This window comes from Oceanisphaera marina (assembly GCF_014643915.1).
In the GTDB taxonomy this organism is placed as follows: domain Bacteria; phylum Pseudomonadota; class Gammaproteobacteria; order Enterobacterales; family Aeromonadaceae; genus Oceanimonas; species Oceanimonas marina.
This window is the reverse complement of sequence record NZ_BMKE01000011.1, coordinates 57,672-110,178: the sequence shown is the minus strand read 5'-3', so window position 1 is coordinate 110,178 and position 52,507 is coordinate 57,672. Positions and strand designations below refer to the sequence as shown.

The window sequence follows — 52,507 nt, the reverse complement described above, 5'->3', positions numbered from 1 at the left end:
GATGAAATATCATGGATGCAAGAAAATGTTAAAAATCTTGGAATTCAAGGAAAAGAACTGCACTCTACTTTTTTCATTAAAAACAAAAATCTATATAAACATATTAAAATACACAAAATAGAAGCTTCTTATACTTTTGACTTTGAAAAACATAGTGGCTCTTGTAATATATCTTTTGAATTTACAGAGTTCATGACTAAAGAAGCATTAGATGCTGAACTATTGATAAGTGTAAACGGAATAAGATTTAAAAATAATGAATCGGGAATAACACAGAGCAAAATAAAAGAAACACTATTAAGTCAAGTGGAAGATTCCAAGCTTGAATTGTATAATAAATATTCAAATTAATTATATCTTCTTGGTCTGGCAGTTTTAAATCTCACTGCCAATATCACACCGATGAGAAAGACAGCAAGGATTGCTGGAGCCGAACGTCAAATGCCAGCGCCGAAAAATGCTCCTGCCATTTCGGCATTCCCGCCATCCTTCGGCGGTTAACGGCATTTGCCAAAGCCGGATGGGGCGAGCTTGTCTCGCCGAGACGAACGATTTTAGCCTGACCGAACATCCAGTGAATGTTCGCAGCTGGCTAAAATTGTGAGTGGCATATCCTTAAGCGAGTCGGCGTAAACAACCTTGCTGACGCTGTATGCACACACTCAACCTGCCAACAACGCCAGAAAAAAAGTGAGGAATATCTGCTCATCCTTAAATTTTTAGAACTAACCGGCAATTTAACATCAATAAGAAAGTTATAGGCTTAAGGAGCCTGAACATTAACCTCTATCAATAGAATCATCAAATTCACATGAATGATTAATTAGCTTATCTGCTATAGCTTCTAAGCGTATTCTGTCTTTAGCTTCAACTTCTTTAAAGTTAAGTTTATCTTTTAAAAATAAAAACTGATCTAGCTTATGCTCTAACTCGTCTATAGCTGACTTTTTTACTACTTCGGAATAAGGCTTGGCGGTATCAGGGAATAATTTTCTTGGGAACCCATCTTCTGGAAAACCCATAGATCTGTATGTAAATCCAGGGATGTCGGGCTTTTTATCTATCAGATCCGCAACTCGGCAGATCCATGTTGAACTAGGTCCAATCTGTTTTAATAAAAAATCAATTACGAAAATGAGACCGTAAAATTTGTTTTTTTGGCTTTCATCTAACGCCAATAAATTAAAGTATCCTTTGCGAGGTATTAACAATGTTCGTGGGTTAGAGCGATTACTAAGACGCGCATGATGAGCACATCTATTACGTATTCCGTTCAAATTAATTAACCAGTTGTCGAGTTCTTTACGACTATCAAGGCCTAGGCGGTGACAAATTAGATCTTGGTTTTTTCCGGACAGTATACTATATAGTTTTGATAGTGAACCAAAGTCCCAAACTTCAGAGACGACCCAAATAGGAAGAGGCTTCCCCTTGCTTTTGTGATCTTCAATGCTGTCTTCTTTACTACTTTTAATTAAACGCTCTTGCCGACTTAACCAGTCATCATAACGAATTTTAGAATCGGCCTTAAAAGCATCTTTAGAAAATTGTTTTTTATCTAAATATGCTAGCGGGTTAATTCTACCAAGCTCATGCGCGATAATACTACGGAGGTATATCTCTATCCTCTCAAGAGCATCGAAAAACTCAACCCTCAGCTTTTTATCGAATAGATAAAATTCGAAGATATTTTCAAAGCATGTATTTTTTTGGAATTCATCTTCATGTCGAATTCTCTTTTCTACACGCTTAAATTTTCGTGATGTGTGCCAGTAACCAGAGAGCCTATAATAACCAACCTGAGTCAGCTTCCGCTGAGCCCTTAATGGGTCTCTAATTAGCATGCCTCTATCAATAAGGCGCTGAATGAGTTCGTCATATTCAAAAAATGGCTTAACTTCAATAGGTTGCATCATTTTATAAATTTTAGGCAAAAAAAAGGCCAAGACGTCACTGATGCTAGATCAGGAGAGGACATTGGCGCTGTTGGATAAATCATACGCCAATCATATTGTATGTCAATAATATCCTAACAAGCCGCTTCAACTGTCTCTTGCTGGAATATTTTAACATAAAAATACCCAGCACCTGCTCGGCCTTTAGTTTTTATATCCCACCGGCAACACCGCACCGGCGAGAGAGGCAGCAGGGATTGCTGTAGCCGACCGTCAAATGCCAGGGACGGCATTTGCCGAGCGCCGCATGGATGCGGGTTAAGCGCGTCGGCGTAAGCAACCCTGCTGCCTCTATACACACTCCATATCAGCCAAAGACGGTTCTTATCTTTGGTTAATGTTTCAGTGTTGTCTTCAAGCTTACCGCTTCCGGCTGGGGTCCTATACTTCAACTGATATTTCCTATCAGACAGGAGGACATGTTATGCCGGCCAAACGACTACAACAATACCTGGACCAACAAGGGGTCAAATATCGGGTAATTACCCACTCGCCGGCGTTTACCGCACAAGATGTGGCAGAAGTCGCCCATGTACCGGGCAGCGTACTGGCCAAAGTGGTGATCGTGACCCTGGATGGCCAGATGACCATGATAGTGGTGCCCGCCCCCAAGAAGATCCATACCGACACCCTCGCCCAGGCGCTGTCGGCGAAAGAAGTGACCCTGCTACATGAAAACGACTTTCGCGAGCAGTTTCCCGACTGTCAGGTTGGTGCCCTGCCCCCCTTTGGCAACCTGTATGAAATGCCGGTGTATCTCGATGCCGAACTCGCCCACCAGCCAGAAATCGTGTTCAGTGCCGGCAGCTACCGAGAACTGTTCAGCCTGCCCGTAAAAGACTACCTGAGACTGGTGCAGCCGAAACAGTTTTCCGGCTAGCCCAGGCGTGTGCCGCACCCAACAAAAAGGCCGAGCAACAGCTCGGCCTTTTTGTTTTTGGTTCACACCGACAACACAAATGCCAATGGGAAGCTAAAGGGTGTCTGCTCAGCCGACCATCTGCGCCAAGGATGGCGCGGTTTGAGCCCCCATGGAGGGTTTACGGCGAGTCGGAGGAGTAGTGCCCTTTACCCGACTTTATGCATCAGCTACAGACCGAGTCAGTCTTTGCCTTGGTGTTGTCTTCCAGCTTCAAGCTTACCGCTTCAAACTGCTTTTAGTGCTGGTGACCACCTTCGCCGTGGGCGTGGCCGTGAGCAATTTCTTCTTCGGTGGCAGCACGTACGCTGACCACTTCCAGATCAAAATTCAGCGTCAAACCGGCCAACGGGTGGTTCATGTCTACGTCGGCCATAAACTTACCCACCTTAGCCAGCGTCACCTGACGCTCGCCCTGCTCGGTGTGAACGGTAGCCATCATGCCGGCTTTCCAGTTTTTAGCACCGTGCAAATGCTTCACCGGTACCCGCTGAATCATATCGTCTTTACGCTCGCCGTAACCTTCTTCCGGAGTCAGGGTGATGCTGAAGCTCTCGCCTTCTTCCTTGCCGGTCATCGCTTTTTCAATGCCTTCCAGCATGCCCTTGTGGCCATGCAAATAGGCCAGCGGCGCGTTGTCTACGTTGGTGTCCAGCACCATGCCGTCTTCATTTTTAAGGGTGTAATTGAACTGTACTACCGTGTTGTCTGCAACTTGCATCGAAGATCCCGTTATAGCTTGAATAAAAATAGGGTGAAATAATAACAGATGGCACGGCCGGTGATGAGTAAAGTGTGAAGAGTAAAACGGACAAGCGAAAGAAAGACACCGCAGCCAGTCCGGCATGACAGCAAAAAACGGTGTGTAACTTGGTGCTGGGCGCCGGCCGCTCGGCGCTGCCGTCTGTCAAATTGAGCACTATGGGGGTTTGGGATACACTGACAGTTAAATTAGCTGTCGAGAATCAATGTCACATGTCCAAAACCCAAGACAATATCCGCATCATAAAGAAATACCCCAATCGTCGCCTGTACGACAGCTTTACCAGTAGTCATGTGACCTTGGTGGATATACGCCGGCTGGTGCAAGAAGAAGAACCGTTTCAGGTGGTGGATGCCAAAAGCGGCGAAGACATTACCCGCAGCATTTTGCTGCAAATCATTCAGGAAGCCGAAAGTGACGGCAACCCTATTTTCTCCAGCGCCATGCTGAAAAACATCATCCGCTTCTATGGCCCCTTTCAGGGCGTGCTGGGCAGCTACCTGGACGAAAGCATTCAGTCGGTGATCGACATTCAGACGCAGGCGGGCTCGCAATCATCAGAAGCCTGGACCGAGTTCATGCACGGTCAGGTGCCCATGATGCAAGACATGATGCGTCAATATGTTGAACAGTCTCGTGATCTTTATATGAACACGCAAAACATGTTCGGCCTGTTTGGCGGCTTTGGCAGCAAAACCGAGCCAAAAGCCGATCCCGAAAACAACAAAGACAAAAAAGGCGATAAGGAATAACCCCTATCGCCTAAAACGAATAACCGCTGTAATTAGTCGTTATTAGTTGGTTTTTGCATTACCGCGAGCAGCCTTGGCATTGTTGCTCGCCTGGGCAGCCGCTGCCGTAGTGGCAGTGTTCAGGTTTTTCTCGGTCGCTTCAACAACCTGGCGAGCCGTCTTTTCAGACTGTTCGGCAGCCTGCTTTACCGCATTTCCGGCAATTTCAGTGGCGTTTTTAGCCGCTTTTTGTGCCTGCTCATAGGCTTCGTTGGCATTGGTAACCGCTGTTTTCAGTGCGGTTACTGCTGACTCGCTGCCTGCTGGAGCGTGACCGGCCAACTGCTCAATCACGTCATTCAGCTGCTGGTTGCCAGTGGCAATCTGCTGCTCGGCAAACTGGCCAATCTGCTGCTGGCTATCGCTTAATACGGCGGTCACTTCACGGTTGAAAGCCAACTGGCGATCCAGCAGTGCGCTTGGGCTGAAGAAAGCACTTTGCAACTCAAAGAATTCCTTGGCGTCGCGTACGGCCAACAGCTTGTTGGTGTAGTCAAACTGAGCGGAGCTCAATTCGGTTAACGAATTCTGTTGCAGCTGGCCCAGCTTGGTGGCGCCGGCAACCAGATTGTTGGTCAGGTCTTGCAGCAAGTTCAAGTTGCTTTGCTGGGCTGCTTGCAGTTTAGAAAAATCGAATAATGACATTGTATATCTCCTGAAGAATGGGGGGCTCTTGGCCGAGTACGCCAGCAAGAAAAACATCATCACTTCATTTCTTAGCATCGGCGCACAACCCATTATTGCACTGCACAAAACGCTTTTACAAGTCTTTTTTTGTGCACCGCAAAATCAAAGCCTCATCCACCGTTTATTTCAGCCTGCCAAACCATCAATAGTCCGCAGGCAAGCGCCCCTCAGGCTGCAGCACAGGTAAGCAAAACAACTCACAGATGCTGTTTAACTCCCGTTGTGCTGCACCTGCGCCTGTAGGGTAAAAAAATATAATAATTCATGAGTTAATTGTTCACATAAATGTAATCAAAACTGTACCGAATGTTTATTTGGTCATATTATTGTTATCATATGTGCGGCGGGTCACACTTGTCGGGTTGCCAACGGCCGTTCTCGTTGTTCTCACACCGAAGACTGACATGGCAAGAGCCGTGATGAGCCAAGCCAGTGCCACAGCAATACACTCTTGAAGAATAAAATGATGATGCAAACTGCCTCCTTCGCCAGGTTTTCGTTTTAACAATTTCCGTATTGTAAAAATGACTTCCAAAAATTGGTTGATCGTCACAGTTTTTTTTGTATCATCACACTACGGGTTGCGTGGTTGTTAATCGCTTCACCAAGCGAAAACCACGCGCCACTACATGGATAATCAACAATGGTGCCGAGAGCACCTCAGATGAATGGATACCGATTATGGCTAAAATGAAAGCAATCGAGGCAGTCGCCAAAATCCTTGAGCTGGAAGGTGTAACTAAAGCCTTTGGCGTTCCCGGCGCCGCTATTAACCCGTTCTACGCAGCACTGCGTGGCCTGGGTACTATCGAGCACGTGCTGGCCCGCCACGTTGAAGGCGCGTCACACATGGCCGAAGGCTACACCCGTGCAAACCCAGGCAACATTGGTATTTGTATTGGTACTTCCGGCCCTGCCGGTACCGATATGATCACCGGTTTGTACTCAGCCATGGCTGACTCGATTCCTATTTTGTGCATCACTGGCCAGGCACCACGTGCTCGCATGCACAAAGAAGACTTCCAGGCTGTAGACATCGAGTCTATCGCCAAGCCTGTTACCAAATGGGCATCTACCGTACTTGAGCCAGCTCAATTGATCGGTGCTTTCCAAAAAGCATTCCACCTCATGCGTTCAGATCGTCCAGGCCCGGTATTACTTGACCTGCCGTTCGACGTACAGATGGCTGAAATCGAATTTGATGCCGAAGCTTACCAGCCAATGACTGCGTACAAGCCAGCTGCTAACCGTATTCAAATCGAAAAAGCGCTGACCATGCTGAACGAGTCAGAGAAGCCGCTGCTGGTTTCTGGTGGTGGTGTTATCAACGCCAACGCAGACAAGCAACTGACCGAGTTTGCCGAGCTGGTAAACGTGCCGGTTATTCCTACGCTGATGGGCTGGGGTACTATCCCTGACGACCACGCGCTGATGGCAGGTATGTGTGGTCTGCAGACTTCACACCGTTACGGTAACGCCAACGTACTGGCATCCGACTTCGTGTTGGGTATCGGTAACCGTTTTGCCAACCGTCACACCGGTTCTGTTGATGTTTACACCAAGGGCCGCAAGTTCGTCCACGTAGACATAGAGCCGACTCAGATTGGTCGCGTATTCTGCCCGGATCTGGGTATCGTATCCGACGCTGGCGCCGCTCTGGATCTGTTCCTGGAAGTTGCCAAGGAATGGAAAGCTGCTGGCAAGCTGAAAGATCGCTCTGCCTGGGTTGCCGAGTGTCAAGAACGCAAGCGCACCATGCAGCGTAAGACCAACTTCGACAACGTACCTGTTAAACCACAGCGCGTTTACCAGGAAATGAACAAGGTATTTGGTCGCGATACGACTTATGTATCTACCATTGGTTTGTCTCAAATTGCTGCTGCCCAGTTCCTGCACGTGTATAGCGCACGTAACTGGATCAACTGTGGTCAGGCCGGCCCTCTGGGTTGGACTATTCCTGCCGCTCTGGGTGTGGTTGCTGCAGACAAGTCGCGCAACGTTGTTGCCATCTCTGGTGACTACGACTTCCAGTTCATGATCGAAGAACTGGCCGTTGGCGCACAGTTTAAACTGCCGTACATCCACGTACTGGTAAACAACTCCTACCTGGGTCTGATCCGTCAGGCACAGCGTGGCTTCGACATGGACTTCTGTGTTCAGTTGTCATTCGAAAACATCAACTCTCCTGAACTGGGCGAGTACGGTGTTGACCACGTTAAGGTTGTTGAAGGCCTGGGCTGTAAAGCCATCCGTGTTTACAAGCCAGAAGACATCGCTCCTGCACTGGAACAAGCCAAGAAGCTGATGGCTGAGCACTCTGTACCAGTAGTGGTTGAAGTGATTCTTGAGCGTGTAACCAACGTGTCTATGGGCGTTGAAATTGACGCGGTTAACGAGTTTGAAGAACTGGCAGAGAAAGGCGTTGATGCCCCTACTGCTATTTCAATGCTCGATTAATTAATACCTTAAAGCCCAGCCATCAGGCTGGGCTTGTTTTTGCCCCCAATTAATGAAGGACATTGTTATGCCTAAATTAGCTGCCAACTTGTCTATGCTGTTTACCGAAGTGGCCTTTATGGACCGCTTTGACGCCGCCGCTAAGGCTGGCTTCAAGGGTGTAGAATATCTGTTCCCTTATGCTGAAACTGCACAAGACATTAAAGCCAAACTGGATGCCAATGGTCTGACTCAGGTGTTGTTCAACCTGCCAGCCGGTAACTGGGAAGGCGGCGAGCGTGGCATTGCTTGCCATCCAGACCGTGTTGAAGAGTTTCAAGCCGGTGTTGACAAGGCGATTGAATACGCCAAGGTGCTGGGTAACAGCCAGGTGAACTGTCTGGCCGGTATTCAGCCTGCTGGCGTGTCTTATGACGAAGCCGAAGCCACTTTTGTTGCCAACCTGAAATTTGCCGTTGATAAGCTGGAAGCAGCAGGCATCAAGCTGGTAATGGAAGCGATTAACACCCTAGATATCCCTGGTTTCTTCCTGAACAACACCAAACAAGCTCAGTCTATCCGCGAAAAAGTGGGTAGCGCTAACTTGTATCTGCAGTATGACATTTACCACATGCAGATCATGGAAGGCGACTTGGCGCGCACCGTTAAAAACAACCTGTCTAACATCAACCACGTACAGTTGGCTGATAACCCAGGTCGTAACGAGCCAGGCACAGGTGAGATCAACTACGAGTTCTTGTTCAAATACCTGGACGAAGTAGGCTACGACGGTTGGATTGGTTGCGAATACAAGCCAGCCACCACCACCGAAGCGGGTCTGACCTGGTTGAAGAAGTACAACCTGGGCTAAATCCGGACTGTGCTGCTTAAACAGCACTGCATATCTTCAAGGTTGCGGATGCCGGCATTGAATGGCCTGGCATCTGCTGTCCCCACAAGCTAAAAAGGAACTTACGATGAAAATTGGTTTTATCGGTACCGGTATCATGGGCAAGCCCATGGCTGAGAACCTGCAAAAAGCAGGTTACACTCTGTATTTCTCTGAGCACTTCAACGCAGCACCTGCTGACCTGGTGAATGACAAGGGCATTGCCCTGGCCACGCCTAAAGCCGTTGCTGAAGCTGCCGACGTTATCATTACCATGGTGCCCGATACCCCACAGGTTGAAGACGTACTGTTCGGTGAGAACGGCGTAGCCGAAGGCCTGACTGCTGGCAAAATCGTAGTAGACATGTCTTCTATCTCTCCGATTGCTACCAAAGTTATCGCCAAGCGCGTTAACGAAACTGGCGCAGACTACCTGGATGCTCCAGTATCTGGCGGCGAAGTTGGTGCTATCAACGCCACTCTGACCATCATGGTTGGCGGCGAGCAGTCTGTGTTCGACAAGATCAAGCCTCTGTTCGAAATCATGGGTAAGAACATTACTCTGGTAGGCGGTAACGGTGACGGTCAGACTACTAAAGTGGCTAACCAGATCATTGTTGCTCTGAACATTGAAGCCGTTGCAGAAGCCCTGGTATTTGCTTCTAAAGCCGGTGCCGATCCTGCCAAGGTGCGTGAAGCACTGATGGGCGGTTTCGCTTCTTCCAAGATCCTGGAAGTGCACGGCGAGCGTATGGTTAAGGGTACTTTCGACCCAGGTTTCCGTATTGCACTGCACCAGAAAGACCTGAACCTGGCTCTGACTGGCGCACGTGAACTGGGTGTTTCTCTGCCTAACACTGCCGGCGCACAAGAGTTGTTCAACACTTGTAACGCCCTGGGCGGTGCTGGTTGGGATCACTCTGGTCTGGTTAAGGCGCTTGAGCACCTGGCCAACCACAATATCCGCGGCGAGTAAGCCCGCTACCTGCCCGTTGGTGTAGCACTGACGGGCAAGTAAGAATTGGGGCAGGCAACGATAAGTACGAGCTTTCACTCAGGGGGCTTTGTGTTAGGTCTTAATTATCGCTTGTGCTGCCCCGCCTCTTTAAACACAGCCATCTGCTAGTCACAATATCCACCTCCTACTGCCCTCGCCATACACCCGCATTATCTCGCCAAGAGAAAAATTCAAACAAGACTCCTTTAGAGCTTACCAGTCACAGCCCTTTACTGAACTGACGCGAGTAGCCGTCACATGCTTGTTATTTAAACACCGGCGATTTTTCCCCTTCATAGTTTTCAGAGCTATGCCACTGTCGGCATGCAAATTTATAACCTCGGTTACACAATACGTAAATATCCTTCATCTATCGTTGCTAAATTGTTAACAAGACTTTATTAATGCTCCCGAGCCAGCATGTCGCCATGATGTCTCGTAAATAAATGAGCGAAAGGTGGTGTCTACGCGTTAGCACCTTAACGATTAAATAAATTTATACAGTGCTTGATGCAGGGAAAGAGAATCATGATAGAGCCCACTTCTCAGGTAGATCGACTGTCAGGTGATACGGTAAAAAAGAACAAAAAATCGTTCGAAATGCCGCATATCTACGTCATCTTGTTTGTGTTCATCGCCATTGCCGCCGTACTGACCTATATAGTTCCTGCGGGTCAGTATGATCGTGTGCCCGGCCCCAATGGTCGCACGACCATAGACCCCAGCTCCTACCAGGTAATCGAATCGACTCCGGTTGGCCCCGTCGACTTTATGCTGGCCATTCCCAAGGGATTGATGGATGCCGGCACTGTGGTGTTTTTCACCTTTATGATCGGCGGCATGTTCATGGTGCTGCGCCGCACCGGCATTATCGAAATCGGCGTCGACAAGCTCACTCGCCGCTTTGCCAACAACACCATAGTGATTATTCCGGTATTGATGACCACGTTTGCGGTGATCGCCACCCTTATCGGCACCCAGGAACTGGCGCTGGTGTATGTGCCCGTCATACTGCCGCTGATGATAGCGCTGCGTTTCGACTCCATCACCGCAGCCGGCGTGGCCCTCTGTGCCACTACTGCCGGCTTTGCCACCGGTATACTGAACCCCATTAATACCGGCCTGGGCCAACAGCTGGCCGATCTGCCTATCTACTCAGGCATGCTACTACGCGCCCTGGCGTTTGCCGTCATCTTGCTGGTCGGTATCTTTTATGTGACCCGCTATGCACTCAAGGTACGTAATAATCCAGAACTGAGCCTGATGGGCGATGATGCCAAGGAACAGGAAAAACGAAACCGGTATCTACACAGTGCCAGCGAGAAAACGCTTACCGCTACAACTCGTCAGAAATGGGCCTCTCTCGCCGCCTTCGGTTTCTTCGCATTACTGGTTTGGGGTGTAATGACCCGCGGCTGGTTCATGATGGAAATGGCCGGTCTGTTTGTCATCATGGGCGTGGTAGTCGGTCTGATTGCCGGTCTTAAAACCGAAGAAATCAGTGAAGGCTTCAACGAAGGTTTCCGAGACGTACTGGTCGGCGCCATGATTTGCGGTATCGCCCGAGCGGTGGCGGTAATATTGGAAGATGGTCAGATCATGGATACCCTGGTTTATAGCCTGGGTAACCTGGTAGGTGGCTTTCCAGCTATTTTCTCCGCTATTGGCATGTTTATCGCCCAACTCGGCTTTAACTTTGTCATCCCATCAGGCAGTGGCCAGGCACTGGTGACCATGCCCATTATGGCTCCGTTGGCAGACCTGGTTGGCGTGACTCGTCAAACCGCCGTACTGGCTTATCAGCTGGGTGATGGGCTGGGCAATATTCTATATCCGACTTCGGGTTACTTCATGGCGACTCTAGCCTTGGCCGGCGTGTCCTGGAACAAATGGGTCAAGTTCTTCCTGCCCCTGTTCGTAGTCTGGATTACCATTGCCATGGGCTTTCTGATTTTTGCTCAAGTCACCCAGTGGGTTGGCTAACTGAGTTATCATTATTTCACAAGGCCTCCTGCGGGAGGCCTTTTTAGTCGCTGGATGTGCGCACACCGGGGTCTGAACGAAACCTGTTCTCCTATAACTGCTTCGAACAAAAAGTATACCGACACTTTTTGCTCGAAGCAGTACGCCCTTTCCACTATAATCGTGCGCTTTAAATTTCCCGTGCTATCGCCGGGTGGTTAAACCGAGTAAGAGGGTATGCCCTGGTGATTAAGACGCCGTACTATCTCATCGATAAAGCCGCACTGCTGCGCAACATGGAGAAGATCGCCTATGTGCGTGAACACTCTGGAGCCAAGGCGCTGCTGGCGCTGAAATGTTTTGCCACCTGGTCGGTATTCGACCTGATGAGCCAATACATGGACGGCACCACTTCGTCCTCGCTAAACGAAGTCAAGCTCGGCAAACTCAAGTTTGCCGGCGAAACCCACGCCTACAGCGTGGCCTATGCCGACGACGAAATAGCCGAAGTGTTGGCCCACTCCGACAAGATTATTTTCAACTCCATTGGTCAGTTGGAACGGTTTGCCGATGAGTCGGCGGCGCATGTGCGCGGTTTGCGCTTAAACCCGGGCGTGTCCAGCTCTGCCTTTTTAATCGCCGACCCATCGCGCCCCTTTAGCCGTTTAGGCGAATGGGATGCCGACAAGGTGAGCCTGGTGCTCGACCAGATATCCGGTTTCATGATCCACAATAACTGCGAGAACAACGATTTTTCCTTGTTCGATCAGATGCTGACCGAAATAGAAAACAAATTTGGCAGCCTGCTGGAACAGCCGCAGATCAACTGGGTCAGCCTGGGGGGCGGCATTCACTTTACCGGTGATGGCTATCCGCTCGATCTCTTCTGTGCCCGCCTTAAGGCCTTTTCCGAACGCTACGGCGTGCAGCTGTATCTTGAGCCAGGTGAAGCGTCCATTACCATGACCACCTCGCTAGAAGTGACCGTGCTGGATACTCTCTACAATGGCAAACAACTGGCCATAGTGGACAGCTCGATTGAAGCGCACATGCTGGATCTACTGATTTATCGCGAGTCCGCCAAAATGGCGCCCAATAACGGCGAACATGAATACATGGTGTGCGGAAAATCCTGCCTGGCCGGCGATATTTTTGGTGAATTCAAGTTTGAGCAGCCGCTCAAGGTAGGTGATCGTTTGTCGTTTATCGACGCCGCCGGTTACACAATGGTAAAGAAAAACTGGTTCAATGGCGTGAAAATGCCCGCCATTGCCATACGTCAGCTCGACGGTAGTGTAGAGCTGGTTAAGGAGTTTAGTTTCGACGACTTTGTCAACAGCCTCTCTTGAGGCATTAATCAACCATAACAAAGCCTTTCAAGGAGGCGGTTAGAGGAAGAAAATGAAGAAAAATGTTCTGATTATTGGTGCCGGTGGTGTCGCCCAAGTCGTAGCACACAAGTGCGCGCAACATAATGATGTTCTGGGTAACATCCACATCGCCTCGCGCACTGTCGAAAAGTGTCAGCAGATTGTCGACAGCGTACGGGAAAAGGGCAGTTTGAAAACTGCCGGTGAATTGCAAGCTCACGCATTGGATGCGCTCGATATTGAAGCCACCAAGGCGTTGATTGACAAAACACAGTCGCAAATGGTGATCAATGTCGGTTCGGCTTTCATCAATATGTCGGTGCTGCAGGCGTGCATTGAAGCCGGTGTCGCTTACCTTGATACCGCTATTCACGAAGATCCGACCAAAATCTGCGAAAATCCACCCTGGTATGCCAACTACGAGTGGAAACGCAAGCAGCTGTGTGCCGACAAGGGCATTACCGCTATTTTGGGTGTAGGCTTCGATCCGGGCGTAGTGAATACCTATGCCGCCGCCGCCGTAAAAGAATATTTCGACAGCGTTGATTCCATCGACATCATCGACATCAACGCCGGCAGCCACGGCCGCTACTTTGCCACCAACTTCGACCCGGAAATCAACTTCCGTGAATTTACCGGTCGCGTCTGGTCATGGCAGAACCGCGAGTGGGTGCAGAACAAGATGTTCGAGGTGAAGCGCACCGACGATCTGCCGGTGGTAGGTAGCCAAACCAGCTACATGACCGGTCACGACGAAGTGCATTCACTGTCGCAAAATCTGGATGTGCCCAACGTGCGTTTCTGGATGGGCTTTGGTGAACACTACATCAACGTATTCACCATACTCAACAACTTGGGATTGCTGTCCGAGCAACCCGTAACGACCGCCGAAGGCCAGCAAGTGGTGCCCCTGAAAGTGGTTAAAGCCGTGCTGCCCGATCCGTCTTCACTGGCCCCCGACTACACCGGCAAAACCTGTATTGGCGATGTGGTCAAGGGTAAAAAAGACGGCAAGGACAAAGAAGTCTTTATCTATAACGTAGCCGACCATGAAGAAGCCTATGCCGAAGTAGGCAGCCAGGGGATTTCCTACACCGCCGGCGTACCACCGGTCGCGGCTGCCATGCTGATCGCCACTGGTGAGTGGGATGTATCGCGCATGGTCAACGTAGAAGAGCTGCCGCACCGTCCGTTTATCAATCTGTTGAATGAAATGGGTCTGCCAACGCGCATTAAAGACGAACAAGGCGATCGCCCGCTGAGCTTCTAAGCCCAGCCGCTTGATGATCAAAAAGGCCAGTCCACCGGACTGGCCTTTTTTATGCGTTGAAGCAACTTTAAGTCATAAAACTCAAAGAGCATTTTTTGCCACACCTCTTTACTACGAAAAGCACAGAAACCACGGACGAATAAAACAAATAGGTAGAGAGCCCTTATCTTGTCAGGCCGAAGTTATGACCCAGTAAACATTCGCCCTAATCTTTATCTTAACTTTCAGTGGGTTCCGTGGATTCCGTTGCGAAGATGTTTTTATTTTTTAGGAACTTTGCCGCCGATGGCCTGAGTGGCCTCCTGGGCAGCATCCATGACCTGCTGGCTCAAGTGATCTAACCGTTCGCGCTTCACGCGTACTGCGGGTCCGGAGATAGAGATAGCAGCGACCGCTTCGCCGTATTCGTTATAAATATTGGCGGCAATACAACGCAGACCTTCAAATTGCTCTTCATCGTCCAGCGAGTAGCCCTGTTGCTTGATAAGGCGCAATTCTTCGGCGAACTGTTCGGCATTGGTAATGGTATGGGCGGTAAATGCCTCCATCTCGGTTTTTTTGATGAGTGACATGACCTCTTTGGCCGGCACTACCGATAATAGCGCCTTGCCCACGCCAGATGCATGCAGTGGCGAACTGCTGCCCAGTGACACCACCATGCGCATGGTTTGCGGCGATTCCACCTGGCCCACATAGACTACTCGGTCTTTCTCTAGTATCGCCAGATTGGAGGTTTCGCCGGTATCCGCCACCAGGCGCTTCATAAAGGGCCGCGATTGAGCGATCACATCGCGCTTTTTCAGGTAGGCATTACCTACCGCAAAGGCATTCACGCCTATGCTCCACAACCCTTGCGTGTCGTCTACGTCCACAAAGTCGTGGCTGCGCAAGCTGTTCAGCAAGCGATGGGCAGTAGAAGGTGCCAACCCCAGGCTATTGGCCACCTCGGTAAGTGACATCCCCATATCGGAGGCGGCCAAACACTCAAGCAGCAATAACGCACGAGAAAGAGACTGCACTTGGGTACTGCTGCCCGTTTTGGCAGCTTTCGTTTTCTTATGTTTGATTTCTTCGGTCATGATATTGCCATGATCTGCAGAGAGTTAACGCCATTGTATGGCTATTTCGCCGCCAAGTCCTGCTTGTTTCTGAGTAACAAGGTGCGTTATCAAGCTGCGCTTAGAGATTTTTTGACAATTATGTAAATCGCAGACGAAAAAACAGCCGTTAAGCTGGTTTTTGAAGTGCTCGATGTTGCAGGATTCGAACCTGCGAAACACCCTCTCTGGCCCCGCTTACTCCCAAGACACGAGATGCGCTTAATACCGTGAAGGGTGAAGCGTAAAGGGGAAGAGTGCAGAGAGTGCGAGATACAAGGTCCAGCCCAGCAAGGGGCGGTGTTTGTCTTGGCTTGGTTTTGCCCTTCACTCTTTACGCATCACCCTTTACCTAAAATGCAGACGAAAAAAAGCCAGCTACTTGAGCTGGCTTTTTAATTGGTCGGCGTTGCAGGATTCGAACCTGCGACCCTCTGGTCCCAAACCAGATGCGCTACCAAGCTGCGCTAAACGCCGTTTTTAACTTTTTACTGCAAACCAGCTTCGCTGATTTTGGAATTGGTCGGCGTTGCAGGATTCGAACCTGCGACCCTCTGGTCCCAAACCAGATGCGCTACCAAGCTGCGCTAAACGCCGAAATTTACTCTTAACTCTTGAACTACCATCGGGTCGCACCCTCTGGTCCGCTTAATCCCAAAACACGAGATGCGATACCAAGCTGCGCTAAACGCCGTTTTAACTTTCTGCATTGTACTCCGTTAGAATACAATTACAACTCATTGAAGCAGTGGTGCGAAGGGGGGGACTTGAACCCCCACATCCATAGGACACTAACACCTGAAGCTAGCGCGTCTACCAATTCCGCCACCCTCGCATATTCTACTGCTTCCAGACCGAAGCCTGAAACTGGGGTGACCGACGGGGCTCGAACCCGCGACAACCGGAATCACAATCCGGGACTCTACCAACTGAGCTACGGTCACCATTTCAAATTTTTCTTTGTCCAACTGCATAGATGGCGCGCCCGACAGGATTCGAACCTGTGACCTCTGCCTCCGGAGGGCAGCGCTCTATCCAGCTGAGCTACGGGCGCTCGCATTTGGACGCTGCGAATACTAAGACCCAGCCCCCTTATTGTCCAGCACTTTTTCACAACAAAAGTGCGGGTGATGCATTTATCGGCAGTGTGGCTATTTTTTTATCTAGACTGACAACAGCTTGCTAGTTGAGTCATTGACTTATAGGTGAAAAGTCCTAAAATCCCACAAAATGAATGAACGTTCATTCATATACCTTTTTATCCTGATAACGGTAATGCTATGCCAGACAAACGCGAACGTATTTTAAGCTCCGCCGAGGCGTTGATCGCCCGCCGGGGGTTTCATGGCATCTCGATGCAACAGGTGGCAAAGCAGGCCAATGTGGCTATCGGTACCATTTATCGTTATTTCGCCGATAAAGAGACGCTACTACGCTGTTTGCATGAAGAACGTCTGCGTGGTGCATCTGCTGCTATCTTGCAAAATGTAGATGCCAAAGAACCAAACTATACTCAGTTTCGCCAGCTGTGGCTCAATACCATGCATCATTTACAGGCCAGCCCCGACAGCCTGTGCTATCGCGTGCAGTATGAAGCTTCTCCCCTGTTCAATCGGGAAGAAGAGCGGCAAATGGATGAGCGCTATTTTAAACCTGTGTATGAGTTCTTTGAATGCGGGCGCATCAACGGCTTGTTTCGCGATATGCCGGCCGAGCTGCTGGGCTTTTTGGCACTCGAAAATTTAATGCTGCTGACACAAAAATGCACCAAAGGGTGTATTGATCTCGATGACGCCCTGTATGAGCAACTACTTGATGCCAGCTGGAACGCCATTCTTAAACGTTAATTATTATAAAGTTGCGGGAGTAAACTAATGAAAAAATGGACTCTGTCCATGTTGTTGCTGGTGATCATCATCTTCGGCAGCGTCATCGGCTTTAACTTGTTCAAACAGAAGATGATGGGGCAATATTTTGCCAATATGCCGGTGCCGAGTTTCCCGGTGACCACCACTGAAATCACCTCTCAGGACTGGACGCCCCGCATTGCCGCCATTGGTTTTATCGAGCCGATTCAGGGCATTAATATCAGTAACGAATCTGCAGGCATAGTAAGAGCGATTCACTTTGAATCTGGCCAGCAAGTGAAGGCAGGCGACACCCTGCTGGAGTTTGATGCCGATGTAGAAAAGGCCAACTTGCGCAGTGCTCAAGGTCGTCTACCGGCGGTAAAAGCCAACCTGGAGCGGATGCGCCAGTTGTTTGCCCGCGGCTCTGTCTCTCGGGGTCAGCTGGATGATGCCCAGGCCAGCTACCAGGAACTGCTCGGCCAGGTTGATTCGCTGAAAGCCACCATAGCGCGTCGCACCGTGCTCGCACCGTTTGATGGTGTGATGGGGATTCGCAACGCCTTTTTGGGCCAGTATTTGAATGCCGGTACCGATATTGCCCGTCTGGAAGACATCAGCCAGTTTCGCATTCGCTTTACCATTCCCCAGACTCGCATCGCCGACATTGCCGTGGGTCAGTCACTGAATATCTTTGTGGATGCCTATCCCGAGACCCCCTTCGAAGGCGAAATCACCGCCATCGAGCCGCAAATCAATCCCGACTCGGGCGTGGTGCAGGTGCAGGCGAGCATTCCCAATAAGGAAGGCAAGTTGCGCTCCGGCATGTTCGCCAAGCTGGATGTGCAGCTACCCACCCAAACCGCACAGATTCTGGTGCCTCAGCAGGCCATCAACTTCACCCTCTATGGTCAAACCGTTTACGTGGTAGAAGAACAGCAACCTGAAGCAGGCAAGGAACAGGCAGCAGATGACACTGTGCTGGTGGCCACGCAACGAGTGATCGAAGTCGCCGAGCGTGAAGAAGACTATGCGCGCGTGATCAAGGGCCTGAAAGCGGGCGAAACCATAGTGACCTCGGGTCAGGTGCGGTTATCCAACGGCAGCCATGTTAAGCCGGTGGAAGACGACGCCCTCGACACGCCTGAGTCAGCGCCCCAGCTGTAAGCGGAGAATCTGATGCGTTTTACCGATATTTTTATTAAACGGCCGGTACTGGCCATTTCGATCAGCTTGCTGATCGTATTGCTGGGGTTGCAGGCACTGCAAAAAATGCAGGTGCGTGAATACCCCGAAATGACCAATACCGTTATCACCGTCAATACCGGCTATTTTGGCGCCAGCGCCGACTTGATCCAGGGCTTTATTACCCAGCCGCTGGAACAGGCTATCGCGCAGGCCGATAACATCGACTTTATGAGCTCCAGCAGCAGTAACGGCAGCTCCAGCATTACCGTGCAAATGAAGTTGAACACCGATTCCAATGCCGCCCTGTCCGATATTCTGGCCAGGGTGAACTCGGTGCGTTCGCAACTGCCACGCGAGGCAGAAGATCCCAGCCTGGAAATGACCACTGGCTCTTCTACTTCCATCATGTATATCTCTTTCAGCAGTGAAGAGCTGAATGCGCCCCAGATCAACGACTATCTGGAGCGGGTAATTCGACCGCAGTTTTACTCGGTAGACGGGGTGGCCAAGATCAACCTGTTTGGTGGTGCCAAGTTTGCGCTGCGTATCTGGCTGGATCCGCTGCGCATGGCAGCCCACCAGCTGACCGCACCCGAAGTCTTGTCGGTGCTGCAAGCCAACAACTACCAGGCAGCCGCAGGTCAGGCAACCGGTTATTTCATGCTGTATAACAGCGACATCAATACCCAGATAGAAAATGCCGAACAGCTGGAATCACTGGTGGTGGCCACCCGTGACGACGCCGTGGTGCGACTGCGTGACATTGCCCAGGTCTCACTGGAAAAAAGTCATGATGTAGTGCGTGCCCTGGCTGACGGCCAGTCTGCCGTGGTGATTGGTGTTGACCCTACGCCTTCCGCCAACCCGCTGAATGTGGCAGAAAACGTACGAACCATGTTGCCCGAACTTGAACGCAACATGCCCGACACCATCAAGATGAAGTTGCTGTATGACGCCACCGATGCCATTAACGAGTCTATTAGTGAGGTTATTAAAACCATACTGGAAGCCTCGCTGATCGTGGTTATCGTGATCACTCTGTTCCTGGGCTCGCTGCGGGCCGTGGTGATCCCGATTGTGACCATTCCGTTGTCGCTGATTGGGGTAGCCATCTTGATGAGCTCCTTTGGTTTCAGCATCAACCTGATGACGCTGCTGGCCATGGTGCTGGCCATCGGCCTGGTGGTGGATGATGCCATCGTGGTGGTGGAAAACGTCGACCGCCATATCAAGGCCGGGGAAACGCCCTACCGAGCCGCCATTATCGGTACTCGTGAGATTGCGGTGCCGGTGATTACCATGACCATTACTCTGGCCGCTGTGTATGCGCCGATAGCCCTGATGGACGGCATTACCGGTTCGTTATTTAAAGAGTTTGCGTTAACGCTGGCGGGGGCGGTATTTATCTCGGGCATAGTGGCCCTGACACTGTCGCCCATGATGTGCTCCAAGCTGCTTAAAGCCCACACCAACCCCAACCGCTTTGAGCGCGGCGTGGAAAACACCCTCGACAAGGTCACTCGCGGTTATACGCGCATGCTGGATGCGGTGCTGGCCAAGCGTCCGGTGGTGATCGCCTTTGCGGTCTTGGTATTTGCCTCCATGCCGGTGTTGTTCAGTTTTATTCCCAGCGAACTGGCTCCCAGTGAAGATCGCGGTGCCTTCTTGATGATGGCAAAAGCGCCCAACTCGGCCAACCTGGATTACATCGAGAACAACATGCGCAAAGCGGTAGAGGTGCTGAGCAAGGAAGATGCCCTGGCCACCTCGCTGACCATTGCCGGTGTGCCCAATGCCAACCAGGGGCTGGCGGTCGCCGTACTCAAGCCATGGAGTCAGCGTGACGGTCAAAAAGCCGTTATCGACAGGCTGACCCCCCAGCTGAAGGCCATACCGGCGGTGGCGATCAGTGCCTTCGAGTTCCCTGAGCTGCCGGGGGCGTCCAGCGGTTTGCCGGTGCAATATGTGCTGACCACACCCAACTCGTTTGAAAGCCTGTATGAAGTGGCGGCCGACGTGCTGAAAAAAGTCAGCCAAAGCCCGATGTTCGTCTACAGCGAGCTGGACCTGGCGTTTGACTCGGGCACCATGAAGATCAAGGTGAACCGGGACAAGGCCGGTGCTTACGGTATTACCATGCAGGATATCGCCATTACCCTGTCGACCATGATGAGTGACGGCTATATCAACCGTGTGGATCTGGATGGCCGCAGTTACGAGGTGATCCCGCAGGTGTATCGTAAAGACCGCCTCAACCCAGACTCCATCAAAGACTATTATGTGCGTGCCCACAATGGCGACATGGTGCCGCTGGCCAACCTGGTATCCATTACCATGGAAGCTCAGCCTCGTGCCCTGCCCCATTACAACCAGCTGAACTCGGCCACCATAGGTGCCGTGCTGACGCCGGGGGTATCCATGGGGGATGCCATCAACTTCCTGGAGCAGGATGTCTCGGCCAATCTGCCCAATGGTTATAACCACGATTATCTGGGTGGCGCCCGCCAGTTTGTGACCGAAGGCAACGCCTTGTACATGACCTTCCTGCTGGCCTTGTTCATCATCTTCCTGGTGCTGGCATCGCAGTTTGAAAGTGTGCGTGACCCTCTGGTGATCATGGTCTCGGTACCCCTGGCGATTTCCGGCGCCCTGATTGCCCTGGCATGGGGGCTGGCCAGCATGAACATTTATACTCAGGTGGGTCTGATCACCCTGGTCGGGATTATTACCAAGCACGGTATCTTGATGTGTGAGGTCGCCAAGGAAGAACAGCTTAATCACGGGCTGGACCGTACCGAAGCGATTCGGGTTGCCGCCCGCATTCGTTTGCGCGCCATTCTGATGACCACCGCCGCCATGGTGGCGGGCCTGATACCGCTGCTGTTTGCGGTGGGTGCCGGTGCCATTTCACGCTTTGGCATGGGGATTGTTATCGTGTCTGGCCTGAGTATCGGTACCCTGTTTACCTTGTTTGTGTTGCCGGTGATTTATACCTTCATCGCCTCCCATCACAAGCCACTGCCGGAGTTTGATGAAGATCAGGCTCCCAAGGTGCTGGATAGCCATTAGCCGCTGTTGAAAAAGGCCGTTGATCTGGCTGGAACGTCATAAGGTGAAAAAGGGCTGCTGATGCAGCCCTTTTTATTGGCTAAAAAATAAATCGCTGTTTATCGTACACTGACGGCTGATAACAAAGGGATATGTCAGGAGAGCAAGATGATGTGGATACTGTTATTTGGCCTGGCCATTGGAGCTGTCTTGCTGGTAGTACACCAGGGGCGCAATCAAACCGATATCAGCCTGCGCTTGCAACGACTGGAGGCGGACAATCAACAGCTGCGCCAGCGCGTACAGGTGCTGGAAGAGCTGGTACTGGAAAAAGAAAAACAACGCCCGTTTGATGAACTGAAATAAACAGCCTTGCGCTCTACCCCTCACTTCTTGCGGTTGGGCTTGCCCCGGCCTGCTGCTGTGCCTAGACTGCCTTTTTGCCCTTGCGCGGGCCTACTCGGCAAATGAAGCAGCACATGAAAAATCAAAGAAAAGCCTATATTTACGGCCTGGGTGCCGTTGCTTGCTGGTCTACCGTGGCCACGGCATTCAAACTCTCGCTGGGTTATTTTTCGCCGGCGCAGTTATTGCTGGTCGCCACCTTTACGTCTTCACTCTTGCTGCTGGGCATTCTGGCCTGGCAGGGCAAGCTTTCCTTGCTGGGCAGCACCTTCAAGTCACGCCCCGGTTACTACCTGCTGCTGGGACTGATTAATCCCACCCTGTATTATCTGGTGCTGTTTCAGGCCTACGACCGGCTGCCGGCCCAGCAGGCGCAAACCCTCAATTACACCTGGGCCATTACCCTTACCCTGCTGGCGGTGCCTTTTCTGGGACAGACCATTCGCCGGCAAGACTGGATAGCCATACTGCTGGGCTATCTGGGCGCCATGGTCATTGCCACCAAAGGCGATTTACTGAGCCTGAACTTTGAAGATCCGACAGGGGTGGCGCTGGCGCTGTTTTCTACCCTGCTGTGGGCCGGTTACTGGATTTTGAATACTCGCCATCAAGGAGATGCTCTGATCACCCTGACTTTGGGCTTCTTGCTGGCCCTACCGCTGGTGGTGGTGGCTACCGCGCTTTGGTCCGACTTTCAATTAACCGCCTGGCAAGGCTGGGTGGGTGCCATTTATGTCGGCTTGTTTGAGATGGGCTTCGCCTTTGTGCTGTGGCTGCTGGCCATGCGTTATGCCGAAAATACCGCCCGCATCTCCAATCTGATTTTTATTTCCCCCTTCGTGTCGCTGTTGTTGCTGCGCTTTTTAGTGGGCGAAGAAATTTATCCGGCGACTCTGGTAGGGCTGTCGATGATAGTGGCGGCACTCTTGATCCAGCAGTTGAAACTGCGCCCCGCCAAACCCCTGGAGTCATGAGAATCTCCCGTTTGCTAACCGCTGGCCGGCAGAGTAAAGTGAATCCATTGCAAACCGTATACGAAATTCAATGAGTCGAGCGCCCTATAAAACACTCACCCAGTCGGTGGTGGAAATACTGCGAGCCCGCATTTTAAAAGGCGAGCTGAGTGCCGGCGCGCCGCTGCGCCAGGACACATTGGCCCAGGAGCTTAACGTAAGCCGGGTACCGGTGCGCGAGGCGCTGATTCAGCTGGAAGTGCAAGGGCTGGTACGTTTTGAAGCCCATCGTGGCGCCGTGGTCACCAAGCTGGATCCCGAGGCGATAGACGAGCTGTTTTATCTGCGCGCCATGCTCGAAAGCGACATGCTGTTTCATGCCTGTGACCGGTTAACCGAAGCCGACTTGCAACAGGCCGAACAGATCTTGGCCGAGTTTGACCAGATAGTGGAAACCAGCAGCCATATTGAACGCTGGAGCGAGCTGAACCGTCGTTTTCACACCGCGCTCTATGGCCCGGCACAACGGCCACGCACGCTGGCACTGGTCGAGCAAATCAACCTCAGCTGTGACCGCTATATTCAGCTGGAGCTGCTTAAATCTCGCCAGGGCATTATGACCGCCGAACGAGAGCATACCCAGTTGCTGCAACTGTGCCGGGCACGACGCAAATTTGAAGCCGCCGCCTTGTTGAAACAGCACATAGAAGCGGCGGGTCAGTCCATCAAGCAATTACTTCATTCTCGCTAAGGAGCCCCCATGACCCATGCCCATCGCCTGGCGGCCGTTCGCCGCAGCATGGCCGAACAAGGCGTTAATGCCTTTATCGTGCCTCACGACGACGAACATTTAGGTGAATATATTCCGCCCTATGCCGAACGGCTGGACTGGATCAGTGGCTTTACCGGTTCGGCCGGTGCAGCCGTGGTGCTGGCCGACAAGGCAGCCGTGTTCGTCGATGGCCGCTACACGGTGCAGGTTCGCCACCAGTGCGACCCGTCGCTGTTTGATTACCATCATCTGATTAGCGAACCGTATCTGGACTGGCTGCTGGCCGAACTGAAGGCCGGCGACACCGTCGGCTTTGACCCTAAATTGCACAGCCAGCACTGGCATCAGAGTGCCCAGGCAAAACTGGCCGCGCACAATATTACCCTGGTGCCCCTTGCCAGCAACCTGATTGACCAGCACTGGCAGGATCGCCCCACGCCTAGCAGCCATCCGGCATTGTTACTTAGCCAGGACTACAGTGGCCAGCACAGCGAAGCCAAACGCAGCCGCATTGCCGACACCCTGGCCGCCCGGCACCTTGATGCCCAGCTGCTGACTCAGGCCGAGCCCATCAACTGGCTGCTGAACATTCGCGGTCGCGACATAGCTTGCTTGCCGGTGGTGCTGAGCTTTGCCTTGCTGCATCAAGATGGCGCCGTACAGCTGTTTGCCGACCCGGCCAAATTTGCCGACCTCGACTTGCAGGCCCATTGTGGCCAAAACGTCAGCTTACTGGCGGTTGAGGAATTAGCCGGCGAACTGCAAGCCCTGGGTAAAAAACAGGCCCGGGTGCAGCTTGATCCCCATACCGCCAACGCCTGGAGCGCACTCATGCTGAGTGAGGCCGGTGCCGAGCTGGTGTTTGCCGAAGACCCCTGCATGCTGCCCAAAGCCTGCAAGAATCCGGTAGAAGTGAATGGCAGTCGTGCCGCACACCTGCGCGATGGCGCCGCCGTCAGCCGCTTTCTGGCCTGGCTGGATCGCCGCCTGGATGAACCGCATCCAGAACGTGAAGACGAAGGCACCCTGGCCGACAAGCTGCAAAGCCTGCGCGCCGAACTGCCGGAATTCGTTGAACCCAGTTTCAGTACCATTTCCGCCCTGGGGCCCAATGCCGCCATGTGCCACTACCATCACGACAACGGCACGCCACGCACTCTGGGCCAGGATGCCATCTACCTGGTGGACTCCGGTGGCCAATACCTCGACGGCACCACCGACATTACCCGCACCGTGGCCGTGGGCGAACCCGATGCAGAAATGCGCAAGCTGTTCACCCTGGTACTAAAGGGTCATATCGACCTGGCCTGTGCCCGTTTTCCGGCCGGTACCGGTGGCCAGCAACTCGACGCCCTGGCGCGCATGCCATTGTGGCAACAGGGCTATAACTTCGACCATGGCACCGGCCATGGCGTGGGGCATTACCTGAGCGTACACGAAGGGCCGCAACGCATTTCGCCCAAGGGCAGCATGGTGGCGCTGACCACCGGCATGATAGTGTCTAACGAGCCGGGTTATTATCGTGAAGACGGCTTTGGCATTCGCTGTGAAAACCTGCAAGTAGTGCAGCCGGCCGACATAGATGGCGATATTCCGGTGTTCGAGTTTGAAACCCTGACCTTTGTGCCCTTCGACCGCCGTTTGATTGATAGCCACTGGCTCGAAGACAAGCACATTGGCTGGCTAAACCAGTATCACCGCCAGGTATGGGAAAACATCAGCCCCCGGCTTGAGGGTGATGACCTCGCCTGGTTGGAACAGGCGACCCGACCGATATAAGGCCTGTTGGGCGGTAATTTGCCGCCCCTTGCTAAAATTCGGTAAACTGCCTGCGAATATTGTCGCTTGAGTATGGTCTTGAACGACAACCTATTAACCGGATTGATTTATGCCACTAGTTCATAACTACCGAACCTTGCTGCAGCGCCTGCCTACGCTGGCCATCAATGCCAAGCAGATGGACATTCTGCACTCAGCCCAAGACTTTAAACAACGATTGCTGGAATTGATAGGCGCCGCTCAACAGCGCATCTATCTGGTTGCGCTTTATTTGCAGGATGATGCCGCCGGTCGGGAAATTCTTACCGCGCTTTATGAAGCCAAACAGGCCAACCCTGCGCTGGATATTCGTCTGTTTGTCGATTTTCACCGGGCTCAGCGCGGTCTGATTGGCCATAAAGGCCAGGGCGGCAACCACAAGATGTATCAAGAGTTTGCCGAACGTTATGCCGAGCCGGTCAATATTTATGGTGTACCGGTAAAAGGCCGGGAAGTATTGGGGGTATTGCACCTCAAGGGATTCGTGTTTGACGATACGCTGCTGTATTCCGGCGCCAGCCTCAATGATATTTATCTGCATCAGCAAGAGCGTTATCGCTTCGATCGCTACCATCAATTTAACGATGCCAAATTGGCCGATGCCATGGTCGACTACATGACGCGTCTGTTTATCGACAATCCCGCGGTCCCCCTGCTGACGGCCGAGCCTATCCCTACATCGCGCCAGCTACGCCAGGTGATTCGCCAGTTTAAACAGCAAATGAAGCGCACCCAGTATCAATTTACCAGCAGCCCCCGCCAATCGGGCCAGGTTGCGGTGACACCACTGGCAGGCCTTGGCAAACTGGGCAACCGCCTGAACCGCACCATTCGCACCACGGTGCGCAGCGCACGGCAGCAGCTGTTTATCTGCACTCCCTATTTCAACCTGCCCAAGCCCCTGGCTAAAGATATCCGTGGCCTGCTGAAAAAAGGCGTAGAAGTCACCCTGGTGATTGGCGACAAAACCGCCAACGATTTTTATATACCGCCCGAACAGCCCTTTCGCACCATAGGCGGCCTGCCCTATTTATATGAAACCAATCTGCGCCGTTTTGCCCGAGCCCACCAAACCTCGATTTATCAGGGCAAGCTGAACATCATGCTGTGGCGTCACGATCGTAATTCCTATCATCTTAAAGGGCTGTTTGTGGATGACGATCTGGCGATTATCACCGGTAATAATCTCAACCCCCGCGCCTGGGGGCTGGATTTGGAAAACGGCCTCTTGCTGCAAGATCCCGAGCAATTGCTACAGCCCGACTTTGCGGCAGAAAGAACCAATATTCTTGAGCATTGCCAGCGCATCGAACACTTCTCGGAGATTGAAGAAGTAGCCGATTATCCGGCTCCGGTGCAACGCCTGCTCAAACGCGTACAGCGCACCCGCGCCAATGTCCTGTTGAAGAGACTGCTGTAGACAAAGCCGTACGTTTTACGCTGTACGCCATCAGTCAAAACGACACCGAGCTCTCAGAGTTCGGTGTTTTTCTTTAACTTACCGCGTACCGCTGCTCTTACTGCCCTTTTAATTCCGGCTTTGCTATTCTCTGTATATATTTACAGGGTGGGGCCGTTATGAATCTGGACAAAATGTCCCTGAGTCTGCTCAAGGGCGTGGGCGACAAAATGCTGGAAAAACTGCACCGGCTGGGGCTGGAAACGGTGCAGGACCTGTTGTTTCATCTGCCGCTGCGCTACGAAGATCGCACCCAGGTTTATCCCATTGCCGGACTGATGCCGGGCATGCATGTGTCTGTGGTCGGCGAGATTGTCGACAGCAATATCAGCTATGGTCGCAAACGCATGCTGCTGTGCCGCATCCGTGACGACAGCGGCAGCCTGACGCTGCGCTTTTTCAACTTTGCGGCCGCACAAAAGAATACCCTCACCGCCGGCACCCGCATTCGCGCCTTTGGTGAAATTCGCCCCGGTCAGCACGGTCTGGAAATCATCCACCCGGAATACAGCCTGCAGCAGGGTGAGCAGCCGGTTGCCAGCGAAACCTGCTTCACTCCCGTCTACGGAGCCACCGAAGGCTTGCGCCAAATCAGCCTGCGCCAACTCACCGATCAGGCTCTCGCCCTGCTGAGCCAGACCCCCTTGCAGGAATGGCTACCCGCCGGCCTGTACGACCGGCAAATGGGCTTGAATGAGGCGGTGCAACTACTGCATCGCCCACCGGCCGAGGTGGTGCTGTTCGAACTCGAGCAAGGCACTCATCCCGCCCAGCAGCGACTGGTGATGGAAGAGCTGCTGGCCCATAACCTGTCGGTGCTCAAGGTAAGAGAGCAGAGCCAGGCACATCAGGCTCGTAGCCTGAGCTACCCACAATCATTAGTCGATGATTTTCTGGCACAGTTGCCTTTCTCACCCACAGGCGCCCAGCAGCGGGTAGTGGCAGACATTAATGCCGACCTGCAGAAAAACGTACCCATGATGCGGCTGGTGCAGGGGGATGTGGGATCGGGTAAAACCCTGGTGGCTGCGCTGGCGGCCTTGCAGGTGATCGGCAATCAGGGTCAGGTGGCACTGATGGCCCCCACCGAATTGCTGGCCGAGCAACATGCCAATAATTTTGCCGCCTGGCTGGCTCCCTTGGGGATTCAGGTGGGCTGGCTGGCGGGCAAGGTCAAGGGCAAGGCTCGGGCCGAACAGCTGGAGCGGCTGGCCAGTGGTGAGCTGGGCATGATAGTGGGCACCCATGCGCTGTTTCAGGAACAGGTGCAGTTTAATGCCCTGGAGCTGGTGATTATCGATGAGCAACACCGCTTTGGGGTACATCAACGCCTGGCACTGCGCGAAAAAGGCAGCCAGGGAGCATTTTATCCGCACCAATTGATCATGACCGCCACGCCTATCCCCCGTACTCTGGCCATGACCGCCTACGCGGATCTCGACACCTCCATCATTGACGAGCTGCCCCCGGGGCGTACGCCGGTCACCACGGTGGCGATGCCGGATACCCGTCGCGACGACATCGTCGCCCGCGTGCGCGAAGTGTGCCGCGATCAAGGACGCCAGGCCTACTGGGTATGTACCCTGATTGATGAGTCTGAGGTGCTGGAGTGTCAGGCGGCAGAAGACACCGCCACCGAGCTGACCGCCCAGTTGCCTGAGCTCAAGATCGGTCTGGTACACGGTCGCATGAAGGCCGCAGAAAAACAGGCGGTGATGGCGGATTTTAAAGCCGGCAAGCTGGACTTGCTGGTGGCCACCACTGTCATCGAAGTGGGCGTGGATGTGCCCAATGCCTCCTTGATGATTATCGAAAACCCGGAGCGGCTGGGCCTGGCTCAGCTGCACCAGTTGCGTGGCCGCGTCGGTCGTGGCGCCGTGGCCTCCCACTGCGTGTTGCTCTATCACGCCCCTCTCACCAAGACTGCCAGCCAGCGCCTGGGCGTGCTGCGCGATACCAACGACGGCTTTATTATTGCCCAGAAAGATCTGGAAATTCGTGGTCCCGGTGAGCTGCTGGGCACCCGGCAAACCGGACTGGCGGACCTGAAAATTGCCGATTTGATCCGTGATCAGCATCTACTGCCCGAAATACAGCGCCTGGCCCGTTACCTGGTAGACGCACACCCGCACGTCGTCGCCCCCCTCATTCGCCGCTGGCTGGGCGAGCGGGATCAGTACGGCAAAGTCTGAAAACACAGCGCCGAGCGCCCGACACCAGACGCTCGGCTAAAGAAAAATAAAAGCGAGAGACAGTGCATTTTTTGCCACGGAATCCACAGAAACCACGGACGAAGAGCCACAAGACAAGAACGAAAAGGCATATTTCTTATAAGATCCTGCCAATACATCGCCCGCTTTTTCTCTTGGTGTTTTCTTTCCGTGGATTCCGTGGCGAGAAGTCTTTAGTCTGTAAGGGGTTTTTTGCTACGCAAACGATCGAACTTTAAAGGTATTTTCATGAAGAAGCTGGCCAGATATTTGGTGGTGTTGGTATTGGTGCTGCTGCTGGCCGGCTGGCTGCTGCTAAGTGTGTTTGATGCCAACCAGCTGAAAAAGCCGGTGCTGGGCTGGCTGAACGAGCACACCGACATCAACCTCACGGTAGGCAATCTGGAGTTTAATCCGCTGCATCCCTACACCCTGCTGGCCGAGGATGTGCAGTTGGGGGAGTGGTTTCGTGCTCGTCAGGTCTATGTGCAGCTGGCCACGCTGTCGCCCTTGTCCGGGCACACGCGCATTGCCACCCTCGATATTATTGACGCCAAATTACAGCTGGATAACGCCACCGAGCTGGCGTTGCCGGATAACCTTGCCAATATCACCGTCGATGAACTGAACAGCAAAAACGTCAGCCTCAGCTGGCAAGGCTGGGAGGCCAAAGGGGCCGACCTCACCATAAGACACTGGCAACCCAGACGCGAGGGCAACTGGCAGTGGTGGTCTGATTTTACCCTGAACGGCCAGCTGCGACAGCTGACTCACCCCAACCTGGCCATGGCGCAACTGACCTTCAATGGCCAGCTTGCACGCCAACAACTGCAACTGACACGCCTGCAAAGTCGACTGTTCGACGGCCTGTTTGACGGCGGCTTGACGTTCGACCTCCCCGGGCAGGAAGTCACCCTGAATGCCCCCTCTTTTAGCCATAACCGACTGCAATTCGATCAATTACCGCAGCTGGCCTCCGGCTGGACGCTGCTGCTCAATCGCGCCCAGCTTGAAGAGGTAAGCATTACCAGCCCCGGGCTGACCAGTAACGGCATCAAGGGCGAGCTTCGTTATCTGGAATGGCAGGCAGGCGGCCTGCCCGAGGCCAGAGGAAAGTGGCACGCCGATGAAGCCGTGCTGGACTGGCTGCGCCTGGGTGAACACAGTGGCGAGCTGCTGAGCAGCCGTGAGCAACTGGGTCTGACTCTTAACGGCAAGGCCTATGAGGGCACCTTTAGCAGCGAACTGCGCTGGCTTCCTCAGCAGGCTCGGTTAGACATAGACACACTGGAGTTGCAGGGCAACAAATTTGTCTGGCTGCCTGATTTGTATTGGCCCACGCCCGATGTGCGCCTTCATAAACTCAATATCAGTCAGGCTGAGCTGCTCTCTCTGGACGACGCCCTGCCGTTATCGATATTGGGCGGAAAACTGTTTGTGGCAGACCTGGCCTGGTCTGCCGGGCAGTGGCGCCCGTTAAGCGAACAGGCCCGGCTGGAAGCCCGCTGGGATGAAGTGGCCTTTAACAGCCTGATTGCACGCCAGGGCCAGGCCAAGGCTCGCCTGAATGATACGGATCTGACCATAGAGCAACTGACTACAGAAGCATTGGATGGCCAGCTGTCGGTGAGCGGTCACATTGGCCGCTACCCGCCCTACCTTGGCAAAGTACGACTGGAAGGACAGTCACTGGCCTTAAGGCCGCTGAGCCGTTGGTTACAGGGCGATCGTGGGTTTTCCGGTACTGTTGATATTAATGCCGCTCTCAGTGGCGAGCTGCAACAGGCCAACAGCTGGCAGGGACAGTTATCGATAGACGGCCGGGATATCTTTATTGAAAAAGTCGGCCTGGATACCTGGCTGAAAACCCGGCTGGCCGAAGATTATCGTCGCGCCAAAGCCGTCGATCCCGCTTTGGCGGCGCTGGACCTTAACCAGAGTGATGGTTTTATCTATCAGGCAAAACTGGCCGGGCCGGTGAACCAGGGTCGCTGGCAGCTTGACGGCAGTGCAGTGCAAAGTGTGCGTCACCTGCTTGCCCTGCGTGGTGACCTGGATTTTGCCGGGGGCTGGCAGCTGCAGTTGGGCGTCATTAACGATCAGGGCTGCCGCGAGCTGGCAGTCCATCTTGCCGACACCTGGCGCGCCCCCAGCCTCACCTTGCAGCAACCCAGGCTCGCTACGCCCTGCAAGCCCTGGTATCAGGGGGCCGTGCCTTACCCCGACGCCGGCCTGCCCGGCCGCCTGATAGACGCGGTACGCAAGCTGGGTGATGGGAGCAGCGCCGAGCGCTAAGCGCAACATTAAGGTGTGGTAGGTCGATTGCAATCGACCTTGCAAAAGGCCGCAGCCCGAAGGGCCTCAGTGCGGCAAAATAACGTAACGGCTGTTAAAGATGGCCGCCTTTTGTTCGCCGCTGTACAGAATCACTTCAAGGTCTATGCGCACCCGTTCACCGGCTTGCAGCGGCAATAATTGCTCGCGTAATCGCCCCTGCACTTCGGCGGTGGGTTCGTCCCACACCGGAGTTAGGTACTTGATGTCACCACTGCCCTGCACTATGTCGCCATTCAGCCCGAATTCCTGCATTTGCAGCCAGATCAAGCCCCAGCCGGTCAGCACGCACTGGCTGTAAATACTGCCCGCAAACATGGACTCGTGCATATTGAGGTTGGCGGTCAGATTACCCTTGGTTTTGAAGCGACTGCCGGTGTATTGAATAATCTTGATGCCCATTTTTTCGCTGATGGGAATACGTCTGTGCCAGCTACGCTGCAAATCATCACACAATTCGGGGCAATGACGAATCTGGTGGATGGAGGTCAACGCCTTGATCATTTGCCGATGGGGGATTTTGCCGAAGCTGATGGGGCCTTCGCCCACCACCGTAAAACCACAGCGGCCATAAAAGGATACCGCCTCTTCCCGGGCATTCATGACCAGTCGCCGCGCCCCTTGCTGGCGTGCGACCTGCTCGAGTGCCTGCACCATACGCGTACCCAGTCCACGATCCCGGCAGTCGGGCACCACCGCCATGAAACGAATTTGCGCTTCATCGCCGCTCACATACAGGCGCCCGACGGCGACCAGGTTGCCGGTGTTATCCACCATCATGCGATGCAGGGCATATTCATCAAACTCGTCTCGTTCCGAGCCCCTGGGTTGCTGCCAGGGCTTGCGCAGCAGTTGCCAACGCAGTTGATAGTAAGATTCGAGTTCCGCTTCCGTTTGCGGGGTGACCACACGGTACATGGCCTGCTCCTGTTAACATTATTTAAAGGGTCTGCCCTCTTGTGAGAACAGACAAATAGGCGTTATGGCTGGGATCTGTTGAATGGCGACGTTAGATCAGGCTTGCAGCCAGAAGGTAACCGGACCGTCGTTAACCAGGCTCACCTGCATATCGGCAGCAAAACGCCCGGTTGCCGTCGTGACTCCCTGCCGCTGCGCCGCCGACACAAAATATCGATACCAGGTGTCGGCATCGGCAGGGCTGGCACCACCCGAAAAACTGGGCCGCAAACCACTGTTGGTGTCGGCAACCAGCGTGAATTGTGATACTACCAACAAGCTGCCTCCCGCCTGTACCACATTCAGGTTCATCTTGCCGGCCTCGTCACTGAACACCCGATAGCCAAGCACCTTGCGCAGTAGTTTGTCGGCATTGGCCTGCTGGTCGTTACGCTCTACGCCCAGCAGCACCAACAGGCCCGGGCCAATGGCACCCACTGTTTCATCATTGACCATGACCGACGCCGAACTGACTCGCTGAATCAGCGCTATCATGATTGCGTCAGCTCCTTTGCCATGTAATCGGTCGCCTTGATCAGCGCATCTATAATACTCGGTTCGAAGGCGGAATGTCCGGCTCCCGGTACAATTTGCAACATTAATTCGGGCCAGTGCGTCGCCAGATCGGTGGCGGCCGCAGGTTTGCAAATAGCATCGTATCGACCATGTACCAGAATCGCGGGCAGATGACGCAACTTGCCAAGCTGACGAATAATATAGTTTTCGTCTATAAAGCAATTATTTATAAAGTAATGACATTCTATTCTCGCCAACGCCAGAGCAGCATGGGCTTCGCCATAATGCTCCTGGGCATCGACTCTGGGTAGCAAGGTAGAAATGCGTCCTTCCCAAATAGCCCAGGCCCGAGCCGCATTCAGCCGCGCCAGTTCGTTATTGCTGGTCAGCAGACGATAATAATGGGTCAGCAGGTGCCGGGTATCCCCCTCCAGCGGGGCGATGAAGTCCTGATAGTAATCGGGAAACAGCTGAGCCGCCCCCCCATCGGGCTGATACAGCCAGTGCAAATCTTGCTGTCGGGCCAGAAACAGGCCGCGCAGCACCAAGCCACGCACCCGCTCGCTATGCTCAATGGCATAGCACAGCGCCAGGGTGGACCCCCAGGAGCCGCCAAATACCAGCCAGGATTCCACACCCAGGGTCTCGCGGATCTGTTCCATATCCGCAATCAGCGCCTGGGTATGGTTATCGGCGAGCTCGGCATGAGGTTCCGACTGGCCGGCGCCCCGCTGGTCGAAGAGGATAATGCGATAGCATTCGGGATCGAAAAAACGCCTGTGTTCATCACTGATGCCCGCTCCTGGTCCGCCATGAAGCAGGATAACGGGAATGCCCAGCGGGTTGCCGCTTTCTTCCACATACAGACGATGGCGTTCCGTTACCGATAACCACTGCTGCTGATAAGCACCAATACTGGGATACAGGGTTCTCATTAATCTATCTCCTCATCGGCATCGGGATTCATATCTTCAAAGCGTTCGCCACGCAGGCGCTCGTACTCGCCCAACCCTGCGGTTATTTCGGCTCCCAGCAGCGCGACCATCCAGCTGAGGTACACCCAGATAAATATAATAGGTATCGTCGCCAGGGTACCGTAAATGGCTTCGTAGGATGGAAACTGCACAATATAAAACGCAAAGGCTCGCTTCGCTATTTCAAATAATAGCCCTGCAACCAGGGCACCGCAGATAGCATGGCTAAAGCGAACCCGGGTATTGGGCACCACCATATAAAAAACAACAAACATCAAGGTAGAGAGTATAAAGGGAAAGATGGATAACAGCTGTTCACCCAGCCCCAGTACGTCATTCTCAAATACCTGAATGGTAGTAATGTAAGAGGTCAGCACCAGGCTGGCACCCACCAGTATCGGCCCCAGGGTCAAGATCATCCAGTAAGTGGCAAAGGCCACCGACACCCGCCGCTTTTCGGACACCCGCCAGATGTAATTGAAGTTCTGATCGATGGCAGAAATCAATAACATGGCGGTAAATGCCAGTGCCGCCACCCCTACCGCCGTGGTTTTGGAGGCATTATTGACAAAGCTTTGAATTTTTTCCTGCACCACATCGCCAGCGGCAGGCACAAAATTGGTAAACACGAAGTTCTGAATGGTTTCCCTGAGTTCCGCAAACATGGGGAAAGCCGACATCATGGCAAACACCACCGCCAGCATGGGCACCAGCGACAGCAGAGTGATATAAGCCAGGTAACCCGCCGTCACCTTGAGTCGATCGTTTTGTATTCGCGTCAGCAGAAAGCCGACAAAATCCCGACCATGCTCGCGAATAAAATGCAGCCGATGAGCAATCTGCGCGATAGCCTGATTCATGAGGACCTCAATTCATCCATAAATGTTTCTTATTGTGGCAAATTAACCTCATACAGTGCCAGTCGGATATGTTTCGGGCATCAACCTGGCTCACAGAAACAGTAAAAGCCCGACGTGCGATCAAGACAGAATCCTGCCCACAGATCAAAAAAAGGGCGCCCTGAGGCGCCCTTTCTCGTTAGCTTGGCGAATCGGAATTAATCGCGGCTGGCACGCTTACGTTCGTTTTCGGTCAGAGCACGCTTGCGAATACGCAGGTGGTTCGGCGTCACTTCAACCAGCTCGTCGTCACTGATAAATTCCAGTGACTGCTCCAGGGTCATCTTGATCGGCGTAACCAGGGTCAGCGCTTCATCGGTACCGGAAGCACGAACGTTGGTCAGCTGCTTGCCCTTGATGCAGTTAACGGTCAGGTCGTTGGCACGGCTGTGAATACCAATCACCATACCTTCGTATACTTCGGTGGCATGATCGATAAACAGACGGCCACGTTCCTGGATGTTGAACAGCGAGTAGGCAGATGCCTTGCCCTTGGCGTTGGAAATCAGTACGCCGTTGGTACGAGCACCGATAGTACCGCCTTTATGAGGACCGTAATGATCGAAGCTGTGGTTCATCAGACCGGAGCCAGAAGTCAGCGTCATGAACTCGGTCTGGAAGCCGATCAGACCACGGGCCGGGATAATAAAGTCGATACGTACACGGCCTTTGCCATCTGGCACCATGTCGGTCATTTCGCCTTTACGCTCACCCAGCTTCTCCATGATGGAGCCCTGGTGCTCTTCTTCCACGTCGACGGTCAAGTTCTCGAACGGTTCCATCTTGACGCCATCTTCTGTTTTCAAGATAACTTCCGGACGAGATACCGCCAGCTCGTAACCTTCACGACGCATGTTTTCGATCAGGATGCCCAGGTGCAGTTCACCACGGCCCGATACGCGGAATTTGTCCGGATCGACGCCTTGTTCTACACGCAATGCCACGTTGTGCACCAGCTCGGACGTCAGACGTTCCATGATGTTACGAGAAGTAACATACTTGCCGTCCTGACCGGCAAACGGTGAGTTGTTGACCTGGAAGGTCATGGTCACGGTAGGCTCATCTACAGACAATGGCGGCAGCGCTTCTACTGAACCTTGTGCACAGATGGTGTCGGAGATTTTCAGCTCGCCCAGGCCGGTCACGGCCACGATGTCACCGGCGTTACCTTCGGTGGCTTCGGTGCGCTGCAGGCCAAGATAGCCCATTACCATGCCCACTTTACCGTTACGGGTGCTGCCATCGGCGCCCACTACGGTCACCTGCTGGTTAACGCGAACGGTACCGCGCTTGATACGGCCGATGCCGATAACACCGACATAAGAGGAGTAATCCAGCTGGGAGATCTGCATCTGCAGCGGACCGTCCAGATCGGCGTCGGGTACCGGTACCTGATCGACGATAGTCTGGAACAGCGCAGTCATGTCTGGCTCTGGTGCATCCACATCCAGGGAGGCCCAGCCGTTGATGCCGGAAGCATAAATCACCTGGAAGTCCAGCTGGTCGTCGGTCGCACCCAGGTTATCGAACAAATCAAAAATCTGGTCCAGTACCCAGTCAGGACGCGCGCCTGGCTTGTCGACCTTGTTGATGATAACGATAGGCTTCAGGCCTTGGGCAAACGCTTTTTGGGTTACAAAACGCGTTTGTGGCATAGGGCCTTCCTGGGCATCAACCAGCAGCAATACCGAGTCAACCATGGACATAACACGTTCCACTTCACCACCGAAGTCGGCGTGTCCTGGGGTGTCTACGATGTTGATGCGGTATTCTTGTGCGTCCGGAGAAGTCCAGCGAATAGCGGTGTTCTTGGCAAGAATGGTAATGCCGCGCTCCCGCTCTATGTCGTTGGAATCCATGACTCGCTCTTCCGCTTCGCCACGGCTTTCCAGGGTGCCGGACTGTTGCAGCAGCTTGTCCACCAGGGTGGTCTTGCCATGGTCAACGTGAGCGATGATTGCGATATTACGTAAGTTTTCTAACATTCCTGCCTCAAAATACCGGGGGTGGATAAAAAATCGTCGGTCATTTTACTCGGCCACTGCGGATCTACCTAGAAGTATTGAAAATAACTGCAGGCTAGCTTTCCAAGTGGCCCCTAATGCACCATGATGATCTTGCGTCACAGCCAAACGCACCAAAAGGATCCACAATTGCACCAATACAGTGCAAGAAATCGTTCCTGGCGCTCGAACATCAGAGTAAACCATCATGACGTCAGGCGTTTGACAAAGTGGCACAGTTTTCGCTTGCTTTGATTATGCCGTAAGTTGTGCTTTAAGTTTTGTTTAGTTTAATAGCTGGCAACTGATGAATGGGTTGGTTCAACCCTCATCAATCATAAGATGATTATTTTTGGAGGTCGAAATCCATGTCAATAGACAACGTAATGGACATGATAAAGGAACACGATGTCAAATTCATCGATCTGCGCTTTACCGACATCAAAGGTAAAGAGCAGCATATCAGCATTCCAGTCAATCAGATAAACGACGACTTCTTTGAAGAAGGCAAAATGTTCGATGGCTCCTCCATGACCGCCTGGAAGACCATTCACGAGTCTGACATGGTGCTGATGCCGGATCCGACCTCTGCCGTGCTGGACCCTTTTACCGAAGACTCGACCCTCAATATTCGCTGTGACGTGCTCGAGCCCAACACCATGCAGGGCTACGATCGTGACCCGCGTTCCATTGCCCGTCGTGCCGAAGAATACCTGGTTTCTACCGGCATTGCCGACACAGTACTGATTGGCCCGGAACCCGAATTTTTCATGTTCGACGATGTGCGCTTTCATACCGACATGGCCGGCAGCTTCTTCAAAATCGATGATGCCGAAGCCAAATGGAATTCTGGTCGTGAATATACCGATGGTAACAAGGGCCACAGACCCGGCGTGAAAGGCGGCTACTTCCCGGTTGCCCCTATCGATTCGTCACAAGACATTCGTGCCGCCATGTGTCTGGTAATGGAAGAAATGGGTCTGGTGGTTGAAGCTCATCACCACGAGGTGGCGACCGCAGGCCAGAATGAAATTGCCTGTAAGTTCAACACTCTAACCCTGAAAGCCGATGAGATCCAGATCTACAAATATGTAGTGCACAACGTGGCCCACGCCTTCAACAAGACCGCGACCTTCATGCCCAAGCCATTGGTCGGTGACAACGGTTCCGGCATGCACGTGCACCAGTCTCTGGCCAAGAACGGCGAAAACCTGTTCGCCGGCGACCTGTACGGCGGCCTGTCCGAAATCGCCCTGTTCTACATTGGCGGTATCATCAAGCACGCCCGCGCGCTCAACGCCATTACCAACCCGGCAACCAACTCCTACAAGCGTCTGGTGCCCGGCTTTGAAGCGCCGGTCATGCTGGCCTACTCGGCCCGTAACCGCTCGGCGTCCATCCGGATTCCATTGGTCGGCTCGCCCAAGGCCCGCCGCATCGAGACCCGCTTCCCGGATCCGGCTGCCAACCCGTACCTGTGCTTCGCGGCCCTGCTGATGGCCGGCCTGGACGGTATTCAGAACAAGATCCACCCGGGCGATGCCATGGACAAGGATTTGTACGATCTGCCGCCAGAAGAAGCCGCCGAGATCCCGACCGTGGCCGTGTCTCTGGATAACGCCCTGGATTGCCTGAATGAAGACCGTGAGTTCCTGACCCGCGGTGGCGTGTTCAGCGACGAGTTCATCGACGCTTATATCAAATACAAGCGCGTTGAAACCGAGACCATCAACATGGCGACCCACCCGCTGGAATACGACCTGTACTACTCCGTTTAAGCTTTAAGCGATAAGCTGGAAAGTGAAAGGGCCCGGGAAACCGGGCCTTTTTTTGTTTGTATCTGGGGTGAAAGGTACATTAATCATCTGAACAGGGTTTTGGCCTTCTCCCCAGAGGCAACCTTGTTGCCTCAAGACACCCCCTCATCCAGAACTACCCCAGAATCTCGTGTCGGGTGGACGGAAACAGATTGAGCACCTTGTGTACCAGGTAGACGCAACACAGGGTGATGACAATGGCGAAGGTCATCGAGCTCATGCGATACAGGGCGCTGTATACCAGGTCATGCTCCGGCGATACATACTGGCCGAACAAAATGCCTACCGTGGTCAGGCCGGCAAAGCCCACCCCGGGCATGCCTTCCTTCACATGCAAGCGCGCAAACACCATGACACACAGCCAGAATGACAGCGTCAGCAACAGCAGGTTGTGATAATAGCTGTATAAAAACAGCTGGGTCAGCAACCCCAGGGCACAGCCAAGCAGGGTGCCCATGCAGCGCTGGCGGCCCGATTGCACCGCTCCCACAAAGCTCATGGGAAACAGCACCAGCACGGTGGCCACCTGAGCCGAGAGTGAATCCACCAGATCCAGGGTTTGAAACACCGTAAAACTCAAGGTCGCGACTATGGCCCCCAACAATGCCTGATGGCGAATGATATTATCATTCTTGGCAGGCATGGCCCGAGCCACTGTTGGCTCTTGGTTGGGCAGCAAAGCATAGGCAATATACGCCAATGCCACCGACAGCACAGAGGCGGTGATATTACTGATGGCCATATCCGTCAGGTCAAAATGTGCATAGCTGGAAAAGTGCAGCATGATGCTCAAACTCACGCAACCCGAGGCACCAAACAACATGAGCGGCCCTTTGGCCATCAACATGAAACGGCCCAAAAACAGACAAAACACGATCACGGTAAAGGCAGGAGGCCAGTTATGCAGCAACCCCGGCAATACCATGATCTCCAGTGAGGTAACCAACGCAGAGCCGATAAACTGCATGGCAACAAAACGATTCAGCACCGGCATCATGCCCAGTAACAGCATGGGATAGACGGTAAAAAACACGCCGAAGTTCCAGTTCATCACCTTGTTTATCAACAAGCCGGCGGCACTGGCGAAGGCAATACGCAAACAAATGCGCAATTTATCCTGAGTTAATTCCATATCTTGCTCCCCGCTCGGCGTTTAATACAAATAACGCAGCAAGCTCACCACTCGTGCCTGCATCACGGCAAGACCATAAAAAACAGGATTATCAATCGGATATAGCTGCACTGTGGCTTTGGCCCCGGTGGCCAGCAACGGCCATTCTTCATCCAGTGCAATGTGCGTACGCAGACGCTGGGCATCGCGCACCCAGCGATCCGAATTGACGGGTTGTGCCAGCAAACCGTCGGCCGCCTGCTGCCCTTCCCTTACCCCGCTGTCGATACTGGTCACGTGGCCTTCAAATACCTGGCCGGGCAAGGCATCGAATACAATGTCTACCGGAGTGCCGGTTTGCACATGGCGCAGGCTTTTTTCCCGCAAATCTGCACTCACCCAGGCCTGGTCGGAAATCAGCGCCATCAGTGGCTGCCCCGCATTGGCATGCTGCCCCTGGCGTAACTGCAAATTACCAATACGCCCACGGCTTTCGGCATGCACCTTGGTGCGATCCAACTCAAGGCGTGCCTGCTCAAGCGCCACCTCTGCCTGCTCTACCGCAAGACCCGACGCCATTAACGACTGTTCAAGCTCTTGACGCTTGGCTTGCGCCACCGCACTGGCTTCTCGGGCCAGGCTCACCCTGGTATTGGCCTGTTCCAGCTGTTGCTGGGACATATGGCCCTGGCGGTGCAGGCGCGCGATACGTGCCGCCTCCCGGGCTTGCTCGTTCGCCTGCAGTTCGGTTTTGTGCAGCTCGGCTTTTATTTCCGCCATGCTGGACTGCGCTCTTTTCTGATCGGTGCCAGCCTGCTCCAGAGCCAGTTCGGCACGCTTCGCCGCCAGTTGATAATCACTGTCGTCCAGCTCAAATAGCAGCTGCCCCGGCTCTACCCGTTCATTGTTGGTCACATGCACCCGGCTCACCTGCCCGGACACTCGTGGCGAAACGGGCACCACATAGCGTTGGATACGGGCTTCCGTCGTCATCGGCATGTAGTTATCGGCAATCACAAAATAAGTAAAAAGCAGAAAAAAGGCGCTGAGTGCTACTTTTACCCAGCGACTGAAACTCTGTTCTGGCGTCATTGGTACCTCAATGGAGATGATTATTTATGTTCGCAAAGTCGGTGCAGGTTTTGGCTGATGTGCTCTGCCACCCGTTTGAATTCATTAATTTCCTGTTCGCTCAATCCCGCCAGTACCTGCTCGCGGGTGTTGTCCAGCACCGCATCCATTTCGGACATCAAGGGGCGAACATTCGGCGTCAGATGAACCGTTTTGCCACGTCGATCATTGGCACAGGGGCGACGTTCAACCAGCCCCAGCTGTTCCAGTCCATCCAGGGTGCGCACCAGAGACGGGCTCTCTACGCCAATCTGTCGCGCCAGCTGATGTTGCAGCATGCCATCTTGATATTTTAGATGAGTGAGCGCGATCCAGCGGCTTTGCGTCAGGTTCAGTGGCTTGAGCCGTTCATCATTGATCCATCGCCACTGTCGAACCAGACAGGATAAGGTCATTCCCAGCGTATTCATGGCCACCTCCCAAATTAGTTAGCTAGCTAATTATATTCCTGCTATCTATATCAGACAATATTTTTACTCTGTGTGCGAAAACGGCAAATTTTTTGCATAGTCTTTTAACAGGCTATGGACACCCATTCGGGTCAGCCCTGCCGTTTGAGGGGAAGCGCCACCAATACGGCCACCTTAAAACAGAATCTATGCACTACAATGGTGCAAATGCAGTGTTAAAACATAGGTAAGGTATGGGATCTCAAGCAAATGCAGCGGCGATTATCGATAACTTGCTCACGGCAGTGCTGGTGGTAGACGCCAAGCTGCAGGTGCATTTTGCCAACAATGCCGCCGAGCAGTTGTTACCGCTCAGCAAACGCCGCCTGCAAGCCACGCCGGTGAACCTGGCGGACGAAGATATCTCACTCGATATGAACCGCATCAGGCGCTGTATTGATACCGAGCAAGGCTTTACCGACAGTGAAGTGCAGCTGATGATCGATGGCATACCGCGCTGGGTTGAAGTGAACGTCACCCCCATCACCCTGCCTTTGCCCGGGGTTGAGTCGAATCATATGCAGGCACTCATTGAGCTGAGGTTGATCGATCAGCAAAAAAAAATCAGCCAGGAACTGCAACAACGCACGCAACAGCAGGCGGCGCGAGAACTGGTTCGCGGCCTGGCCCACGAAATAAAAAATCCGCTGGGGGGCCTGCGCGGTGCCGCCCAGTTACTGGAACGCGAACTGCCCCGCCCGGAGCTAAAAGAGTTTACCCAGTTGATTATTGCGCAGGCGGATCGCCTGCGTAATCTGGTGGACCGGCTGCTGGGCCCGCAACGCCTGGGAGAACGCCGAGTCACCAATCTGCATTCGGTACTGGAACAGGTACGCCAACTGGTGGCGATGGACATTCCGTCGGGTATTCGTCTGGATAGGGATTACGACCCCAGTATTCCCGACCTGGAGATGGATCCGGAACAACTGCAGCAAGCGATACTCAATATCGTGCGCAATGCCACCGAAGTCCTGCAGGAACATGGCCATATACTGATGAAAACCCGTACCGCCTTTCAGGTGATGCTGCATGGTCATCGTTATCGACTGGCCGCCGAAATACGCATTATCGACAACGGCCCCGGCATTCCCGAATCGCTGCGCGACACCCTGTTTTATCCCATGGTAACGGGCCGGGACGGCGGTACCGGCCTGGGGCTGTCTATCGCCCAGGATCTGATTCATCAACATCAGGGCCGCATCGAAATCCAGAGCTGCCCCGGGCGCACCGAATTTATTATCTATCTGCCGTTACGGCGCTAGGGTCTGTTGACCTTTCGCAGAGGAGAATCTTATGAGCGAACAAGTATGGGTAGTGGATGACGACAGCTCCATTCGCTGGGTACTGGAACGGGCTCTGGCTCAGGCCGGCTTCGACTGTAAAAGCTTTGCCGACGCCGAGAGCCTGCTGGCCGCCTTGCCGCAAGGCCAGCCCAGAGCCGTGGTCTCCGATATTCGCATGGGCGGTATGGATGGCCTGACCTTGCTGGGCGCCATTCATGAACAGATACCCAAGTTACCTGTCATCATCATGACCGCGCATTCGGATCTGGACAGCGCGGTAAATGCCTATCAGCATGGTGCCTTTGAATATCTGCCCAAACCCTTTGATATCGACGACGCCGTGGCTCTGGTGCAAAGAGCCGTGGCACATTTTGCAGAAACCAGACCCAACATAAAAAGTATTGACGCGACCCTGGTCACGGCGCCGGAAATCATCGGCGAAGCCCCCGCCATGCAGGAAGTATTTCGGGCCATCGGCCGCCTCGCCCGCTCTTCAATCTCGGTGCTGATTAACGGCCAGAGTGGCACAGGTAAAGAACTGGTTGCTCAGGCACTGCACAAACACAGCCCCCGCGCCAGCAGCCCCTTTATTGCCCTCAATATGGCGGCCATCCCCAAGGATCTTATTGAATCTGAATTATTTGGTCACGAAAAAGGCGCCTTTACCGGTGCCAACAGCATTCGCCAGGGCCGGTTTGAACAGGCCAACGGCGGCACTCTTTTTCTGGACGAAATAGGCGACATGCCATTGGACATCCAGACCCGCTTGTTAAGAGTGTTGTCCGATGGCCAGTTTTATCGCGTGGGTGGGCACCAGCCCCTCAAGGTGGATGTGCGCATTATTGCCGCCACCCATCAGGATCTGGAGCTTAAAGTCGCCAATGGCGATTTCAGGGAAGATTTGTTTCATCGGCTGAATGTGATCCGGATTTTAATGCCGGCCTTAAAGGACAGACGCGAAGACATACCCAAGCTAACCCGCCATTTTCTGGCTCAGGCTGCAAAAGAGCTGCGGGTAGAAGCCAAGAGTCTGCATGCAGACGCCGAGCACTATCTGCAATCTTTGCCGTGGCCCGGTAATGTACGCCAACTGGAAAATGTCTGTCGCTGGCTTACCGTGATGGCGTCGGGCCAGCAGATACTGATCGCCGACTTGCCACCGGAGCTCGCGCCCACAGCGCGCACGGCGGAACACACCGCCGATAAGCAAGACTGGCGTCAGGTATTAACACGCTGGGCTCAGCAAGAATTGGCAAACGGCCGACAAGACTTGCTGGCCGATATAGTGCCCGAAGTGGAGCAGATCCTGCTCGACTGCGCCATGACCCACAGTCATGGGCACAAACAGGAAGCAGCCAGGCTGCTGGGCTGGGGCCGTAATACCCTGACGCGCAAACTCAAGGACATTCAGGAAAAACAAGGCGCCAAGCCGTAGGCTAAGCGCTGTCCGATGGGCTTGTATCGGTATGATTTTGCTATTATCTGTAACCTGAAGCTGACGGCTTCTTACCATTTCGATAATCAGGAGCACACCACAATGCCAGATCCCAGTTTGCCCCTACTCGATCTGCATCGTCATCTGGACGGCAATATTCGCCCCGCCACCATACTGGCATTGGGCCAGCGCTTTAATATGATGTTGCCCGCCACCAACCTGAAGGCACTACGCCCTTATGTTCAGGTGCAGGATAATGCACCGGATCTGGTGTCGTTTCTCGCCAAGCTGGATTGGGGCGTCAAGGTGCTGGGTAACTACGATGCCTGCCGCCAGGTGGCGTATGAGAATGTAGAGGATTTGCAGGCCGCCGGTATCGACTATGCCGAGCTGCGCTTTAGCCCCGGCTACATGGCCATGAACCACCAGCTGGATCCGCAAGGCGTGGTAGAAGCGGTATTGGATGGGGTGGCCGCGGGCAGCCGTGATTTTGCCATTCCGGTGAAATTGATTGGCATTATGAGCCGCACCTTTGGTCAAACCGCCTGTGAGCAGGAGCTGAATGCCTGTCTGACTTACAAAGACCGGCTGGTGGGCATGGATCTGGCCGGAGACGAGCTGGGGTTTCCCGGAGAATTATTTACCGCACACTTCAGGCGGGTACGGGATGCGGGATTGCGCATTACCGTGCATGCCGGAGAAGCCGCCGGCAGCGCCAGCATCTGGCAGGCCATTAAAGAGCTGGGGGCCGAGCGCATCGGTCACGGGGTGAAGGCGGTACAGGACGAAGCGCTGCTCGACTATCTGGCCGAGCAGCGCATCGGCATTGAGTCTTGCCTTACTTCCAATCTGCAAACCAGCACGGTCACCGACTTGAGCCAACACCCGATACACACCTTTCTGGCCCGAGATATTGCGGTGTGCCTGAATACCGACGATCCGGCAGTGCAAGGCATAGAGCTGCGCCACGAATACACCCATGCCGCCCGGGCAGCCGGCTTGACCCCGGCCCAGCTCCGTCAATGTCAGGCAAACGCCCTGGAAATGGCCTTTATCAACGCCGAAGAGAAGGCAGCCCTGCTGCTGGCCAGCGCCGAGCGAGAGTAACAATTATGGGGACTGGGGACTGGGGACTGAGAAGAATAAAATCCCTAATCCCTAATCCCTAATCCCCGCAGTTAATCAGATCACTCTCGAGAACTGCTGCATGCGGGCCTGGCGGCGCAGATGCACGTCGAAACACATGCAGATATTGCGGATCAGCAGCTCGCCCTTGGCGGCCACCTTGATACCACTGTCGCCGAGCGTCACCAGTTCGTCGTCGATAAAGGTTTGCAGCAGCTTGAGATCCTCGGCAAAGTAATCGGCAAATTTAATGCCGTATTGCTGCTCCAGCGGTGCAAAATCGAGCTCGAAGTTACAAATAAGGGTCTTGATCAGATCGCGACGCAGGCAGTCATCCTGATCCAGGGCATAGCCCACGGTTTGTGCATGACCCAGGGTATCCAGCTGACCGTAATACTGCTTCAGGTCTTTATGATTTTGCGAATAGGCATCACCAATCATGCTGATGGCCGACACCCCCAACCCCAGCAAATCGCAATCACCCTGGGTGGTATACCCCTGAAAATTACGATGCAGCTCGCCCTCACGCTGGGCGACCGCCAGACTGTCATCGGGCAGCGCAAAGTGGTCCATGCCAATAAACTGATACCCCTCTCCCGTAAGGTAGCGAATGGTTTGCTCGAGCATCAGCAGCTTGTTGGCAGGGGTTGGCATATCCGCTTCGTTCAGCTTGCGCTGTGCGGCAAATCGACTCGGCAAGTGCGCGTAATTAAATACCGACAGTCTTGCCGGCTTCAGCGCCACGATTTCCTGCAAGGTGTATTGGAAGCTTTCCGGGGTTTGCAGCGGCAGGCCGTATATCAAGTCCAGATTGGTGGAGCGAAAGCCCAGCTCGGCGGCGCGACGAACCAAGGCCTTGATAAAGTCATTGTCCTGATCGCGGTTCACCATTTGCTGTACGGCTTTATTGAAATCCTGCACCCCTAAACTGATGCGATTGAAGCCGACGTCTTTCAGCACATTTAATAGACTCAGCTCGATTTTTCGTGGGTCTATTTCTATGCTGTATTCGCCTTGCTCGGCAAAATTGAAATGCTGGCGCAACAGGCTGTTTAAACGGCGAATTTGGGGTTCGGTCAGGAAAGTCGGCGTGCCACCGCCCCAGTGCAACTGGGTCACGGTACGCTGGGCAAACAGCGGTGCCAGGCGAATGATTTCCCGCTCCAGAAAATCGAGATAGATATCCGCCTTGCTCTGGTGGCGAGTGATCACCTTGTTACAACCGCAGTAGTAACAGAGCTTGTGACAGAAAGGGATGTGCACATACAGCGACAGCGGTCGGTCGGGATAGCGCTCTGCGGCGGCTTCCAGCTGGGGCATGCCAAAGGCATCGTTAAACTCAAGCGCAGTGGGGTAAGAAGTATAACGGGGCCCCGAATAGTTATACTTCTCGATTAACCCTTGGTCCCATACTGTTTGTACTGACATACCCTCTCCTCGGCTTAGCGAGTGGGCAGCTCCAAACTGGCCAGTCGCGTGACCTCTGTTTTGATTTGTGCTTCCAGTTCTTGTTCAAAACCGGCTCTTTGTAGATCCATGCGCATGATTTCATTGCGCTTGTATTGTTTGCGCGCATCGTGGGTAGGCATGTCTTTGACTTTGTCATACAGGCCGTACAAGCCCGGATAATCGGCAGCAAAGTTCTGTGGCTGAGCAAATTGCAGCGCATTCAACAGGTTGGTCAGGCGAATGGCACCTTCCGACAGGTTGCATTGATCTTCACGCATCGCCATGGCGATGGTGTTGATGCTTTCCAGAATACGCAGATTGCGTTGGTTCACAGCCCGTTGTTGCTGCTGATTCTGCACTTTGAGCTGCGCCAGCAGTTTACCCGCATACACCGCCAGTCCCACTATGATAAGGCCGCCCACCAGGGCAGCCAGTAACCAGGGAGAGATCATGACTTATCTTCCTTATCCTCATATTGCGCAGGATCAAGTTCTGCATCCATAAACCGCGTCCACAGATCGTCACCTTCTACCGGCTCGTCGTCTTCATCTTCCAGCAGGCCCAGCTTTTCCAGCAATTGCTGATGGCGCGCCAGGGTTTTATCCAGCCAGGCGGCATCGTTCTTGCCCAGTTTTTCGCCTGCATCAACTTTGTCCAACAGGGTATTGAGCCGATCGTTATTTTCCAGCTGCTCCAGCTCTTGCTCGGCAGTCAACTCCGGGGCGTCAGGCATCTTGGGAGCTTTTTCGGCAACCGGTTTTTCCGTTACCACCTTCTTGGCAGGCTTGCTGCTTTTTTCGGCCTTGCCCGACTCAGACACCAGAGCAATCGGCTTTTTCGAGCCCAGTCGCGGATCTTGAGCTGATTTGGATCCGTTATTGTGCTGATGCTGTTCGCCACTGTTCTGCCGAGAACCGGCAGCCAGCCCCTTGCGTTTCGCCTTGCGCTTTCTATCCTTGATCTGCTCGGCAGTTTCCCGATTATCCTTGCGGGCTCCGATTTGACCCGGGCTACGGGTCTTTTTCATGCGTGTCATAGTGACTCCGGTATTTGCAGAAGTATTACATCGGTACCGATAAATTCGATGCCGAGCCCGTCCCGTGCCGCCAGCCAGAGAAAGGTTTCCCGGCTAAAGAAGCTGACATGAGTCGGATCCTGTTTGTAATGCCAGTTGGCAAACGCCTCCTGGCTCAAGGCCAGCTTGGTCATAATGCCCAGCCAGCCACCTGGCCGCAGCAACGACAGCAATTGCTGCCATTCTCTGCCTGGCCGATAAAAATGTTCTATCGCTTCGCTGCAGCACACAAAGTCGTATTGCCGCTGTAATCGAGCCGGATAGTGCGCATAGTAAGGATCATAGGTGGTGGTGGCAAAGCCTGCTTCATTAAACATGGCAGCCAGAGCCGGGCCCGGGCCACAGCCAAAATCCAATCCTTCACTGCCCGCGGGCAAACGCGCCATCAGCGGGTCGGCCAAACGCGCCAAAAATCGACGATAGCCAGGGTCGTCCGTCTGATTCTGGTGCAAATCATATTCTGCCTTCTCTTGTTCTGCACTCAACCGATAATGAGGGTCGACAAAAATCAGCTTGCACGAGGCACAACGTTGATAGTGACGTCGTTTGTCCTGCCAAAACAGAGGGGTGTCAGAATGGTTACAGAGAGGGCAATGCAGGTCGTGCAGCTGGGCAGACATGGGAAAACCAGAAAAAGCAGGGGGCACAAGCCCCCAAGGTGATAATATTAACGCAGACCGGCAACGTACTGAGACAGTACTTCGATATCCTGGTCGGTTAACTTGGCCGCTATGCTGCGCATCATGCCGTTGGGATCGTTGTTACGCTCTCCGCTACGGAACATGTTCAGCTGCGTGGCAATGTAGCTGGGATACTGGCCAGCCAGGCTTGGGAACTTGGCAGATTCCAGACCTTCACCACGAGGGCCGTGACAGGCGATACAAGCGGTAATGCCACGCTCGATGTCGCCGCCCTGATACAAGGCGGCGCCTTGCTCAACCACGTCTTCGGGGGTAGCAACCGGAACTATGGCCTGGCTGGCAAAATAAGCAGATAAATCAGCCATATCCTGTTCAGACAAAGGCATGGCCATGCCCCCCATGATGGCGTTGGCACGACCTTCTCCACCGGTAGCGGCCGCCTTGAACTCGGCTAACTGCTTGGCAAGATAAGAGGCGTGCTGGCCGGCCAGTTTAGGGTACATGTCGGTTGGGCTGTTGCCATCGGGACCATGGCACGCCACGCAAGTAGCGGACTTGGCCTTACCTGCTTCTGCGTCGCCCTGGGCTTGGGCAACACCAACCACTCCGAGCATTAAGGCTAGTGTGATAACAATTTTTTTCATGACGTTGCGACTTCTCGTTGTAAGAGCTTCCAGATCACATACCTTCAAGGGCATGTTACAATGCGATTCAAAAAACGACACCATTCTACAATTATTTTGCAAGAAAGTAAGCAAAGCGGGTCGAGAACTCAGGGGAATTCATATTGAATAACAAACAGATAAACTTTAACAGCGCCCGCTTTATTACCAGCGCGCCCGATATTAACCAAATGCCGGAAGACACTGGCGTAGAAATAGCGTTTGCCGGCCGGTCAAATGCCGGTAAATCATCTGCTTTAAACACGATAACTCAGCAGAAAAATCTGGCACGAACCAGTAAAACACCGGGTCGTACCCAGCTGATTAACGTGTTCGAACTCAGCCCGGGCAAGCGCCTGGTCGATTTACCGGGTTATGGCTATGCCAAAGTACCCGAAGAAATGAAGCTGAAATGGCAGGCGGCGCTGTCGGTATACTTGCAAAAACGCGAAAGCCTGAAGGGTCTGGTGGTATTGATGGATATTCGCCACCCCCTGAAAGACATCGATCAGCAACTGCTGCAGTGGGCAAGCGAAAGTCAGCTGCCGGTGCTGGCGCTGCTGACCAAATGCGACAAGCTCAAGCCAGGCCCACGCAAGTCGGAAGTATTGCGGGTGCGTGAGCTGGTCACCGTCTTCGGTGGCGATATTCGGGTTGAATCGTTCAGCTCACTCAAGGGTCTGGGCCTGGATCAGGCCAAAGAGGTGCTGAACGAGTGGTTGCTGCAAGAAGATGACGTCATAGCCTCCGACGACGGTGAGTCCGCCTGATGCGCCTTGACCGTTTTCTGTCCGAAAGCACCGGTCTTTCTCGCTCTGTGGTCAAAAAATCACTGCATCGCGGTGACGTGACCGTGGATGGTGTGGTCGTTAAAAAAAGCGATCAGCAAATCGACGGCCAGGAAGTGCGCCTCGAAGGTCGCCTGTTGGCCACGCCTGCCGATCGCTATTTATTGCTGCACAAGCCTGCCGGTTATATCAGTGCCACCCAGGATGAAGTGCATCCCTGCGTGCTGCAATTATTACCGCCAGAGCTGTGCCGGGGCCTGCAATGTGCCGGTCGGCTCGACGTAGACACGACCGGTTTGTTGCTGCTGACCGACGACGGTCAATGGTCGCATCGCTTGCGCTCGCCCAAAAAGGCCTGCAACAAGGTCTATAGAGTCGACCTGGCAGAGCCGCTGGCCGATGATGTTGCGGCACGTTTCGCCGAAGGCGTACTGTTGCATGGTGAAGACAAAGCCACCCTGCCCGCCAAACTGGAAATCATCACCCCTACCCGCGTGTTGCTGACCATACAGGAAGGCAAATATCATCAGGTAAAACGGATGTTCGCCGCCGTAGGCAATCATGTCACCGCCCTGCATCGACTGCAGGTGGGCAGCATAGTGCTGGACGACAGCCTGGCGGAAGGCGAGTGGCGTCATCTCAGCGCCAAAGAAGTCGCCTCCATCTAACAGCTGCGCTCAGTCGTCAAAAACAGCACCACACACAAGATAACCGAATCTTAGGGGCTGTTTTTTTAACGCTGAGCGCTTTCTTCAGCCGCGGGCACATCCAGCCAGAAGCAGGTGCCCTGTCCGGGGGCGGATTCAAACCCGACACTGCCCTGCATCCGCTCTATCAGGTCTTTGGTAATGGCCAGCCCCAACCCGGTGCCACCTTTCTGACGGGTATCCGAGCTATCGGCCTGGGCAAACTTTTCAAAAATACGTGGCCGAAAATCCATGGGGATCCCTTCCCCCTGATCCTGAACCCGCACTCGCAGCTGCTTGCCATCCACTCGCTCAATGGTAAGGGTGACCTTCCCTTGAGCTGGAGAATACTTGATGGCATTGGCCTGCAGGTTAGACAGCGCCTGAATGAACCTGTCTTTGTCGGTCAGCACCATTTCCCTGGCTGGCTTGGTAATCAGTTCCAGTTGCACCCCTCTTCCTTTACCCAAAGGTCGATTCATGGCGATGGCCTCCCGCACCAGTTCGTGCAGGTCGTGAGCCCGGATGTCGAAGTGTGTTTTACCGGCAGCCAGCTTTTCAATATCGAGCAAGTCGTTGATCAGCAAATTCAAGCGTTTGCTGTTGTGATAGGCCACCTCAATCAACTGCTCTGCCTTGTGGGGCAGCTTCCCCAGCACTCCCTGCTCCAGCAGCCCCAGCGAGCCGGTAATCGAGGTCAAGGGCGTGCGCAATTCATGGCTGACCGTGGCCACGAATTCCTTTTGCATCCGCTCGACCTTCTTTAGTTCGGAAATATCTTCCACCAGAGACCACAGCAAAGCGCGGCCATTGGCATCTTTAATCAGCATGCCTTGCTGGCGAACCGGAAACCGGGAACCGTCCCGGCGCAGATATTCTTTTTCATAAGGCGCATAACGGCCATGGCGCTGCACTTCTTCCAGCGCCAGCTGGTCTTGATACTGATATTGCCCGGGCGTCAGGGCGCGATAATCCATCGTCAGCAGCTGCTCCTTATCAAAGCCGGTGGCATCCAGCAGTGCCTGGTTAACATCGATAAAATCGCCGCTGTAAAAATCATTCAAGGCAATACCGATTGAAGACAATTCAAACAAACTGCGCAGCCGCTGTTCGCTGGCAGCCAGCGCCAGTTCTGCCTCCTTTTCGCTTTGTATATCCACCAGATAGCCATGCCAGATGGTACTGCCATCTTCCAGTCGTTCGGGGTGTGCCCGCCCTTCTACCCAGCGTAATGAGCCATCGGCCTGCAGTACCCGATATTGGGCATACCAGGTATCGAGCTGTTCTTCAGAAGCGTGAACAGACTCGATGACCTGCGGTAAATCCGGCGGATATACTTGATCGAACACCACGCTGGCATCTTGCTGCACCCTCTGAGGCGTGACGCGATAAATGAGCTTGATACCGTTGCTGCTGTAAGGAAAGCAGCTGTGGCCATCTGGCCAGCGCCGATACTGATATAGCATGCCGGGCATTTGGTCGAGCAGCTTGTTAAGGCGCTCCTGATGTATCTTGTTGTTCAGCAACTCGCCAAGCCAATGCGCCAGCAACCCCAAAAACATCCGATCGGTATCATCAAACGGCTCGGTTCTGACCGCAACAGAAGAAAAATTAAGCGTGCCAAACAGCTGGCCACCCACTTCCAGTCGAATGGCGATATAGCTCTCCAACCCCATCTGCCGGTAGCAGTCCGTCTGCTGAAAAGGCGAGCCCCCCATGTGGGAAATAGCCAGAATCCCGGTTTGCTGCAACAGCAATTGACAGTAGGTATTCGCCACCACAAAGCGTGTTCCGGGGCTGATATCGACCGCGGGGGGCGCAGCCACCCAGCGAACCGCATACACATCGCCGATGATTTCACTGACAATGCCGATGTCCAGCCGCAGATACTCGCAGCTCAATACCAAAGCCTGCTGTATTTGTTCATCCAGCGTTCCGCTCAGCTCAAACGCCAGGCGATTGAGCAAGGACAGGGCCCGATTTCGACGCTCCAGCTGTTCCAGCGCCACCCGTTCGGCCGTGATATTGATGTGAGTGCCATACATGGTCATGGGCCGACCATCTTCGCTGCGGCCGAGCAGACAGCCTCGAGAATGTATCCATACCCAGTGGCCAGCCTGGTGGCGCATTCGATACCGGTACTCGTAGGCCGGCTCCTTGCCCGCAAGGTGATCTTCCAGCAAGATATAAGACGCCGCCAAATCATCCGGGTGCACAAGCTGCTTCCAGGTATCTATCGTCAGCGGGGCCAGCTCTTGCAACCGATAACCCAGCATCTCGGCCCAGGGTTCGTTGAATTCGCAGACTCCTGTTTGCATATTCCACTGCCAGGTACC

Annotated in this window: 43 protein-coding genes and 5 tRNA genes (1 of these 48 running past the window's edge); 25 read left to right on the top strand and 23 right to left on the bottom strand. The window is 53.5% G+C overall.

Features of this window, described 5'->3' with window-relative positions; all coding sequences use genetic code 11:
- Positions 1-351 (top strand): hypothetical protein (locus tag IEW52_RS08490; protein ID WP_229667860.1); only part of this gene is annotated, 351 nt, incomplete at its 5' end.
- A 428-nt stretch (positions 352-779) separates the two neighbouring features.
- On the opposite strand, the gene IEW52_RS08485 is transcribed toward IEW52_RS08490, so the two are convergent.
- The gene (locus IEW52_RS08485) at positions 780-1,916 is read right to left on the bottom strand and encodes an Abi family protein (protein WP_188629632.1); all 1,137 of its coding nucleotides are present in this window, start codon (positions 1,914-1,916) and stop codon (positions 780-782) included.
- A gap of 463 nt (positions 1,917-2,379) precedes the next feature.
- On the opposite strand from IEW52_RS08485, the gene IEW52_RS08480 reads away from it, so the two are divergent.
- Entirely contained in the window at positions 2,380-2,835 is a 456-nt protein-coding gene (locus IEW52_RS08480) for an aminoacyl-tRNA deacylase (protein WP_188629631.1), read from the top strand.
- A gap of 277 nt (positions 2,836-3,112) precedes the next feature.
- Here IEW52_RS08480 and IEW52_RS08475 read toward each other — a convergent pair whose 3' ends face one another.
- The gene (locus IEW52_RS08475; RefSeq protein WP_188629630.1) at positions 3,113-3,595 is read right to left on the bottom strand and encodes an FKBP-type peptidyl-prolyl cis-trans isomerase; all 483 of its coding nucleotides are present in this window, start codon (positions 3,593-3,595) and stop codon (positions 3,113-3,115) included.
- A gap of 254 nt (positions 3,596-3,849) precedes the next feature.
- On the opposite strand from IEW52_RS08475, the gene phaR reads away from it, so the two are divergent.
- Positions 3,850-4,389 (top strand): polyhydroxyalkanoate synthesis repressor PhaR, encoded by a 540-nt coding sequence (gene phaR, locus IEW52_RS08470; RefSeq protein ID WP_188629629.1) that lies wholly within the window; start codon positions 3,850-3,852, stop codon positions 4,387-4,389.
- Between the two features lie 42 nt (positions 4,390-4,431).
- Here phaR and IEW52_RS08465 read toward each other — a convergent pair whose 3' ends face one another.
- Positions 4,432-5,073 (bottom strand): phasin family protein, encoded by a 642-nt coding sequence (locus IEW52_RS08465; RefSeq protein ID WP_188629628.1) that lies wholly within the window; start codon positions 5,071-5,073, stop codon positions 4,432-4,434.
- A gap of 723 nt (positions 5,074-5,796) precedes the next feature.
- Here IEW52_RS08465 and gcl point away from each other — a divergent pair.
- The 6 genes from gcl (at position 5,797) to IEW52_RS08435 (ending at position 14,039) form a co-directional block, all read left to right on the top strand.
- Positions 5,797-7,572 (top strand): glyoxylate carboligase, encoded by a 1,776-nt coding sequence (gene gcl, locus IEW52_RS08460; RefSeq protein WP_188629627.1) that lies wholly within the window; start codon positions 5,797-5,799, stop codon positions 7,570-7,572.
- 67 nt (positions 7,573-7,639) lie between these two features.
- Positions 7,640-8,422 (top strand): hydroxypyruvate isomerase, encoded by a 783-nt coding sequence (gene hyi, locus IEW52_RS08455; RefSeq protein WP_188629626.1) that lies wholly within the window; start codon positions 7,640-7,642, stop codon positions 8,420-8,422.
- Positions 8,423-8,528: 106 nt separating this feature from the next.
- Entirely contained in the window at positions 8,529-9,416 is an 888-nt protein-coding gene (gene glxR / locus IEW52_RS08450) for a 2-hydroxy-3-oxopropionate reductase (RefSeq protein ID WP_188629625.1), read from the top strand.
- A gap of 549 nt (positions 9,417-9,965) precedes the next feature.
- Positions 9,966-11,420: a YfcC family protein gene (locus IEW52_RS08445; RefSeq protein ID WP_229667859.1), complete on the top strand. Its 1,455-nt coding sequence runs from the start codon at positions 9,966-9,968 to the stop codon at positions 11,418-11,420.
- A 224-nt stretch (positions 11,421-11,644) separates the two neighbouring features.
- The gene (locus IEW52_RS08440; RefSeq protein ID WP_188629624.1) at positions 11,645-12,748 is read left to right on the top strand and encodes a carboxynorspermidine decarboxylase; all 1,104 of its coding nucleotides are present in this window, start codon (positions 11,645-11,647) and stop codon (positions 12,746-12,748) included.
- Between the two features lie 52 nt (positions 12,749-12,800).
- The gene (locus IEW52_RS08435; RefSeq protein ID WP_188629623.1) at positions 12,801-14,039 is read left to right on the top strand and encodes a saccharopine dehydrogenase family protein; all 1,239 of its coding nucleotides are present in this window, start codon (positions 12,801-12,803) and stop codon (positions 14,037-14,039) included.
- Positions 14,040-14,299: 260 nt separating this feature from the next.
- Here IEW52_RS08435 and IEW52_RS08430 read toward each other — a convergent pair whose 3' ends face one another.
- The 6 genes from IEW52_RS08430 to IEW52_RS08405 form a co-directional block, all read right to left on the bottom strand.
- Positions 14,300-15,118 (bottom strand): IclR family transcriptional regulator, encoded by an 819-nt coding sequence (locus IEW52_RS08430; RefSeq protein WP_188629622.1) that lies wholly within the window; start codon positions 15,116-15,118, stop codon positions 14,300-14,302.
- Positions 15,119-15,536: 418 nt separating this feature from the next.
- A tRNA-Pro gene (locus IEW52_RS08425) sits at positions 15,537-15,613 on the bottom strand.
- Between the two features lie 43 nt (positions 15,614-15,656).
- Positions 15,657-15,733, bottom strand: a tRNA-Pro gene (locus IEW52_RS08420).
- Positions 15,734-15,885: 152 nt separating this feature from the next.
- A tRNA-Leu gene (locus tag IEW52_RS08415) sits at positions 15,886-15,971 on the bottom strand.
- A gap of 33 nt (positions 15,972-16,004) precedes the next feature.
- Positions 16,005-16,080: transfer RNA gene (locus tag IEW52_RS08410), tRNA-His, on the bottom strand.
- A 33-nt stretch (positions 16,081-16,113) separates the two neighbouring features.
- Positions 16,114-16,190: transfer RNA gene (locus IEW52_RS08405), tRNA-Arg, on the bottom strand.
- A 226-nt stretch (positions 16,191-16,416) separates the two neighbouring features.
- On the opposite strand from IEW52_RS08405, the gene IEW52_RS15915 reads away from it, so the two are divergent.
- The 10 genes from IEW52_RS15915 to IEW52_RS08355 all read left to right on the top strand — a co-directional run bounded on the left by IEW52_RS15915 (position 16,417) and on the right by IEW52_RS08355 (position 31,131).
- Positions 16,417-16,983, top strand: a complete 567-nt coding sequence (locus IEW52_RS15915) for a TetR/AcrR family transcriptional regulator (protein ID WP_188629621.1) — start codon at positions 16,417-16,419, stop codon at positions 16,981-16,983.
- A 27-nt stretch (positions 16,984-17,010) separates the two neighbouring features.
- On the top strand, positions 17,011-18,150 hold the full coding sequence (locus IEW52_RS08395) for an efflux RND transporter periplasmic adaptor subunit (RefSeq protein ID WP_188629620.1): 1,140 nt from the start codon (positions 17,011-17,013) through the stop codon (positions 18,148-18,150).
- Positions 18,151-18,162: 12 nt separating this feature from the next.
- Positions 18,163-21,240, top strand: a complete 3,078-nt coding sequence (locus IEW52_RS08390) for a multidrug efflux RND transporter permease subunit (RefSeq protein ID WP_188629619.1) — start codon at positions 18,163-18,165, stop codon at positions 21,238-21,240.
- Positions 21,241-21,387: 147 nt separating this feature from the next.
- On the top strand, positions 21,388-21,585 hold the full coding sequence (locus IEW52_RS08385) for a hypothetical protein (protein ID WP_188629618.1): 198 nt from the start codon (positions 21,388-21,390) through the stop codon (positions 21,583-21,585).
- A gap of 113 nt (positions 21,586-21,698) precedes the next feature.
- Positions 21,699-22,598: a DMT family transporter gene (locus tag IEW52_RS08380; RefSeq protein WP_188629617.1), complete on the top strand. Its 900-nt coding sequence runs from the start codon at positions 21,699-21,701 to the stop codon at positions 22,596-22,598.
- Positions 22,599-22,668: 70 nt separating this feature from the next.
- A complete protein-coding gene (locus IEW52_RS08375; protein WP_188629616.1) occupies positions 22,669-23,328 on the top strand; it encodes a GntR family transcriptional regulator in 660 nt (219 codons plus the stop codon).
- Between the two features lie 9 nt (positions 23,329-23,337).
- Entirely contained in the window at positions 23,338-25,128 is a 1,791-nt protein-coding gene (locus IEW52_RS08370; RefSeq protein WP_188629615.1) for an aminopeptidase P family protein, read from the top strand.
- Between the two features lie 109 nt (positions 25,129-25,237).
- Positions 25,238-26,587, top strand: coding sequence for a CDP-diacylglycerol--serine O-phosphatidyltransferase (pssA, locus tag IEW52_RS08365; RefSeq protein WP_188629614.1), 1,350 nt, complete (start codon positions 25,238-25,240; stop codon positions 26,585-26,587).
- Positions 26,588-26,745: 158 nt separating this feature from the next.
- Positions 26,746-28,818, top strand: a complete 2,073-nt coding sequence (recG, locus tag IEW52_RS08360; RefSeq protein ID WP_188629613.1) for an ATP-dependent DNA helicase RecG — start codon at positions 26,746-26,748, stop codon at positions 28,816-28,818.
- A gap of 267 nt (positions 28,819-29,085) precedes the next feature.
- On the top strand, positions 29,086-31,131 hold the full coding sequence (locus IEW52_RS08355; protein ID WP_188629612.1) for an AsmA family protein: 2,046 nt from the start codon (positions 29,086-29,088) through the stop codon (positions 31,129-31,131).
- A 66-nt stretch (positions 31,132-31,197) separates the two neighbouring features.
- Here IEW52_RS08355 and IEW52_RS08350 read toward each other — a convergent pair whose 3' ends face one another.
- The 5 genes from IEW52_RS08350 to typA form a co-directional block, all read right to left on the bottom strand.
- Positions 31,198-32,088, bottom strand: coding sequence for a bifunctional GNAT family N-acetyltransferase/hotdog fold thioesterase (locus IEW52_RS08350; RefSeq protein ID WP_188629611.1), 891 nt, complete (start codon positions 32,086-32,088; stop codon positions 31,198-31,200).
- A 96-nt stretch (positions 32,089-32,184) separates the two neighbouring features.
- Entirely contained in the window at positions 32,185-32,622 is a 438-nt protein-coding gene (dtd, locus tag IEW52_RS08345; RefSeq protein ID WP_188629610.1) for a D-aminoacyl-tRNA deacylase, read from the bottom strand.
- Positions 32,619-33,578, bottom strand: a complete 960-nt coding sequence (gene pip / locus IEW52_RS08340) for a prolyl aminopeptidase (RefSeq protein ID WP_188629609.1) — start codon at positions 33,576-33,578, stop codon at positions 32,619-32,621. Before pip ends, dtd begins: the two co-directional genes overlap by 4 nt.
- Positions 33,578-34,477, bottom strand: coding sequence for a virulence factor BrkB family protein (locus IEW52_RS08335; protein ID WP_188629608.1), 900 nt, complete (start codon positions 34,475-34,477; stop codon positions 33,578-33,580). Before IEW52_RS08335 ends, pip begins: the two co-directional genes overlap by 1 nt.
- 197 nt (positions 34,478-34,674) lie before the next feature.
- Positions 34,675-36,501 carry a translational GTPase TypA gene (gene typA, locus IEW52_RS08330; RefSeq protein ID WP_188629607.1) on the bottom strand — a complete coding sequence of 609 codons (1,827 nt, stop codon included), beginning with the start codon at positions 36,499-36,501 and terminating at the stop codon, positions 34,675-34,677.
- A 386-nt stretch (positions 36,502-36,887) separates the two neighbouring features.
- On the opposite strand from typA, the gene glnA reads away from it, so the two are divergent.
- On the top strand, positions 36,888-38,297 hold the full coding sequence (gene glnA / locus IEW52_RS08325; protein WP_188629606.1) for a glutamate--ammonia ligase: 1,410 nt from the start codon (positions 36,888-36,890) through the stop codon (positions 38,295-38,297).
- A gap of 154 nt (positions 38,298-38,451) precedes the next feature.
- On the opposite strand, the gene IEW52_RS08320 is transcribed toward glnA, so the two are convergent.
- Genes IEW52_RS08320 through slyA form a run of 3 tightly spaced genes read right to left on the bottom strand, consistent with a single transcriptional unit; the run spans position 38,452 to position 40,988 of the window.
- The gene (locus tag IEW52_RS08320; protein ID WP_188629605.1) at positions 38,452-39,468 is read right to left on the bottom strand and encodes a DUF2955 domain-containing protein; all 1,017 of its coding nucleotides are present in this window, start codon (positions 39,466-39,468) and stop codon (positions 38,452-38,454) included.
- Between the two features lie 21 nt (positions 39,469-39,489).
- On the bottom strand, positions 39,490-40,539 hold the full coding sequence (locus IEW52_RS08315; protein ID WP_188629604.1) for an HlyD family secretion protein: 1,050 nt from the start codon (positions 40,537-40,539) through the stop codon (positions 39,490-39,492).
- A gap of 20 nt (positions 40,540-40,559) precedes the next feature.
- Positions 40,560-40,988: a transcriptional regulator SlyA gene (gene slyA, locus IEW52_RS08310; RefSeq protein WP_188629603.1), complete on the bottom strand. Its 429-nt coding sequence runs from the start codon at positions 40,986-40,988 to the stop codon at positions 40,560-40,562.
- A gap of 233 nt (positions 40,989-41,221) precedes the next feature.
- Here slyA and glnL point away from each other — a divergent pair, with 233 nt between their 5' ends.
- From glnL to add, 3 genes are all read left to right on the top strand, one after another.
- Positions 41,222-42,289: a nitrogen regulation protein NR(II) gene (glnL, locus tag IEW52_RS08305; RefSeq protein ID WP_188629602.1), complete on the top strand. Its 1,068-nt coding sequence runs from the start codon at positions 41,222-41,224 to the stop codon at positions 42,287-42,289.
- Positions 42,290-42,320: 31 nt separating this feature from the next.
- Positions 42,321-43,745, top strand: coding sequence for a nitrogen regulation protein NR(I) (gene glnG, locus IEW52_RS08300; RefSeq protein WP_188629601.1), 1,425 nt, complete (start codon positions 42,321-42,323; stop codon positions 43,743-43,745).
- Positions 43,746-43,847: 102 nt separating this feature from the next.
- On the top strand, positions 43,848-44,852 hold the full coding sequence (add, locus tag IEW52_RS08295) for an adenosine deaminase (protein ID WP_188629600.1): 1,005 nt from the start codon (positions 43,848-43,850) through the stop codon (positions 44,850-44,852).
- Positions 44,853-44,927: 75 nt separating this feature from the next.
- On the opposite strand, the gene hemN is transcribed toward add, so the two are convergent.
- The 5 genes from hemN to IEW52_RS08270 are packed head-to-tail and all read right to left on the bottom strand — an operon-like array spanning position 44,928 to position 48,679.
- Positions 44,928-46,298, bottom strand: a complete 1,371-nt coding sequence (gene hemN / locus IEW52_RS08290) for an oxygen-independent coproporphyrinogen III oxidase (protein ID WP_188629599.1) — start codon at positions 46,296-46,298, stop codon at positions 44,928-44,930.
- 14 nt (positions 46,299-46,312) lie between these two features.
- Positions 46,313-46,771, bottom strand: a complete 459-nt coding sequence (locus IEW52_RS08285) for a DUF2489 domain-containing protein (RefSeq protein WP_188629598.1) — start codon at positions 46,769-46,771, stop codon at positions 46,313-46,315.
- Positions 46,768-47,355 (bottom strand): Der GTPase-activating protein YihI, encoded by a 588-nt coding sequence (gene yihI / locus IEW52_RS08280; RefSeq protein WP_188629597.1) that lies wholly within the window; start codon positions 47,353-47,355, stop codon positions 46,768-46,770. The genes IEW52_RS08285 and yihI overlap by 4 nt, the downstream gene beginning before the upstream one ends.
- Complete coding sequence (locus IEW52_RS08275) at positions 47,352-48,014, bottom strand: class I SAM-dependent methyltransferase (protein ID WP_188629596.1); 663 nt, start codon at positions 48,012-48,014, stop codon at positions 47,352-47,354. The genes yihI and IEW52_RS08275 overlap by 4 nt, the downstream gene beginning before the upstream one ends.
- Before the next feature lie 47 nt (positions 48,015-48,061).
- Positions 48,062-48,679, bottom strand: coding sequence for a c-type cytochrome (locus tag IEW52_RS08270; RefSeq protein WP_188629595.1), 618 nt, complete (start codon positions 48,677-48,679; stop codon positions 48,062-48,064).
- Between the two features lie 143 nt (positions 48,680-48,822).
- Here IEW52_RS08270 and yihA point away from each other — a divergent pair, with 143 nt between their 5' ends.
- Both yihA and rsuA read left to right on the top strand, forming a co-directional pair.
- Positions 48,823-49,467 carry a ribosome biogenesis GTP-binding protein YihA/YsxC gene (yihA, locus tag IEW52_RS08265; RefSeq protein WP_188629594.1) on the top strand — a complete coding sequence of 215 codons (645 nt, stop codon included), beginning with the start codon at positions 48,823-48,825 and terminating at the stop codon, positions 49,465-49,467.
- The gene (gene rsuA, locus IEW52_RS08260) at positions 49,467-50,153 is read left to right on the top strand and encodes a 16S rRNA pseudouridine(516) synthase RsuA (RefSeq protein WP_188629593.1); all 687 of its coding nucleotides are present in this window, start codon (positions 49,467-49,469) and stop codon (positions 50,151-50,153) included. The genes yihA and rsuA overlap by 1 nt, the downstream gene beginning before the upstream one ends.
- A 65-nt stretch (positions 50,154-50,218) precedes the next feature.
- Here the strand turns inward: rsuA and IEW52_RS08255 are convergent, their stop codons facing one another.
- Positions 50,219-52,507 carry the 3' portion of a PAS domain-containing protein gene (locus IEW52_RS08255; protein WP_188629592.1) on the bottom strand. The gene runs 558 nt beyond the window's last position, so 2,289 of the gene's 2,847 nt are visible here — the last part of the coding sequence; its start codon lies off the right edge, out of view — the gene reads right to left on this strand; the stop codon is at positions 50,219-50,221.

What these genes read in the sequence shown, in the direction of transcription:
- typA (WP_188629607.1), bottom strand. Translation starts at nt 36,501, where the DNA reads ATGTTAGAAAACTTACGTAATATCGCAATCATCGCTCACGTTGACCAT.
- IEW52_RS08350 (WP_188629611.1), bottom strand. Translation starts at nt 32,088, where the DNA reads ATGTACCGTGTGGTCACCCCGCAAACGGAAGCGGAACTCGAATCTTAC.
- hemN (WP_188629599.1), bottom strand. Translation starts at nt 46,298, where the DNA reads ATGTCAGTACAAACAGTATGGGACCAAGGGTTAATCGAGAAGTATAAC.
- IEW52_RS08270 (WP_188629595.1), bottom strand. Translation starts at nt 48,679, where the DNA reads ATGAAAAAAATTGTTATCACACTAGCCTTAATGCTCGGAGTGGTTGGT.
- IEW52_RS08390 (WP_188629619.1), top strand. Translation starts at nt 18,163, where the DNA reads ATGCGTTTTACCGATATTTTTATTAAACGGCCGGTACTGGCCATTTCG.
- pssA (WP_188629614.1), top strand. Translation starts at nt 25,238, where the DNA reads ATGCCACTAGTTCATAACTACCGAACCTTGCTGCAGCGCCTGCCTACG.
- IEW52_RS08275 (WP_188629596.1), bottom strand. Translation starts at nt 48,014, where the DNA reads ATGTCTGCCCAGCTGCACGACCTGCATTGCCCTCTCTGTAACCATTCT.
- hyi (WP_188629626.1), top strand. Translation starts at nt 7,640, where the DNA reads ATGCCTAAATTAGCTGCCAACTTGTCTATGCTGTTTACCGAAGTGGCC.
- glnL (WP_188629602.1), top strand. Translation starts at nt 41,222, where the DNA reads ATGGGATCTCAAGCAAATGCAGCGGCGATTATCGATAACTTGCTCACG.
- add (WP_188629600.1), top strand. Translation starts at nt 43,848, where the DNA reads ATGCCAGATCCCAGTTTGCCCCTACTCGATCTGCATCGTCATCTGGAC.
- IEW52_RS08465 (WP_188629628.1), bottom strand. Translation starts at nt 5,073, where the DNA reads ATGTCATTATTCGATTTTTCTAAACTGCAAGCAGCCCAGCAAAGCAAC.
- pip (WP_188629609.1), bottom strand. Translation starts at nt 33,578, where the DNA reads ATGAGAACCCTGTATCCCAGTATTGGTGCTTATCAGCAGCAGTGGTTA.
- IEW52_RS08445 (WP_229667859.1), top strand. Translation starts at nt 9,966, where the DNA reads ATGATAGAGCCCACTTCTCAGGTAGATCGACTGTCAGGTGATACGGTA.
- yihI (WP_188629597.1), bottom strand. Translation starts at nt 47,355, where the DNA reads ATGACACGCATGAAAAAGACCCGTAGCCCGGGTCAAATCGGAGCCCGC.
- phaR (WP_188629629.1), top strand. Translation starts at nt 3,850, where the DNA reads ATGTCCAAAACCCAAGACAATATCCGCATCATAAAGAAATACCCCAAT.
- recG (WP_188629613.1), top strand. Translation starts at nt 26,746, where the DNA reads ATGAATCTGGACAAAATGTCCCTGAGTCTGCTCAAGGGCGTGGGCGAC.
- slyA (WP_188629603.1), bottom strand. Translation starts at nt 40,988, where the DNA reads ATGAATACGCTGGGAATGACCTTATCCTGTCTGGTTCGACAGTGGCGA.
- IEW52_RS08385 (WP_188629618.1), top strand. Translation starts at nt 21,388, where the DNA reads ATGATGTGGATACTGTTATTTGGCCTGGCCATTGGAGCTGTCTTGCTG.
- IEW52_RS08370 (WP_188629615.1), top strand. Translation starts at nt 23,338, where the DNA reads ATGACCCATGCCCATCGCCTGGCGGCCGTTCGCCGCAGCATGGCCGAA.
- IEW52_RS08375 (WP_188629616.1), top strand. Translation starts at nt 22,669, where the DNA reads ATGAGTCGAGCGCCCTATAAAACACTCACCCAGTCGGTGGTGGAAATA.
- glxR (WP_188629625.1), top strand. Translation starts at nt 8,529, where the DNA reads ATGAAAATTGGTTTTATCGGTACCGGTATCATGGGCAAGCCCATGGCT.
- IEW52_RS08395 (WP_188629620.1), top strand. Translation starts at nt 17,011, where the DNA reads ATGAAAAAATGGACTCTGTCCATGTTGTTGCTGGTGATCATCATCTTC.
- IEW52_RS08430 (WP_188629622.1), bottom strand. Translation starts at nt 15,118, where the DNA reads ATGACCGAAGAAATCAAACATAAGAAAACGAAAGCTGCCAAAACGGGC.
- glnG (WP_188629601.1), top strand. Translation starts at nt 42,321, where the DNA reads ATGAGCGAACAAGTATGGGTAGTGGATGACGACAGCTCCATTCGCTGG.
- glnA (WP_188629606.1), top strand. Translation starts at nt 36,888, where the DNA reads ATGTCAATAGACAACGTAATGGACATGATAAAGGAACACGATGTCAAA.
- IEW52_RS08285 (WP_188629598.1), bottom strand. Translation starts at nt 46,771, where the DNA reads ATGATCTCTCCCTGGTTACTGGCTGCCCTGGTGGGCGGCCTTATCATA.
- IEW52_RS08355 (WP_188629612.1), top strand. Translation starts at nt 29,086, where the DNA reads ATGAAGAAGCTGGCCAGATATTTGGTGGTGTTGGTATTGGTGCTGCTG.
- gcl (WP_188629627.1), top strand. Translation starts at nt 5,797, where the DNA reads ATGGCTAAAATGAAAGCAATCGAGGCAGTCGCCAAAATCCTTGAGCTG.
- IEW52_RS08435 (WP_188629623.1), top strand. Translation starts at nt 12,801, where the DNA reads ATGAAGAAAAATGTTCTGATTATTGGTGCCGGTGGTGTCGCCCAAGTC.
- rsuA (WP_188629593.1), top strand. Translation starts at nt 49,467, where the DNA reads ATGCGCCTTGACCGTTTTCTGTCCGAAAGCACCGGTCTTTCTCGCTCT.
- IEW52_RS08320 (WP_188629605.1), bottom strand. Translation starts at nt 39,468, where the DNA reads ATGGAATTAACTCAGGATAAATTGCGCATTTGTTTGCGTATTGCCTTC.
- IEW52_RS08480 (WP_188629631.1), top strand. Translation starts at nt 2,380, where the DNA reads ATGCCGGCCAAACGACTACAACAATACCTGGACCAACAAGGGGTCAAA.
- IEW52_RS08475 (WP_188629630.1), bottom strand. Translation starts at nt 3,595, where the DNA reads ATGCAAGTTGCAGACAACACGGTAGTACAGTTCAATTACACCCTTAAA.
- IEW52_RS08315 (WP_188629604.1), bottom strand. Translation starts at nt 40,539, where the DNA reads ATGACGCCAGAACAGAGTTTCAGTCGCTGGGTAAAAGTAGCACTCAGC.
- IEW52_RS08335 (WP_188629608.1), bottom strand. Translation starts at nt 34,477, where the DNA reads ATGAATCAGGCTATCGCGCAGATTGCTCATCGGCTGCATTTTATTCGC.
- dtd (WP_188629610.1), bottom strand. Translation starts at nt 32,622, where the DNA reads ATGATAGCGCTGATTCAGCGAGTCAGTTCGGCGTCGGTCATGGTCAAT.
- IEW52_RS08485 (WP_188629632.1), bottom strand. Translation starts at nt 1,916, where the DNA reads ATGATGCAACCTATTGAAGTTAAGCCATTTTTTGAATATGACGAACTC.
- IEW52_RS08380 (WP_188629617.1), top strand. Translation starts at nt 21,699, where the DNA reads ATGAAAAATCAAAGAAAAGCCTATATTTACGGCCTGGGTGCCGTTGCT.
- IEW52_RS15915 (WP_188629621.1), top strand. Translation starts at nt 16,417, where the DNA reads ATGCCAGACAAACGCGAACGTATTTTAAGCTCCGCCGAGGCGTTGATC.